We start from the raw sequence: 57,671 nt of genomic DNA on the forward strand, positions 1-57,671 counted from the left end.
AAGATCAGTGAATTTCGCATGCTCGAACTCCCCCTTGAGTATTGCATCCCATTTCTGGTAAGACGCTGGCGCTACGGTAAATACCGGTTGATATCCAAGCTGCTGTAATAACCTGGCCGTTTTGATGAAGGATGAAGGCGTCCAATCTTTTTTCTCTGACCAAGCAGAATCAGGACTCATGACAATACGCTTCGAATATTTTCGATAAACAAGATGAGATGGAGGAAAAAGACGCACATCCCCTGTTGCCTGGGCAAGTTTCAGCTTCTCATGCATAAAGGTCACTGCCACATCGACCAAGGAACTGCCATCCTTGAATTTCCTGAACCGGATTGATGGCCCACAATCAAGTAAAGGCGCAATCTGGGAAAATATCACGTCGGGCAATTGCCGTTGAAGTGAGTGCTTTAAATGATCACAGCTCCAAGTATCTGGGGCCTTTTGGCACAGTAACTGCCATTGTTTCTTCACATGCTCCAAATACTCCCCCTGGAAACGCTTCCGCAGTACATTGGGAGGACTGATGATCACGTGGTGATACTGGCTTAACTCGCGATCAAGATCATCAAAGTCGGGATAAGGCATCACCTTTAGCTGCGGCATCCACGCACGCAACTGATAGGCAATATCCCCATACAAGGTCATATCATATCCATGCTGACGCAGGTTCTCTGCCAGCATGTAGTAAATCAGGCTATCGCCTAAGGAATTGAAAGAAACTAGCGCAATACGCGCGGTGGTGGTGTCTTGTTGTGTATCCATGCGCGATCAATTAGCTCAAAGAATCTTATTCGAGAGGCATCATCCGAGAATCTGCTCATCAGTATGTCAGAGGCCGATTGTATTTTATTATCAGATTGAGCTGCAATTGTGCTGATTATCGCTTGAGATAGCTCCGCAACGCTTCCCAAAGTAAACAAGGTTGCAAAAGCCCTGACCACCTCTGCGCCACCTCCGCTATCACTGCAGATAATCGGCAACTCTGCTGCCATGGCCTCCAGCAGCACCATGCCAAATGGCTCATGATCTGAGCTTAGGACAAAGAGATCAAACGCCCGGAAATAACGCTTGGCATCTGGCACCTGCCCTGCAAAGCGTACTTGCTTGGTGATTCCCATGGTATTTGCTAATGACTTCAGCTCTTGTTCCAGCGGTCCCTTTCCCAGAATCAACAATAAGGTATTCGCAGGCAGCTCAGGCAGTGCCTGGGCGAAACCACGTAACAAGGTCGCTTGGTCCTTGTCCCGGTGCAAGCGGCCGACATTGGCGATTACGTAAGTATCGTCTTCCAATTCAAGCAGACGGCGGGCTTCCTGCCTGGGCAACAGGGATTGCCTGACCGCATCCACGTCAATGCGGTTATACAAGGTCTGGATTTGTTCGGCTGGCCAGTGCTTGAGATGTTGGCGCATTTGATCACGCACGGAATTCGAAACGCATAGCATCAATAGCCGTTTGCGATAAAAGTTGACGAGGATGCGACGGGTGAAGCGACCGTAATCATCATAGCTATGATGCACACTGACCACGGGAAGATCAGTCGCTAGCAAGGCGACATAGGTCGGCTTAACGCGATGGGCAATGCAAAAAGCGAAATCCCGGCTTTTTACCAGTTGTCGAATCCGGGCAATCGCCCCCAGCTTGAGCCCGCGCACCTGCTTGCTGCTATACCCTAGGAAAATCACTTCATCAGAAGCACTACCCTGCTCCACCTCCTGGTCATATTTTCCGGTTAGATACACCGTCACCACCTTATATGACGTGCCTGTGAATAGAGCCGCATATTGACGGGCGCAATCAAGAAAAGGCGGATAATAACTGTGACAAATATGAAGAACATACATAGTTCAGCTACCAGATTAAAATGTCAGTTTAGAGCGAAGTTCCGTCTCTGTATCGGCAGGCAATGCAGCAACCGCAAAATAGCTGTCTAAAAATGTTTGCCGGTCGGTAGGCGATAATGTTGCCCAATCTTCGCGATAGCGCAGTAAATGCCGAAAATTGCGGACACGATGCCAGACAGTCAGGCTGTAGGATTTTGTCTTGAGATCAGCAATATCAATCAGGCCCAATTGGCCTTCGGGTGTTCTGACCACATTGCCAAAATGCAATGAGCGGAAATAGATGCCCTGTTGGTGCAGGCGCGCGACAAACCGGCCAAATTCCTTGATTAACGCTTGATCTAGCTCGCCGGCGTTGTTTAGCTGACGCAGCGTTTTCCCGGGCAATGGCTGATACATGACGGCGGTATCCGCGCTGTCTTCGAAGTGAAATAACTGCACAATTTCCACTGTCGGGATACCTATCTTTTTTAGCCGGTCTGCATTGCGACAGAACTGGCGGGCATAGGAATAAATCCGCGCCAGGGAGAATATATGTCGCACACGGAATATTTTGAGAATATTGCCATTTTCCAACTGCATCACTTTGACACCACGCTCATCCTGCTCCAGGATGCTGGCGTTCTGGCTCAACTGTGCAAAGTGCTCAGGGGCCAGCAGATAGCTGGCACGAATATTCAGGCGGGGAATCAGCATGCGATTGTCAGCAAAGTCGTGGTCGCCAGATATTCCTTGCGAATAAAAATGGGAGCAATGCCCATCTCATCAGGTTGAAACAAAGTTTTCGTTAGGTGACATTTCCAAATGGTGCCAAACGGTCACATGGTGCTGTTTGCAATAGGTTTGCCAATCCGGCATATCGGTCCAGTCGCTGACAAAGACAAAATCCAGCCCGGCGCCGGTCGAAGCCTGATGGTCAAAACGGCTATCGCCGACAAACAAGGCGGGAAACTGGATTGTGCCGTCTGCCACCATGCGCGCCAGATGTTCATTCTTCTTGGTCGGGCCACCGTAAATACCCAGCTCGAACAGGGTATCCAGGCCGCGCCTGGGAAAAATCTGGCGTAATTCTTCCTGGTCTCCGCCAGACATCAGCATCCATTTGGCCTGGCTGGTAGCCGCCTTGAATTCATGCAGCGCCGGAGCGATCTGGCACTGCATCAGTGTCTCATCCAGTATTTCAGTGAAAGTATCCATAAACGCCTGAAACAATGCTGGCGTCAACGGTTGCTGGATGATGTCAGTGATGTAATGACGGATTTTGTCGTTACGTGGAATGCTGCCGAGCTTGATGTGATAATCGACAAACGCCTGCGCCTGCGCATCTGTCCCACCCATGCGTTTGGCGGTGTTGTAATACGCATCCACCTTGGTCTTGTTGCTGTTGAGCACCACACCGTCGCAATCCAGCACAATGGTTTTGTACTCGGTTAAATCCAGTTTTTTAGACATAAGCGCCAGTTGTTTGAACAGAAGCGAACAAGATTAAGAGCGGCTAACAAAACTCAGCGAAGTGATCCTGGCCAGGCATTCTACCGCAGACAGTGCAAGTAGCACGGCAAGATAGAACAACAACGCCAGGAGAGTTTTGTTAGCCGCTCTGAAAAGGCCTGTATTACTGCCTGATTACTTCGCCGCGACGATGGCAGAAGCTTCCTTGGCCAGCTTGGTGATGTGCGCCCAATCCTTGCGCGCGACTGCGTCAGCAGGCGTGAGCCAAGTGCCGCCACAGACCACGACATTGGGCAATGCGAGGAACTGCGGTGCAGATTCTACAGTTACGCCACCAGTCGGGCAGAATTTGACATCGCCGAATGGGCCAGCAAAGCCTTTGAGCAAGTTGATGCCGCCCACGGCAACCGCCGGGAACAGCTTGAGGAAATAATAGTCATCGGCATTGGCTTGCATGATCTCGCTGCCGGTGGAAACACCTGGCAACAAAGGCAAGCCCATTTCACGCGCGGCAAGACCCAGCTCGCTGGTGTAGCCAGGGCTGACGGCAAATTGGCAGCCAACATCCTTGCAGTTCTGCGCATCCTTGATGTTGCGCACAGTACCTGCGCCCACGATAGCATCAGGCACAGCCTTGGCAATTGCCTCCATCGCCTGCAACGCCACTGGAGTGCGCAAGGTTACTTCCAGTACCTTGATACCACCCTCAAGCAAAGCCTCTGCCATCGGTACGGCATCTTCCACCTTGTTGATGACAATGACCGGAATCACCGGGCCGTGGTTAGCTAAATCTAGTGTGCTCATGTTTGATACCTATGGGTTGATTATTAAAAAGCTGCAAGCAAGGAGAAAGGCAACAACTATATTGCCATTTCAAAATCGCGGGGGACAAGGCGTTTGAGCGCAGACAGTACGTTTAGTACGGCAATCAAAAACAACGCCCCTCCCGCACATTTTTAAATGGTTAGAGCCAGGTGACGGCGCCCTCTTCGGCACTCAGCACATTCTTGCGCATGCCGCCAAACAGTTCGCGGCCAATACCATGGCCATTGTTGTTACGCTGGGCCTCGGTCATCACGGCCACAGAACGGGATTTCCATTCTTCATCATCCACCAGCGCGTTCAAGGTGCCGACAATCGCATTCAGTCGGATCATGTCACCAGTGCGAATCTTGCCAATTGCACCGCCAGCCACAGCCTCTGGGCTCAAATGGATCGCGGCAGGCACTTTGCCTGATGCACCGCTCATGCGGCCATCGGTCACAATCGCCACACGATAGCCTTTACCCTGCAACACGGACAACGGCGGCGTCAGCTTGTGCAATTCCGGCATGCCATTGGCACACGGCCCCTGAAAGCGTACGACGGCAACAAAATCTTTTTCCAGTTCGCCACGCTCGAACGCAGCCAGCAGCTCTTCCTGCCCGTTGAATACAATGGCAGGCGCCTCAATAATCTGGCGATCTTCCGGCACGGCGGAACTCTTGATCACGGAACGGCCCAGGTTACCGGTCAGAAGGCGCAAGCCGCCGGATTCGCTGAACGGCCTGGAGGCATTGCGCACGATAGTGTCATCCGGGCTTTCCTTGGGCAGGTCAACCCAGATCAAGTCATTATCAGACTTGACTGGTTTCTTGCAGAAATCACGTAAACCGCCAATGACTACCGAATTCACATCACTATGCATGTAACCGGCATCCATCAACTCGCGAATCACGAAACTTGGACCGCCAGCAGCCTGGAACTGGTTGACGTCAGCAGTGCCATTAGGATAAACACGCGCCAGCAATGGTGTGTTTTGCGACAGCTTGGAGAAATCGGACCAATCAATGATGATACCTGCGGCACGCGCCACTGCCACCCAGTGGATCAGGTGGTTAGTGCTGCCACCGGTGGCCAGCAGGGCGACAATGGCGTTGACGATGACACGCTCGTCCACCAATTGGCCAATCGGCATGAAACGCTGCTTCTGGGTGATGGAGAGTACTGTTTTCACCGATTCACGGGTCAGCATTTCACGCATGTCGTCATGCGGATGCACAAACGCAGCGCCCGGCACATGCAGGCCCATAGCCTCGATCAGCATCTGGTTGCTGTTGGCGGTGCCGAAGAAGGTACAGGTACCTGCGCCATGATAGGCGGCAGATTCGGAAGCCAGCAATTCCTCACGCCCAACCAGCCCTTGCGCATATTTTTCGCGCACCTTGGATTTGGTAGTGTTATCGATCCCTGTCGCCATCGGGCCGGCAGGGACAAATACACAGGGCAGATGACCGAAATGCAATGCGCCGATCAGCAAGCCGGGGACAATTTTGTCGCACACCCCCAATAACAAGGCAGCATCAAATACATCATGTGAGAGGCCAACGGCAGTGGCCATGGCAATCGTATCGCGTGAAAACAGGCTAAGCTCCATACCTGGCTCACCCTGGGTAATACCATCACACATCGCAGGTACACCACCAGCCACTTGCACAGTCGCGCCGTGCTTACGTGCCTCATCGCGAATAATGTCAGGATAGGTCTCGTATGGCTGATGCGCCGACAACATATCGTTGTAGGCGGTAATGATTCCGATATGCGGGGCTTTTTCTGCCACGATACGGAACTTGTCATTGCTGGGCAGCGCTGCAAAAGCGTGTGCTACATTGGCGCAACCCAGACGATCGGCGCCACGCGGACGATTGATGATCTGGTCCAGGCGTTGCAGGTAAGCTTTACGGGTTGGCGCACTACGCTCACGAATGCGTTCTGTGACTTCTACCAGGGTTTGTGTCATGAGTTATACGCCGCTAAAAGTTGAATTTAGTTGGAAATTATCGCTGAAAGCACCGGCTATCGTCAAATTAACCATATCCGGGTTAAGGGAAGCCCACCATGGGTTTGCGTCACTTTCACGAGCACGCAAACCCTGATTGAGAACTATTTCTTGGTTACCAGCACATCTTCCATGAGCAGATATTCCAGGTCGCAACCATAGAACATATTGAGCGCATCGGTCGGGCTGCAAATCATGGGCTCACCACGGCGGTTGAGCGAGGTATTAAGCACCACAGGTACATTACGCAAGCGCTCCAGCTCTTCAATCAAAGCGTAATAACGCGGATTGGTTTCCTTGGTTACCACCTGCGCGCGCGCGGTACCATCTTCATGCACCACTTCGGGGATACGCAATTTCCAGTGCTCGGCTACATCGAAGGTAAAGGTCATGTAAGGCGCAGGATGGTTTGTCTGCAGAATGTCGGCTGCGATCCGATCCAACATGCTGGGACAGAATGGCCGCCAACGCTCGCGGTACTTGATCTGCGCATTGATGCGGTCAGCAACCCCAGGATGGCTGGGATCACCCAGGATACTGCGGCAGCCCAGTGCACGCGGGCCAAACTCCATGCGCCCCTGGAACCAGGCCAGCGGGTTGCCACCCGCAAGAATTTCGGCGCCTTTCTGCGGCGCGTTTTCAACACGCTGGAACTTGGGTTTGGCAGGATGTGCCTCGCAGGCCGCCAAACACTCCTCGGTAGTGAAAGATGGCCCTAAATAGGCGTGCTTCATGGGCTCCAATGGCTCACCCATCTCGGCAGCGACAAAACTGGCCGCGCCGAGCGAGGTGCCGTTATCGCCGGAAGCAGGCTGCACGAATAGCTCCTTCACGTGCGGCAAGGCGATGATGCGCTGATTGAGCTTGACATTGAGCGCCACTCCTCCCGCCATGGCGATACGCCCGGTTTCACGGATGATGTCGCCGAGATAGTATTCGATCATTTCCAGCGCCAGGTCTTCCAGCAACTGCTGCACGGAGGCGGCGTAATGGATGTAGGGATCGTCGATCTCGTCACCCTCGCGCTTTGGTCCCAGCCACTTGATCAACTTGGGCGTGAAGTAAAAGCCCTTGCCCTTTTCCTTGTAGCGACGCAGCCCGACCACGTTGACGTAGCCGGTATTGATCTTGAGCTCACCATCCTCGAACTTGGCGAGACGCGATAAATCATAGCGCTTGGGATCGCCATAAGGCGCCATGCCCATGACCTTGAATTCACCATCCAGCATCTCGAAACCCAGATACTCGGTAATGGCACCATACAGACCACCCAGGGAATCCGGGTCGTAGAATTCCTTGATCTTGTGAATTTTGCCGTTCTCGCCATAACCGAAAAAGGTCGTGGCGTACTCACCCTTGCCGTCGATGCCGACAATCGCGGTTTTTTCCTTGAAACCACTCAGGTGATAGGCGCTACTCGCATGCGCAAGGTGGTGTTCGACCGGCACGAAACGCGCCTTGGTCAGGCCCAATTCGCGCATAAGGTTCAGGGATTTGTCACGATTACGGCGGAAACGGCGGTTGCCGTTGAAGATCGCATCCAGCGCGCGGTCAGGCGCATACCAGTAACGCTTGGCGTAATGCCAGCGCGCATCACTGCCCAGCGGGATTTCGCCATAGGGAAAAGCGACAATATCCACCTGCTCGGGGCGAACCCCGGCTTCGTGCAAACAGTATTTTGCTGCTTCCAGCGGAAATCTGTTCTTGGCATGCTTGTCGCGAATGAAGCGTTCTTCTTCCGCCGCTGCCACGATTTTGCCATCAACAATAATGGCGGCCGAGGCATCATGCCCCAGCGCGCCGGATATTCCTAGAATGATCATTCTTTTCCCGCTTTATTTAATTCCTGCCTGATCCAGCACGTCTCTGTCAGTATAAACCGCCATGAATGCGCTACTGAAAAGATGACGGGTAACGGCGTCAGACTGCCAATTCTTCATGAAACGCCGCAAATCCCGCACATGCCTGCGCCGGAAACACATTTGGCATCCATGCTGCCGCATGCTGTCGAGGTCGATCAGCATCGGCTGCGCGCCTTGCACCAGCACATTGCTGGCCTTGCAATCACCATGCTCCAGTTGCAGGCAAAACAATTGATAGAACATGCTGGCGATTGCCAGCGCCACCTGCTGTCGTTGTTCCACACTGACCATGTCATCAGCAAAAAATGCTGCGGCATCCCGTGCCTCGACATATTCCGTAAGCAGATAGGCTTCGCGGCGTAATCCACCAACCCGGCGCTCCATCACCGCCACTGGCGCTGGCGTCGTGATATCTTTGAGCCGCAGTCGATAGGCATTGGACCATGCCTGCATCGCCCTTGAGGGGCGCCACGCGCGGCCCAGCCCATGCCAGAAATTCTTGATATTGTACCGTTTGATCACCAGTTTGCGCTGATCAATTTGTACGGCAACCACCGTACAGGTGTTGCCGCTCTTGAGCCGCAGCGCTTCCGGCTGATTAAACAAGTCGTCGGGAGACGCAAGCGCTGCTCGCAATGCAGCGCTATCGTCAGTCCGGTTGACGGCAGCATAAATTCCCGGCACCCGCCATGTCGCGACATCGCTGCAAGTGCGGCGCACCTTTTCTGCATATTGGCGCATGTCGTATTGCCAGTATTTGGCAATGCGCCGCTGCATATCACCCAGACTAAACTCGCTTTTGGCTTCGATAACAGAAGCATAATGCCGCAACAAGCCATGCAACCAGGCCTGCACCATCCCGACATCAACCTTGGATAGCAAGCGCGCGAGGTTGTCACGTTGCTGGCAACCTCGGCCCAGCATGCGCAGGCGGCGGATGCCATCGCCATCCAGGGTGTATATCCGCTGGTCTTGCACCAGGAAGTTCTTCAAGTAAAGGTCAGTTTGCAGCAAGCCGACCTTATGGTGCTTGGCCACTTCGCCTACCAGGCTCAAAGTCAGCGCATGGCGCCTTTCGACATCCAGCCCATCCCATACCTGCTCGGCATTCTCTCCAGCAACTGCGGCATACAGCAACACATGGCAATTCAGCGCTGCCACGCCCGACTCAAGCAATAACGCAGGCGTGGCAATCTGTTGTGCAGCCAGCCAGCGCACACCACGCACATCCCGCGCGGCATATCTGGCCGCCTGCTTGCCGATAAACAGCTTGGCATATACCAGTTGCCCAGCCCAATAGCCGCGACAAACAATGCGCTTGCCTGGCACGCGGCGCACTACTTCCAGCGCCTGCAACTGCTCGCCATTGTCGAGGACAAGGTCAAAAGCCGGGAGCGTTTCGCGAGAGTGTCGCTGCAGGTCGGGTTCAGTGGGCATAGATATCGAATGAACGAATAGTGCTTGGCTGATAAGGGTTGCCAATCAATAACGGATGTTCCTTGAACTGCTTGCTCACCAGGCTCAACGAAGGATCGAAACCGTCAAAGCCCAGTCCCACAAGGTCCGCCCAGGTATAGATAAAGTGCGCATTACTGTATGGCCGCTTCAGCATGTCGCCAAACTGCATGTCATGCCCGGCTTTCCATTGCTCTGAGGCCCAGACGATGAACGGCACGGCATACATGGACAGGGTTGGCCTGCCCTCATTGCGCCCCAGCACGTCATGGCCGGGCCCATCATAGACATCCTCGCCATGGTCGGAGAAATATACCAGCAGGCTATTGGGCGCCTGCGCACGCAATTTATCGATCAGGGTAGACATGACATAGTCATTGTAGAGCACGGCATTGTCATATTGGTTATATACCTTGACCTTGCCGTTATCGAGCATGGCAGGCACGCCATCACGCCCCTGGAACACATCAAACTCTTCCGGATAACGGTATTCATACTTCATATGCGTGCCCAGCAGATGCACGATGATGAATTTCCTCGGCGCGGGATCGTTCAACACCTTTGCAAACGGCTCAAACACATTGGCGTCGTACTCGCGCGAGTTCTGCGCGCGGCTGTTGTTCATGTAGTACTGCTCATCCGTCTGCTGGGAAAAATTCGCCAGCATGGTATTGCGCTTGGTAATGGTCTGCTGGTTGGTAATCCAGTAACTCTTGTAACCCGCCTGCCGCATCATATTCATCAGCGACGGCTTGGTGAGATAGAGGTCAGGATTCTCCTGATCAGCAAAACTCAGTATCTCGGTCAACGCTTCAATTGTATATGGTCGCGGCGTCACCACATTCTCAAACACATCCAGCTCGTCACGTATCGCATCCAGCTTTGGCGTCGTCTGACGGGAATATCCATATAAGCTCATACGCAGCCTGTTAGTGGATTCGCCAAGCACCAGCACCAAGGTAGCAGGCTGCCCGGCATTGGCATCCGTCAAGTTGTCCAGCGGCGGAATCCTGCTGTTTTGTTCCAGCAGCGCCTGCATGTTGGCAAGCTGTTTGCGGTAATGTAGGTAACCGACCACCATCTGCCACGGCACAGCGGGCTCCATACGGGTTTGCAGCTTTTCCACTGCCGCATCCAGCGGCAGTTGCTTGCTCACCAGCAGCTTGAACATGGGATAGCCAAACAGCAAGGTCAAGATTAACGCAGTGCTTATCCATGCCGAGCGGCGGCCAACCTGCAGCGGCTTCAGGCGCCGCCAGAGCCAAAATGCAACCGCGCTATGCGCCAGCAATACCGGAATCATCCACCAGACAAAGTAATGGGCGATAAACTCGCTGGATTCCGCGATATTGGACTCAAAAATGGTGAACATCACGCTTTGGGAGAATTCCTGCTGATAAATACAGAAATATCCAAGGCTGACCAGGGAAAATGCCCATAGCACAACGCCAATTCCCGCCGCGATCTGCCTTGAATAACGTGGAATCAGCACCACAGGAATCAACCAGAGCAGGCTCATGACGATGGCCTGGCGCATACCGACAAAAATGGTCGCGCCCGTCAGCTGCAGCAGAATATGGGTAATGCCGGAGAAATAGAAGAAAAACAGGTAATAGCTGAATAAGACGCGCAAACCAGTGCGGCCCGATGAGGAGCTGGAAGATATATGCATAGAGTTTCCGATGATATGCCGGGCTGGTCCGCGTCAGGCGACCATGCCGCCAAGCTGCTTCAGCCCAGGCTCAACCTTGTGTAACTTGATATAAAGCTTGATGGCGCGGGCCTGCACCTCGCGCCAGAGCTCGCGTTCTTCGCGCAATATCCGCTTGATGGGCTTACCGCGGTAGCGGCGCAGGAAACGCAGGTAATCCCTGGGCGTCAGCCCTGCGTTCATGGCGGAAAAATACAATGCCGCCATATCCTTCATGCGATCGCGAGGGCGGATTGTCTCACGAATTCCGACGCGATGCAGGTCTATCAGATATAGGTGAATATCACCCTGCCTGAGTCGTGGTAAATCCAGGCAGATATGGCAGATATAGAAATCCCGGTGATTGAGTCCGCTATCATGCAGCCGCGCGGCCAGGGCGGCTACCGCCAGCAGCAGGTGGCGCTTGAAGCGGAGCTCGGGGGGCGTCTGCACCCACTGTTCCGCCAACGTCTCCAGCGACAAAATATCGCCAAGGTCATGTGTAATGAGAAAGGATTGACGGCTAGCCGGGTTGCAGCCTCGGCTGCCGAATCCGGCCAACGGCGTGGTGGCAATGCCGATTTCGCCCAGCTTCTCTATGGCCTGCTTCTCTGTGGCTGCGCTCACCACCGGCACCTTGAATGCCAGCAGGTTTTTGAAAATCTCTCCCCAACCCACGCCGAAATGTTGCTTGATGAAATAAGGCCGCCCGGCGATGTCGACCCGGATGGTCTTGCGCCCCCGCACGTCGCGGAATACTTCGCCCTGCAGCGCCATGACGCGCGCGAATGCGTCGCCTTCCCCCAGTGCCTGTTTCAATTCCGCCGACAATTGCAGCGTTTCGCAGCTCATGCCGCACCTCGCTGTTTCTCTGCGACAATCCGCAGCATGATCTCAGCTTCCGCGCCGCCGTCGTTTTCCTGCATCAACTTGCGGGCATGCTGCAAGCCATTGCTGCGCCAGGCTTCCAGTTGCGCATCTCTGGTCCGCACCTTTGCCAATATATCCTGAAGCTCCCGGTTCAGCACAGCTTGCTCGAACGGCACTGGCACCACTCTGCCCGCATCGGCTTCCTGCACGTGCACAGCATAGCCGCAGCTCGCCGTCGCCAATACCGGCAAACCGCTTGCCATGGCTTCCAGAATCACCAGGCCGGTATTTTCCCGGTAAGCCGGGTGCAGGTAGAAATCCGCCCCTTGCATGAGTTGCGGGATATCTGGCCTACCGCGGGAAATAATGAGGTGTTCGCTCAACCCCAGCTTGCGCGCCATCTTGATAAAAGGGTCGGGCTTGTCCTGGCCGATGGCGATCAATTTGAAATTCCGGCGCATATCGGCAGACAGGCTCGCCAATGCATGCACGGCACGGTCCAGCCCTTTCACATAAAACCCGGAACCGACCAGCAAGGCGATATTGGTTTCCTGCGGCAGGTTGAAGGCATTGCGCAGGTAAGCCTGCATTTCCTTGCGGTCGTGCAATTGCAGGCGCTCGGCGGGAAGATAAGGCGGAATGTAGTGGAACCGCTCGTCCTGCGTATGGTACCAGCGCTGGAATACGGCTTTTTCCTTCATGTCCACCATCAACATCTGTGTTCTAGACTGTGGTGAAAAAACAACCTCTTCCATTTCCCGAAACCAGCGATACCGCGGCATCAAGCGATACAGCCAGTTGCGCTGCCTGTAAGCCCGCTCGACAAAACATGCATCAGCGGCAAAATACACGTCCAGCCCGCCCATTCGGTTATACCCTACCACCAGGTCGAACTGGAACTCCCGCGCCAATCGCGCATGTGCCTGGCGGATGAAATCCTGGTATTTCTGAAAATTGAACCAGCCTTTCCCCGGCATGACATGCACGTTGATATTGCCCTCTGGCAGATTCCTCTCCGGCATCTCGCTCTCCCACGACATCGTGAAAATATCCACCGAATGCCCGGCTGTGGCAAGACGGTTGGCTGTGCGCAGCATGTCGCGCTGCATGCCACCGTAAGGGAAATACTTGAAGATCAGGAAAGCAAACTTCAATGCTCAAGCTTTCAATCGAGAAAAGAAGCTGAATTGTATGCGAAAATGCCGCCCATGCCTCGTTTGCTCATGATCAAAACCACTTCCCTGGGGGATGTCATCCACAACCTGCCGGTCATCACGGACATCAAGGCTGCATTTCCAGACATGCAGATCGACTGGGTAGTGGAGGAAAGCTTTGCCGACATTCCCAGGCTACATCCGGGCATCAACGAAGTCATTACCGTCGCAGTTCGGCGCTGGCGCAAGCACTTATTACAGACCAGTACCTGGCAGGAAATCCGCAATATGCGCCGCCGGCTGCGCGCCCACGATTACGACCATGTCATCGACACCCAGGGCTTGCTGAAAAGCGCCTTGATCGGCTGGCAAGCCCACGGTACCTATCATGGACAGGATAGTGCATCCGCGCGGGAACCCTGGGCGGCACTGCTTTACCAGCAGCGTCACCCCGTGGCACGCGGCCAGCATGCGGTCGCGCGCAACCGCATGCTGGCTGCACGCGCGCTGGGCTATGCAATTCCGTCCGGGCCGCCAGACTACGACATTCATGCTGCTGCTCCAGACGTCGCACTGGGATTACCCAACCGTTATATCGCCGGGCTGCACGCTACCAGCCGCGATTCCAAGCTCTGGCCGGAAAACCAATGGATCCAGTTAGGCAATGCCTTGCTCGGGCAAGGCCTGGCACTGGTGCTGCCCTGGGGGAACGCAACCGAGGAAGCCCGCGCCCATCGCATTGCCAGCGCGGTTCCCGGCTGCATGGTGCTGCCGCGGCTATCCCTCACCCAGCTCGCTGCAGTGATCGGTCACAGCCATGCCGCCATTGGTGTGGATACCGGCCTGGTACATCTTGCCGCCGCGCTGAACCAGCCAACCGTAGCCATTTATACCGATACTCATCCGCAACTGACCGGCGTACTGGCGCAGGATAGTCGCAAAATTCGCAACCTCGGCGGACAAGGACAAATCCCGGATGTCAACTCGGTACTTGAAGCGCTCGCCTGCGTCACACAGCCCTAAGATAATGCATCTGGCACGCTACGCCGTACCAGCCAAATAAAACTCGCCGCTCCTCTTGTAATTTCCGCCCACACCCCCATCTGCGCCCTTGTTACATCATCATCAACAGGGATTATCATGCAGCAAGAAGACCAGATGCCAGACACCGACCTGCCAGAAAATGACACAGCCGCCCCAATAAGCGCTGCTGAGGACAGGATTGCCGAACTGGAAGCTCAGCTTGCTGAGCAACAAGCCGCCGTGCTCTATGCGAAGGCCGAGGGTGAAAACATCCGCCGCCGCGCTGCGGATGATATTGAAAAGGCCCGCAAGTTCGCGCTGGAAAAATTCACCAATGAGTTGCTATCCGTCAAGGATAGTCTGGATGCAGCCCTCAGCGTAGGCACCGCCACGCTGGAAAGCTACCGCGACGGTGTGGAGCTGACTGCCAAGCAACTAAGTTCGGTGTTCGAGAAATTCAATATCGCCGAACTCAACCCGGTCAATGAGAAGTTCGACCCGAACAAGCACCAGGCCATCGGCACGGTGGAAAGCGATGCCGAATCCAACACCGTGGTCAGTGTACTGCAAAAGGGCTACTCCCTGAATGATCGCGTGCTGCGTCCAGCATTGGTCATGGTCGCCAAATAAAGCAAATCCAACGGGATTTTTGCAGGAAAAAGCTTGAAATCGCATCAGCTATCCCCACTTTGGCAACATAGTTATCACTTACTGAGTTATTGAACGAATACAAGGAACCACATAATGGGAAAAATTATCGGTATTGACCTGGGCACAACCAACTCCTGCGTTTCCGTCATGGAAGGCGGCAAGCCGCGCGTGATTGAAAACGCCGAAGGCGCCCGCACCACACCATCCATCATCGCCTATCAGGAAGATGGCGAGATTCTGGTTGGCGCGCCTGCCAAACGCCAGGCCGTGACCAACCCCAAGAACACCCTGTTCGCCATCAAGCGCCTGATCGGCCGCCGTTTTGAAGAAAAGGAAGTGCAGAAAGACATCGGCCTGATGCCTTACAGCATCATCAAGGCTGACAATGGCGACGCCTGGGTGGAAGTGCGCGACGACAAGCTGGCGCCTCCGCAAATTTCCGCAGAAGTACTGCGCAAGATGAAGAAGACTGCCGAAGACTACCTCGGCGAGGAAGTCACCGAAGCCGTCATCACCGTGCCTGCCTACTTCAATGACGCGCAGCGCCAAGCAACTAAAGATGCAGGCCGTATTGCTGGCTTGGAAGTCAAGCGCATCATCAACGAGCCGACTGCGGCTGCACTGGCATTCGGCCTGGACAAGCAGGAAGGCGATCGTAAGATTGCCGTTTACGACTTGGGCGGCGGTACTTTCGATATCTCCATCATCGACATCTCCGAGATCGACGGCGAACACCAGTTCGAAGTGCTGTCCACCAACGGTGACACCTTCCTCGGCGGCGAAGACTTCGACAACCGCTTGATCGACTTCCTGGCTGATGAGTTCAAGAAGGAAAACGGCCTGGACTTGCGCAACGACCTGCTGGCCAAGCAACGCCTGAAGGAAGCTGCCGAAAAGGCCAAGATCGAGCTGTCCTCCAGCACGCAGACCGAAGTCAACCTGCCTTACATCACGGCTGACGCTTCCGGCCCCAAGCACTTGGTGGTGAAGATCACCCGCGCCAAGTTCGAGAGCCTGGTGGAAGACCTGATCGAGCGCTCCATCAAGCCTTGCGAAGTGGCATTGAAGGACGCAGGCGTCAAGGTATCCGACATCCAGGACGTGATCCTGGTCGGTGGCCAGACCCGTATGCCCAAGGTACAGGAAAAGGTGAAGGAATTCTTCGGCAAAGAGCCGCGCAAGGACGTGAACCCTGACGAAGCCGTGGCCGTAGGCGCTTCCATCCAGGGCGGCGTGCTGCAAGGCGACGTCAAGGACGTGCTGCTGCTCGACGTCACCCCGCTCTCCCTCGGTATCGAAACCCTGGGCGGCGTGATGACCAAGTTGATCCAGAAGAACACTACGATCCCGACCAAGGCATCGCAAGTGTTCTCGACAGCCGACGACAATCAGTCCGCCGTGACTATCCATGTGCTGCAAGGCGAGCGCGAAGTGGCTTCAGGCAACAAGAGCCTGGGCCAGTTCAACCTGAGCGACATTCCGCCTGCACCGCGCGGCATGCCGCAGATCGAAGTCACTTTCGATATCGACGCCAACGGCATCCTGCACGTGTCCGCCAAGGACAAGGCGACCGGCAAGGAAAACAAGATCACCATTAAGGCGAACTCCGGTTTGTCCGAAGAGGAGATCAAGCGCATGGAAGAAGACGCCGCCAAGTATGCGGACGAAGACAAGAAGCTGCGCGAACTGGTCGATGCGCGCAACAGCGCCGACGGCGCAATCCACAGCGTGAAGAAATCCTTGGCTGACCACGGCGACAAGCTGGAAGCCGGCGAGAAGGAAGCCATCGAGAAGGCCGTGCAGGAACTGGAAGACGTCGTCAAGGGCGACGACAAGGAAGCCATCGAGAGCAAAACCACTGCCCTCATGGAAGCTTCCCAGAAACTGGGCGAGAAGGTTTACGCCGCCAGCCAGGCTGAAGCCGGTAGCGCCGAGCAAGGCGAACCACAGGAAAAAACCGTGGATGCCGACGTGGTAGATGCCGAGTTCGAGGAAGTCAAGGACGACAAGAAGTAAGTCCCTGTTCCGTGCAACCCCGCATGAGGCACACAGGCTCGCCCTGATGTGCCTCATGCACTATCTGGCAAAAGAAATATGGCAAAACGAGATTATTACGAGGTACTTGGCGTCAACCGCGATGCCTCGGATGATGACATCAAGAAGGCTTACCGCAAGCTGGCGATGAAATTCCATCCGGACCGCAACCCGGACAACCCCAAGGCCGAAGAAAGCTTCAAGGAAGCCAAGGAAGCCTACGAAATCCTGTCCGACGGGCAAAAACGCGCAGCCTACGACCAATACGGCCATGCCGGTGTTGACCCCAGTGCGGGCGGCGGCGCGGGTGCTGGCTTCGGCAACTTCGCCGATGCCTTCGGCGATATTTTCGGGGATATTTTCGGCGGCGGAGGCGGCAACCGCCGTTCCAACGTCTACCGTGGCGCGGATCTGCGCTACAACATGGAAATCTCGCTCGAAGACGCCGCGCGCGGCACCGAGACCAAGATCCGCATCCCCGTCATGGCGGAATGCGAAACCTGCCACGGCTCCGGCGCGCGTCCCGGCACGCAGCCCGTCACCTGCACCACCTGCGGCGGGCACGGCCAGGTACGCATGCAGCAAGGCTTCTTCTCCGTGCAGCAGACCTGCCCGAAATGCCACGGCTCCGGCAAGATGGTCAAAGAACCCTGCCCAACCTGCCACGGCGGCGGACGTGTCAAGCAGCACAAAACGCTCTCCGTCAAGATTCCGGCAGGCGTGGATGAAGGCGACCGCATCCGTCTTTCCGGCGAGGGCGAAGCCGGCGTCAACGGCGGGCCTCCGGGCGACTTGTATGTCGTGGTGCATTTGAAGAAGCACGAAATCTTCGAACGCGACGGCGCCAACCTGCATTGCGAAATGCCGATCAGCTTCAGCACCGCGGCCTTGGGCGGCGAGATCGAAATCCCGACCCTGGACGGCCACGCCAAGATGAAGGTGCCGCCCGAAACCCAGACCGGCGCAGTCTTCCGCCTGCGCGGCAAGGGCATCAAGCCGCTACGCAGCAGCGACACCGGCGACCTCATGTGCCACGTCGTGGTCGAAACCCCGGTCAAGCTCACCGAGCGGCAAAAAGAACTGTTGCGTGAACTGGAAGACATCAACCAGCAGGATTCGGGGAAACATAGCCCCAGGGCGAAATCCTGGATGACGAAGGTGAAGGATTTCTTTCAGTAAGTCCTCAAGCTAGACGTTAAAGAGGCATGGTAAAACCATGCCTCTTTCCTTTACAACCGACCTGCCAGCATCAACTATGCTGTGGTTTTCTACGCCGTATTACAAACCCCATTATCCCTAGCCCTGCCAGTAGCATTCCATAGGTTTCTGGCTCTGGTACAGGGTTCGGGATTGAGCCAATATCCAAGGTCGCGTAACGGATGGTGCCACCCGCAACCAAATACTCACCATCGCCATCACCATAAAACGTGATGGTAGTAAAAGTATTGGTTGTATCAATGGCGCCGACAAAATTGCGATAACCATCACTATATCCGGGATTATCAAAATCCGTATTTGCCACAGCAACCTGGCGAGTTGCTCCGCCATCAAATGAAATATATAACGCTGATGGGAAGCAACATGTAGCCCAGTCCCCGATTTCAAGACCAAATGCATTGATAGGTGCATCAAATGTGAATGTGAGACCTGATAGATGGGCATCATCATAGGTAGGATCAATTCCGATTGCCTCGCCACTATTTAAATACCATGGATCAATATATCTGTAGTACCCATTGGTAGAAGTAATGGTATACCCAGGTCTTGACCAAGCAGTACCACCGCTTAACCCACTTAATGAATCCGTAACAACAGTACCCCCTGCTGCTGCTACAACCGCATCAAATTGCGCAGTACCATCAGGAATGTTGTCATTGTAGATGACCTGTGCTTGTGCAGTTGCCACTGCAAACAAAGAGGCCATGGAAACGCTAATGGATGCCTTTAATAAGTTCATGATTCCCTCGCTCTTAGTTAGTTTGATAGATACGAAAGACTTTATAAAACAGATATAACTTCATCGTTATAGTTATACCTATTAGCATGCTGAACCACATACATTGATAGAACAATAGTTCTTTTGTACTAATCCAAAAGTACCAGAATCACAAGAGCCTGGCTTTATCAGTACAGATGCCCATTCTCTGAAACTCTCACCCCAATCTCCCGGCTCGGGCAGATATTCATCAGTTGATAATGTCTATCAACGCATCCAAACGGGATTGCAAATCCAGTGATGCTGCGATTTCCCATGCGCGCTCCCGGATGGGAGGGGAAGGCTTTTCCGCGCGCGCGATCAGTCCGATCGAACGGTTCAGCTCGGGCAACAATGGGATAGCCGTGACTTCCTGCCGCAGTTCAAACAGGCTCAGCAGGCTGTGGGGCACGATGCTGAACAGCCCGGCGCACCGCACATGCGTGTATAGCGCCAGCACGGAATCGGTTTCCAGCTTTACATTGGGCGTTACCCCTGCTTCACGGAAAGCAGCATCGATGAGGCGACGGTTCTGCATATTCTGGGTGAGCAGGCACAGGGGCAGTTGCGCGGCCTCGCCCCAGCTCATGCCGCTTTCATTCATCGGCAAGTCAGGTTGGCGTGCAAGCAGCACATGGCGCTCACGATAAAGCGGCAAGGTGCTGAAGCCTTTGAGGCTGGGGTCTTCCAGGTAGGTTATCCCGAGATCAAGTTCAAAGTTATCGAGCTGACGAATCAATGTTTCGGTGCTTAATGAAGAAATACTGATGGATACATCCGGGAATTGCCTCTGATAAGGCTCGGTTATCAACGGGATGATGGCCAGGCTGGTAGGAATAGCGCCGATACGCAATGTCCCTTTCAGGTGCTGGTTGCATAAGGCGGCTTCCTGCTGCATGCCTTCCCATTCATAGATGATCTTGCGCGCCCATTCCAATAGATGAATGCCTTCCGGCGTGAACCCTTGAAAGCGCCTGCCGCGTTGAATGATCTTAATGCCCAGCTCCTCCTCCAGGTTCTGGATCGCGGAGGAGAGCGCAGGCTGGGAAACATGAGCCAGTTCGGCCGCCCGCCTGAAATGCTTCGTTTTTTCGATGGCGACCAGATAGTACAATTGACGGATGAACATGAGCTTTGCCTAACAGTGATTGAACCGATAAATACTTTGGAAGTATGCATTTTGATAATTTATATTTATCATAAATTCATCCAAAACAATTAGCCAATACCTTGGAACCCTTGAAAAATACTCTGCTTTTCAATGATGTGATGCTTGATACATCATTTTTTCATTCATGGCAGGTTCTAATTTCATGGCAAATGAAACACAGCTAGGCTCCATAGACGCATACTCTCCCAATGAAATCGCCTACCGGGTACAAAGCGTTGGCTCCTACAAGGCCAACATGAGCGTATTCAGGATGGTCATGCTCGGTATCCTTGCAGGCGCATTTATTTCATTGGGCGGAATGAATTACCTGAACGGCATGGCACAAGACCTGCCCAAGCTCGTCAGCGCCATGATGTTTACCTTGGGATTGGTGCTATGCATTGTCGGCGGAGCGGAGTTATTCACCAGCAACAACCTGATCGTGATGGCCTGGGCGCAAGGAAAAGTGCCCAGCCGCGCGGTCTTGCGCAATTGGTTCTGGATTTATTTCTCCAATATGGCAGGCTGCCTGGGCACTGTCGGTTTTGCCTATGCATCCGGCATCCTGCACACAGTGGATCTGGGGTTTGGCGTACAAGTGTTGAAGGTAGCCACCACCAAGGCAGGGTTGCCTGCTCACGAGATATTTTTCAAGGGAATTTTATGCAACGTCTTGGTATGTCTGGGCGTATGGCTATGTTTTGCGGCGCGTAGCGTAACCGACCGTATCCTCAGCTTGCTCCTGCCGATTTCGGCCTTTGTCAGCATGGGATTCGAGCATTGCGTTGCGAATATGTTTTTCCTGCCCCTGGGTTTTCTCGCAGCACAAGACCCATTGCTGGTTGCCGCTTCCCACCTTCCGCCTGAAGCCATCGGGCAATTAACGGCAGAAAATTTCGGGATCAATATTCTCCTGGCCACATTGGGCAATATCCTGGGCGGCTCGGTGCTGGTCGGCGGGATGTACTACCTGGCCTACCTGAAAGGCGAAGCGCCTGCTTCAGGTACCTGAGCCTGAAGAGCGCTGCTGTTATCGAATAAAGATAATGATCTGTAATTCCTAAGTACATTGCTGGCAATACCGTAAAAACGAGGAGCCAGCTTGCCTGTCAACTCATTGTGAAGGCATGCAAAGAGTAAGCAATGCTGCGACTTGATGATCAGCCCTGCTCTTCGCTCTTCACTTTACTGCCAACCCCAGGCCAGCTTCATTCAAAGCAATTTCATGCGCATAGAGTAAAATCCTGCTTTGCGTTTCCGCATTCCAGCACCAACAAAAACTTTCATTTGGTCCCAAACCAAACTCACCCACCCTTGTCACAGCCATATACTATGATAGCTACGCTTGCAGCCTGCCATCTCTAAAGACCCACTCTATATGTCCAACAAAAACATTGCCTCTCCCGCTTCCAATCTTTCACTCATGAGTGGCTGGCTACTGCTGTTGGGGGCGCTAACCGGGCTTGCACCGCTCTCCATCGACATGTACTTGCCGGGCTTTCCGGCCATCGAAAAAAGTCTGCTCGCCCAGGCAGGCAGCGCGGAGCTTACGCTGGCAAGTTACTTCATCGGCCTGGCAGTCGGCCAGTTGTTCTATGGCCCGCTCAGCGACCGCTTCGGGCGACGCTCTCCTCTGCTTGTCGGGCTGGTGATTTATATCCTGGCGTCGTTCGGCTGCGCGTTCACCAGCAGCATCCCCGAGCTGATTTTCTGGCGCTTTCTGCAAGCATTGGGCGGCTGTGCCGGGATGGTAGTAACGATGGCGGTCATCCGTGACCGTTGCAGCGCGAATGAAGCGGCGCGCGCATTCTCCATGCTGATATTGGTAGTGGGGTTGGCACCCATTCTCGCACCGCTTATCGGCGGCTGGATAGTGACAGCATTCGACTGGCGCGTCCTGTTCCTTACATTGGGAGTAGTCGGCATATTAGGCTTGATTGCTGTGTATTTCTGGTTGGAGGAAACGCATGATACGCGCCACGAACCTCCATTGGTGCTGGGCAATATCATACGCAACTACGGCAAGCTATTGATAGACCGCCGCTTCATCGGCTATACGCTCAGCGGCGGCCTGGCACGGGCCGGGATGTTTGCCTATATCGCTGGCTCGCCTTTTGTCTTCATCGAGTATTACCATATCCCGCCGCAGTATTATGGATGGATTTTCGGGATGAATGCTGCTGGATTAATCCTGTTTAGTCAGATCAACGCCTGGCGCCTGAAAAAGCACAAGGCCACAGTGCTGCTCTCACGCGCATTGTGGCTACCCGCCGGCATTGGCGTGCTACTACTGGGCATATCACTCACTGGGCATATCACCCTGCCCTTGCTGCTGACCGGTATTTTCATTTTTGTCGCCAGCATCGGCTATATCGGCCCCGATGCGGGCGCAGCCACGCTGGCCACCCACGGCCAGCAGGCAGGCACGGCATCCGCCTTGATGGGATCGCTGCAGTTCGCCCTGGCGACCATTGCAGGCGGCCTTGTCAGTCTATTGCACGATGGCACGACCTTCCCGATGGTCACTGTCATGGCGGGATGCGGCATAGGAGCTTGGCTGGCGCATCGCCTGATCATCGTGCGCCACATCCGGCGACATGGCAGATAATAAAAAGCCCGCGAACAATTGCGGGCTTTTTATTTTGTCGTTGACGTCAACTCATCGCGGCAAAAACGCCTGCTGCGCAGCCGCATCAAGGCGCTGGTACAAACGGTTGATGCCGCTGATGACGGCAAGGATGGATGCCGTGACCAGATTGTCGTGTATGCCCGCGCCATACACGGTGCCGGGCTGGCCATCCTTCTCCAGCTCGGCAAACGCCACGGCCTTGGCGGCAGCGCCTGCACCAAGCGCGCGCTCCTCGTAGTCATGGATGCGGAACTTGCTGCCGAAAGCGTGCGCCAGGGCGTCGATCGGGCCATTGCCCCGGCCTTCGAGCACGGTTTCCACGCCGTGGATGCGCGCGGTGAGCTTGATATGCTGGATATCGTCCTGCTCGTCGAGCACATGGTCGATATAGCGCACGGGCTCATTCGCCGCGATATATTCTTCCCTGAACAATTGCCAGATACCCTCGGCATTCACTTCCTGCCCGCTGCTGTCGGTGAGACGCTGTACGGCGCCGCTGAACTCGACTTGCATGCGGCGCGGCATGGCGAGGCCGTAGCCGGATTCCAGCAAGTAGGCGATGCCGCCCTTGCCCGACTGGCTGTTGACGCGAATGATGGAGTCGTAGGTACGCCCCACGTCATGCGGGTCGATCGGCAAATAAGGCACTTGCCAGAGGCCTTCCGGCTGCTGCACGGCAAAGCCCTTCTTGATCGCGTCCTGGTGCGAACCGGAAAATGCCGTGAACACGAGGTCGCCCGCATAAGGGTGGCGTGCATGCACCGGTAACTGGGTGCAGTCTTCCACGGTGCGGGCGATGCTGTTGATCTGGGAGAAGTCCAAACCTGGATCGACGCCTTGCGTATAGAGATTGAGCGCCAAGGTCACCAGATCGACATTGCCGGTACGCTCGCCGTGACCGAAAAGACAGCCCTCGATACGGTCCGCGCCCGCCATCACAGCCAATTCCGCCGCCGCCACCGCGGTGCCGCGGTCGTTGTGCGGGTGCACGCTGATGATGACGCTGTCGCGGCGCGCCAGGTGGGTGTGCATCCACTCGATCTGGTCGGCGTAATAATTGGGCGTGCCTATTTCCACCGTCGCGGGCAGGTTGAAGATCACCTTGCGCTCGGGCGTGGCCTGCCATATATCCGTAACGGCATCACAAACTTCCTTGGCGAAATCCAGCTCGGTCGCGGTGAAGGTTTCCGGGCTGTACTGGAACACCCATTCGGTTTCCGGGCGCTCGTCCGCAAGCTGCTTGATCAGGCGGGCGGCATCGGTGGCAATCTTCTTGGCCCCGGCCTTATCGGTGCGGAACACCGTCTCGCGGAACACGGGAGAAGTCGCGTTATAAATATGCACGATCGCCCGCCTTGCACCATGCAAGGATTCGAACGTGCGGCGGATCAGGTCTTCGCGCGCCTGGGTCAATACCTCGATGGTCACGTCGTCGGGAATATGCCCTTCCTCGATCAAGGTACGCACGAAATCGAAGTCAGTCTGCGAGGCGGAAGGGAATGCCACCTCGATTTCCTTGAAGCCGATCTCGACCAGCATCTTGAACATGCGCATCTTGCGTTCGGCGTTCATGGGCTCGAACAAGGCCTGGTTGCCGTCGCGCAGGTCGGTACTCATCCAGATCGGCGCCTGGGTAATGGTGCGGTTGGGCCATTGCCGATTGGGTAAGTCCACCGGAGTGAATGGGCGGTATTTGCTGCTTGGATTCTTTAACATAGCGGTTCTTCTACAAATCTTTCGTTTTCGTTCATCTCTGGGCATGATGCCATTCAACAACGCGGCATGAGACAGGCTGCCAGGCTACCGCTCGCACACGGCCCGGCAACCGCAACACAGTCGAAATTCACTTAAAAAACACCATTCAATATGCATGATCTGAACGCCAGAAAAATAATCAACAACACCTGCGCTCTGTGAAAGAGGCAGGACTAAAACTCGGCAGGAAGGGGTAAATTTAGGCGCGCGCTAGGCGCAGCAGCAGACCCAGGCTTAGAAGCGCCTGAAGTAGGAAAAGAGGATTGGTCTGTTGGGCAATCATGGTCGTTATCATAAACACAAGCAGTCTCCAGTGTCAAACCGGTCGCCATTCGGCATTCTCTGAATGGCTGAATGAAAACTGCTAATGCAGTATTTCTTCAGCCTCCAAGGCTGGTCTGCAGTTTTCTCTTGAAATTAGTACGAAAGGGCTATTGTTCAGCTCAAGGTGAGCGGCATACTATTTTTTATAAATATTTAAGAGGGCGATATTTAATCCAGCAACATGTCCCTCATTTTTCATGCCACAAGTTTCTGTGAATGGCTAACAGCAGGAATCACTAAACGACATGAAGGAAGAATCATGAATTTGCTAAAAGCATCAATCGGTTTTTCGCTCGCCTCTTTATTCTCAGTGACGGTTGCTCAAGCGCATCCTATTGCGGACCCGGGCACTGAAGGTTTTTCTGTCACTGCAAGCGGTGGTGAAATATTTGCTACATACGAAGGCACCACCGCATCGTATAGCAACGATCTTTATCTGAATGGAGTATTTATATTCAACAACCACTCCACTCCGGTTGGAACAACTGTCAGCCTGGGCATTTTCGCAGCCAACACCGAGCTAATCTTTGAGCTCAGGGTAAACAATACTGGAGAAAGTTATTTTACCGGTCCAGCAACACGCAACCCCGATGGATATGCTCATGCGAGAGTTCAGTCGGACTGGTCAACACCAGGCACCACCCTGGTCAGTTTTGAGGACTTATATAACGGGCCTTTTGAATATAATGATTTGAGTTTTTCGTTCACCAATACCATTGGCACGCCACTCCCACCAGTTCCAGAACCCTCGACCTACGCTCTCATGGTCGCCGGTCTTGCGCTCGTTGGAGCGAGTCGTGCATTCCGCTCAAAGAAAAATTAGAGTTGACAGGCATAGGCATCGGCAGTCTTGTTAAAGTCGGAGCTGCCTGAAATATAGATAGTTGGTCTGCATAACCATATGCTTCAACACAAGGCATTGTCTGTGTCAAACCTTACGACACAGCAATGCCTTGCCACTATCTGGTGATCGGATCCGGTCAAACTACTCCTTGAGCCTCAAGATACCGGCGGATTTCAGCTGCGGCTTGCTGAATCGCCGCCTGTACCTGCGGCGTACCGGCCAGCGGATTGAGCAGGCCGAAATCATGGATAGTACCCAGGTAGCGGGTGCAAGTCGTCTCCACGCCCGCATCGGTCAGCAGGCGGGCATAGCTTTCCCCCTCGTCCCGCAACACGTCCAGCTCCGCTGTCTGGATCAACGCTGGCGGCAAGTCGCTCAATTGCTCCAGCGCGGCATTGAGCGGCGATGCGTACAACTCGGTGCGCGCATCCATGTCAGGCAGATAGTAATCCCAGAACCATTTCATCATGTTGCGGGTGAGGAAATAGCCATCGGCAAACTGCTGGTAGGATTCGGTGTTAAACCTTGCCTCGGTGACCGGCCAGAACAAGGTCTGATGACGGATTAAGGGAGCGGCCTTGGTCTTGGCCATCAGGCAGACGACGGTAGCCAGGTTGCCGCCTGCGCTATTGCCCGCCACCGCGAGCCGTGAGCCGTCCACGCCGATTTCATCGCCGTGCTCTGCGACCCATTTTGTCGCCAGGTAGCATTCGATCGCTGCCGTAGGGTACTCCGCCTCGGGAGCGCGGGTGTAATCGACGAATACGACCGCGCAATTGGAAGCCACACAGAGATCGCGTACAAACCGCCGGTGCGTGGGGAAATCTCCCATGACCCAGCCGCCTCCATGGAAGAACATGACGACTGGCAAGACAGCATCCGTCGCCGTGGGCTTGACGACGAACAGATGGATGAAGTGGCCCTCGGTCGCCACTTCTCGTTCCTCGACAGTCACGCCGCCCAGCTCGACCTCCACGCCGGCTTGCAGGTCACTCAGCACTGTTCTTGCTTCTTCCGGGCTCAGTTCCTCTACCGGCTTGGCGTCGGATGCCGCCAGCTTTTCAAGGAACGCCCGTGTTGTCGATTCGACGCCGCGGTATCGATCCGTTTCAGGCGTCAAGGTATGCATAATCGGGTCAAGGATATTCACGATAGATCTCCCGCTCAGATTGGTAATGAACTCTGACTCTAGCAACTCCTCTGTTTCCAGTCTGTCAGCCAAGCGCTGACAATCCTGTCAGAAGCGTCTAACCCTGTTGCAGAACGGCATGGACGCGCTGCTGAAGTTGCGGGATGAGTTCTGCTTCGAACCACGGGTTGCGGCGCAGCCACAGATTGTTACGTGGGCTGGGATGCGGCAAAGGCACGGTGTGAGGCCAATATTGCCGCCAATTGCGCACGGTTTCGGTAACCGATGTGCCGCCATCAGGCAAATGATATGCCATGGCGTATTGCCCAATGACCAGCGTCAGCTCCAGCTGCGGCAATCGCTCCAGCAATTGCGCGCGCCAGGCAGCCGCGCATTCCGGCCTGGGCGGCAGGTCTCCCGCACGGCCAGTACCGGGATAGCAAAATGCCATGGGGATGATGGCAACGCGGCTTTCGTCATAAAACACTTCTGGTGGCATACCCAGCCAGGCCCGCAACCTGTCGCCGCTGGCATCGGTGAAAGGCCGCCCCGAGGCATGCACCTTGCGTCCCGGCGCCTGCGATGCAATGAGAATACGGGCGGTAGCGCCAGCTTGCAGCACCGGCCTGGGGCCAAGCGGAAGGTAAGGCTCGCATAGCCTGCATTGCCGTATTTCCGCCACCAGCTTACCCAGGGATGGATTGATGGGATGTATGTGTGCCATGGGCCTGCTCCTTTCCTCATCTCCAGACAGCAAGCTGAGGCAGACATGCGGTCCAGGCGCTCAATCCTGTACCGACATACCTTCCCAGCCGCCGCCCAAGGCAGCAATCAATTGTACGCTATTGATCAGACGGCTTTGCTGCAAGGTGAGCAGGGTGCGCTCGGTATTGAGCGCGGTAGTCTGGGCCGTGACGACATCGAGAAAACTGATTAAACCCACGCGATATTGGTTGGTATATTGCCTGAGCGATTTCTTGGCGGCTTCCGTAGCTTCCGTCCGCAATACGGATTCTTCACCCAGCGTATGCAAGGCCACCAGGTAGTCCTCCACCTCGCGGAAAGCGGTCAGCACGGTCTGGCGGTAGGCAGCCACAGAGGCGTCATAGCTGGCTTCGGACTGCATGACGTTGTATTTGGTCTGCCAGCCGTTGAACAAGGTCATCGCCAGTTGCGGCCCGACCGACCAGTAACGGTTGGGCAGCGTCAGCCAATCATTGAAAGTACTGCTGCGGTAACCGCCGCTCGCCGACAGGGTCAGGCTGGGATAATAAGCTGACTTGGCGACGCCGATATTGGCGTTGGCAGACATGACGGAACGCTCTGCCGCAGCCACATCCGGCCTGCGCTCCAGCAGCTGGCTGGGCACGGCGGAAGGAATCTCCGGCAGTTGCGGCACTGCCTCGCTTTCCGCCAGGCTGAAATTGGCGGGCGCTTCGCCAATCAATACGGCAATGGCGTTCTCCAGCTGGGCACGCTGCCAGACCAGATCCACCAGCTCGGCCTGGGCATTCTTGAGTTGGGTAGTCGCCGCCGCGACGTCGGCGCTGGCAACGATGCCTCGTTTGTACTGACTTTCCGTTAGTTGTATCACGCGTTTATAGGTATCCACCGTTTCACTGAGCAAGCGCTTTTGCTGGTCCATCACGCGGATTTGCAGGTAATTCTGCACCAGTTCAGATTGCATGCTGAGCCGCATAGCAGCGAGGGTCGCCGCACTGGCATCGGCACTGGCCTGGTTGGCTTCCAGCGTGCGGCGCAGGCGGCCCCAGATATCCAGTTCCCAACTAGCATTCAGGGTCGCAGTGTAAGTGGTACGTATGCCGCTGGTCTGCACCGCCTGGCTGGAAGTCGAACTACCCGTTCCCTGTCCGGCGCGTGTCTTGCCTGCAGTGGCATTCAGCTGGGGCCACAAGGCACCGCGCGAACTCTGGGCCAGGGCAAAAGCCTGGCGGTATTGCGCTTCATATTGCGCCACAGTCTGGTTGCCCTGGTTGAGCCTGTCCACCAACTGGTTCAGCTCCATATCACCATACCGCTCCCACCACTCTCCCTTGGGCGCATCGTCCGCAGGTGCGGCGAAACTCCAACCCTCTACATGCTTGAACGCGGCAGGTGTTGTCATCTCAGGGCGCCGGTAATCCGGCCCCACCATGCAGGCGGACAACAGAAGCGACAAGCTGATGGCGCCGAGCTTGGCAGATACGTTCATTCCATTTTCTCCAACATTACAGCGTGAGGCTTGCGCCGCCCGAGAACCCAGAGGCGCAAACGGTCAAGATAAAGGTAAACCACAGGCGTGGTGTAAAGCGTCAATAGCTGGCTGAGCAGTAGGCCGCCGACAATGGCGATCCCCAGCGGACGGCGCAGCGGCGCGTCGCCATCCGTGCCGAAGATCAGCGGCAAGGCGCCCAGCAGGGCCGCCATGGTCGTCATGAGGATAGGACGCAAGCGCTGCTGGCACGCTTCCAGAATCGCAGCGCGCGACGACAGGCCCCGCTCGCGTTCCGCCATCAGCGCAAAGTCGATCATGAGGATGGCGTTCTTCTTCACGATGCCGATCAGCAGGATGATGCCAATCAGGGCAATCAGCGTCAGCGGCGTATCGAACAGGATCAGCGCCAGCAAGGCCCCCACCCCGGCGGAAGGCAGAGTGGATAGAATAGTCAGCGGATGTACGTAGCTTTCATACAGCATGCCCAGCACGATATACACCGCCACCAGCGCCGCCAGGATCAGCCAGGGCATCTGCTTGAGGACTTTCCCCTGCGCGCTCGCAGTGCCAGAGAAAGTCGCCTGCACGTTGAGCGGCATATTGAGCGTTGCCAGCGCTTGCCTGACCGCTTGCTTGGCAACCTCGAGGTTGCCGCCTTCCGGCAGGTTGAAGGAATAAGTATTGGAGGCAAACTGCCCTTCATGCCTGACCGCAGCCGGAGCCGAGTTATAGCCCAGTGTCACAAGGTTGGAAAGCGGCACCCGCGCCCCGCTGCCAGTCACCACATAGAGGCTGGACAATATATCCGGGCTTTGCATGTACTGGTCTGCCACGCCCATCACCACGCGGTACTGGTTTTGCTCCTCGTAGATCGTGGAAATCTGCCGCTGGGCATAGGAGTTATTCAGCAGCGCGATGACCATGTTCACATCAATGCCCAGCCGCCGTGCCGCCTCGCGGTCTATCCTGAGATAAGCCTGCACGGTACTACTGCGGCCGCCGCCACTGACATCAGTGATTTCGGGCACAGTCTGCAAGACGGACAACACTTGGTTTTCCCAGGCGCGTAAATCCTTGACGTCATCGCTCTTCAGGGTCATCTGGTAGCTGGAATCGCTGGAGCGGCCGCCGATACGCAGATCCTGCATATTGACAAGAAACATGGATGCGCCCGGCACCTGCGCCAGCTTGGGCCGCAGCCGCGCAATCACGGCCTCTGCCGGTTCGCGCTCGCGGATATCTTTGAGAATGATAATAAACATGCCTGAGTTGCTCGCGGCCCCTGGCCCTCGGCCCCCGCCCGACATTCCCATGACCTGATCCACTGCTGGATCAGTCAGCAGTATGCTGCGGAATGCCTCCAGTTTGCTCTGCAACTCATTGAACGATACTCCCTGGTCCGCCCGCGCATTGCCGAACAGGCGGCCGGTATCCTGATCCGGAAACATGCCCTTGGGAATAGCGATATAGAGATAGACGTTGACCGCGATCGTAAACAACAGCACGACCAGCATCAGGCCGGAATGATCAAGCGTCCAGGCCAGGCTCTTGGCGTACCCGTGCTGGACACGCTGGAAGAATCCTCTTTTCAGCTGGTTATCCGCATGCCCTTCCATTGAGGCCGCATCCTTGCGCCGGAGCAAATAGGCGCACAGCATGGGTGTCAGCGTCAACGAGACAAATAACGAGATCAGGATAGCAACCGACAGGGTAACGGCAAATTCGCGAAACAAGCGTCCAGTAATATCGCCCATGAACAGCAAGGGGATGAACACCGCCACCAGCGAAATACTCATGGACACCACTGTGAAACCGACTTCCCGCGCTCCACGCAACGCTGCTTTCAACGGCGGCTCGCCATGCTCGATGCGCTTGCTGATGTGCTCCACCACCACAATGGCGTCATCCACCACAAAACCGGTGCAGATGATCAGCGCCATCAAGGTCAGGTTATTGAGGGAATAGTCGCACAGGTACATGGCGGCAAAGGTGGTGATCAACGATACCGGGACGGCCAGGGCGGGAATCAGGGTCGCCCGGCCATTTTTCAGAAACAGGAACACCACGAGGATCACCAGCGCCACCGCGATCACCAATGTCATTTCCGCCTCGTGCAGCGAGCCGCGGATATTCGGACTGCGGTCCTCCACCACGGTCAGCTTGATTTCTTCTCCCAGGCTGCTTTGTATGCTGGGCAGTTCAAGCCGGATACGGTCTATCATCTCGATGATATTGGCACCGGATTCGCGGCTTACCATCAGGAGAATCGCGCGCTGGTTGTTATGGAAACCCACATTACGGATGTCTTCCACCGAATCATAGACATTGGCGACATCACTAAGCCTAGTCAGCGCACCCTTATTGTTGGTGATGATCAGCGAACGGTAATCCTTCGCGCGCAGCAGGCGGTCGTTCGCATCCACCTGCCAGCTATATTCGTCATTCTGCAAATAACCCTTGGGGCCGTTGCCGTTGGCCGCGCTGATCACGTTACGCACGTCGTCCAGCGCCAGTCCCTGCTGCACCAGCGCATCCGGGTTGATATCCACCCGCACCGCAGGCAATGCGCTGCCCGCCACCGTGACCTGGCTCACGCCTTGCACCTGGGAAATCTTGCGCGACACCAGGTTGGAAGCCAGGTCGTACAACTCGCCCATGCTCTTGGTTTTCGAGGTCATGGTCAGCACCATGCTCGGCATGTCCGAAGGGTTCAGCTTGCGATAGCTGGGACGACTGACCATGCCGCTAGGCAGCATGCTGGCAGCGGCATTGATGGCGGCCTGCACTTCGCGCGCCGCCACATTAATATCCTTGTCCAGGTCAAATTGCAGGGTGATCGAGGTGTTGCCCTGTGAACTGGAAGAGGTCATCTCGCTAATACCGGAGATGCGCCCCAGACTGCGCTCCAACGGCGTCGCCACAGACGACGCCATGGTTTCAGGGCTGGCCCCGGCGAGTGAGGCACTTACCTGAATGGTGGGAAAGTCCACCTGCGGCAGGGGCGCTACCGGCAACAGGCCGAACGCCAGCCAACCGGCGAATAACATCGCCAGCGTCAACAGCCAGGTCATGACGGGACGTAGAATGAACAGCGAAGATATCCCACGCTCGTCAGACTTGAGCCGCGACCAGGTCAAACGACGCTTCATGGCTTTACTCCTGCCTGCATCACACCAACTCCTCACGCCCGTTATCGCTGCGTTTTCCCACCTTGTTACGGTAATGCGCCAGTTGGTCGAACATTAGGTAGATGACAGGCGTGGTGAAAATCGTCAGCAATTGCGAAAGCAACAGGCCGCCGACCATGGTAATTCCCAGTGGCTGGCGCAACTCGGCCCCGGCGCCGGTAGCGAACATCAGCGGCAAAGCACCAAACAACGCCGCCATGGTGGTCATGAGAATGGGCCGGAAGCGTAGCAAACACGCCTGGTAGATCGCATCTACCGGCTTCATTCCCTGCTCGCGTTCAGCAGCCAGCGCAAAGTCGATCATCATGATGGCGTTCTTCTTAACAATGCCGATCAGTAGGATGATACCGATGATGGCAACCATGCCGATTTCATGACCATAAATCCACAACGCCAGCATCGCGCCCACGGTGGCCGACGGCAGCGTGGAAAGAATAGTCACCGGATGGATGAAGCTCTCGTACAGTATTCCAAGCACGATATACATACACAGCAGCGCCGCCAGCACCAGCAGCAGGGTATTGGACAAGGAAGCCTCGAACGCCAGCGCCGCACCCTGGAAGCGCGTCTGTATGCTGCCCGGCAATTCCAGTTCGGTCACAGCGGTGCGGATCGCCGCCACCGCATCGCCCAGTGCAACATTGTCCGCCAGGTTGAACGATACTGTCGCTGCAGGGAATTGGTCGAGGTGGTTGATAGTGAGCAGGGTATTGCGCTCTTCCACGCGCACCAGCGAAGTCAGCGGAATCTGCGTGGCTATAGTATTGCCGTTGCTGTCCACGCTGCTGCCCGGCACGTACAGGCTATCCAGCGCGTCCGGCCCACTGCGGAAATTTGGTGGCACTTCCATGACGACGCGATATTGGCTGGCCTGGGTATAGATCGTGGAAATCAACCGCTGGCCGAAGGCGTTGTAGAGCGCGGCATTGATGGCGGAAACAGTCACGCCCAGCCGCGCGGCGTTATCGCGGTCTATCACCAAATAGGTCTGCAGGCCCTGATCCTGCAGGTCGCTGGCGACATCGGTAATTTGTGGCAACTGTCGCAGCTTTTCCAGCACGCGCGGCATCGCGGATTGCAGCACGGTGATGTCCGGGTCGGTCAGCAGATAGCGGTACTGGGTACGGCTGGTTTTGTCCTCGATAGTCAGGTCCTGTACCGGCTGGAGATAAAGCTTGAAATCCGGCATGCGTGCGGTTGCCTCTTTCAACCGCACGATTACCTCGCTCGCAGTCACATCGCGCTCGGCATGCGGCTTGAGATTGATCAATAGGCGACCGGTATTGAGCGCCTCATTGGTGCCATCGACGCCGATATAGGACGAAACACTTTCCACCGCCGGGTCGCGCTTGATGATGCGCGCCAGGGTTTCCTGCTTTTTGGCCATGGCGGCAAACGACACCGATTGCGGTGCCTCGCTGATGCCCTGGATCAGGCCGGTATCCTGGATCGGGAAAAAGCCCTTGGGCAGAAACAGGTAGAACCAGGCCGTGACCAGCAGGGTAAACAAGGCGATCACCAGGGTCACGCCCTGATGTCCCAGTACCCATTTCAGTGCATGGGCATAATGGTCGATCAACCCCTGCATCATGCGCGCGCCCGCGCGGGAGAACCGGCTTTTTTCGCCCTGCGGCACATGCTTGAGCCATAGGGCGCACAACATGGGCGTCAAGGTGAGCGAGATCAGCATGGACACCAGGATGGCAATCGCCAGGGTCAGCGCAAACTCGCGGAACAGCCGCCCGGCGATATCGCTCATGAACAACAGCGGGATCAGCACCGCCACCAGTGAAATCGTGAGCGAGATAATCGTGAAGCTGATCTGCTTAGAGCCTTTCAGAGCTGCCTGCAATGGAGAATCGCCTTGCTCGATATAGCGCTCGATGTTCTCCAGCATGACGATGGCATCGTCGATCACAAAACCCGTGGCGATCGTCAATGCCATCAGGGTCAGGTTATTGATGGAGAATCCCGCTAGGTACATGACGCCGAAGGTGCCTATCAGCGACAAGGGAACGGCGATTGAAGGAATCAGGGTGGCGCGGCCATCCTGCAGGAACAGGAAGGTCACCAGCACTACTAGTCCGATCGCCAGCAGCAGTTCGAACTGGGTATCCTTGACCGAGGCATGGATGGTCTGGCTGCGATCACTGAGGACGGAAACCTGCACATTTTCCGGCAGGCTTTCCTCCAGGTCAGGCAACAGGCTACGGATGCGCTGAACTACCTCAATCACGTTCGCACCCGGCTGGCGCTGGATATTGACAATCACGGCCGGCCGGTCATCCGCCCAGGCCGCGAGATATTCATTTTCCGCTCCATCATAGGCCTGTGCCACATCTTTGAGGCGCACCGGCGCGCCATTCTGGTAGCTCAGGATCAGGTCCTGGTATTCCTGCGCGCTACGCATCTGGTCGTTGGCGTCTATGGTAGTGGAGCGCGTAGCGCCATTGAAGCTACCCTTGGAGCCATTGAGATTATTATTGGCAATAACGGTACGTATACTTTCCAGGCTCAAACCGTAGGAAGCCAGTGCCGTGGAATTCGCGCTGACGCGTACCGCCGGACGCTGTCCACCACTGAGGCTGACCATGCCGACGCCCGGAATCTGGGCGATTTTCTGCGCAAGCCGCGTATCCACCAAATCCTGCACCTTGGGCAGGGACAAGGCGTCCGAAGTCACCGCCAAAGTGATGATGGGCACATCGGCAGGATTCACCTTGCTGTAAACCGGCTGGCTGGGTAAGTCATTGGGCAAAAGATTGGAAGCGGTGTTGATCGCCGCCTGTACGCCCTGTTCCGCAATGCCCAGACTGGTGTCCAGGTTGAAACGCAAGGTCACGACTGAAGCGCCACCAGCGCTGCTGGACGACATTTCATCCAACCCCGCGATCCTGCCGAGCTGGCTTTCCAGCGGGGCAGTAATCATGGAATTGATGATCTCGGGGCTGGCGCCTGGATACAGGGTCTTGACCTGTATCGTCGGGTACTCCACTTCGGGCAATGAAGCCACCGGCAACAGGCGGTAGGCCAGCAGCCCCGAAATCAGCAAGGCCAGCATCAGCAGGGTGGTTGCTACCGGCCTTTCAATGAAGATCCGGGATGGATTCATGAACGCGGACCTCTACCCTGTCCGGCCTGCTCGCCACGGCCCTGCCATGGCCGCTCACCCGGGCCTGCGCCTTGGCGCTCGCCAGAAGCTGCGCCTTGCTGGCCTTGGCGCTCACCAGTTCCTGCATTCGGATTTTCACCTTGGGCCTGCCCCTGGTGCTCGCGGCGCCAGGTACCGCGTTCATGCTTACGCGACTCCCCTGCTTGCGGATTGTCGGCCATCGCTACGTCGTCCTCGCCCGCGACGCGCACGGTCATGCCGTCCGACAAGCGATCCACACCGTCAATCACGATGCGCTGCCCGGCGCTCAGGCCCTCGCGGATTTCCACCTGCTCCGCCTGGCTGATACCCACTGTGACGCGCTGCTTGGCCACGACCTTTTCTGTATTGATGGTATAGACATAGGTTCCCTGGTCGTCGCGCTGCAAAGCGCCGCTCGGGATCAGCAGCGCCTTGCCGCGGTCCGCTGCATGCAGTCTCACATTGACGAACTGGTTGGGGTACAAGCCATCATCAGCATTGTCGAAACGCGCGCGCAGCTTGAACGTACCCGTGGTCACATCAATCTGGTTGTCTATGCTTGCCACCTTACCGGTCGCCAGGCGCACCTGGCGCTGGCGGTCCAACGCTTCCACCACCAGCTTGGCCGGGTTGCGCTTGAGCTGGTCGCGCACGGTAGAAAGCTGTTGTTCCGGCAGGCTGAATACCACGCTGATCGGGCGCGTCTGCGTCAATACCGTGATGGGAGTCGTTGCGCCCACCGATACCTGGTTGCCCACATCAACCTGCCGCAGGCCGACCCGCCCGCTGATGGGCGCACGCACCTTGGTGAATTCCAGGTTGAGCTTGGCAGCCTCAAGCTGGCCCAGCGCATTTTCCAGGTTGCCCTGGTACTGGCGCACCAATGCCGCCTGCGTATCCAGCGTCTGAATGGCGATGGAGTCCTCGTCACGCAGCTCCTGATAGCGCGCCAAATCGATCTCGGCGTTCTTGAGCTGAGCGCGGTACTGGCTCACCACGCCCTCAGATTGCCTAAGCGCTGCTTCATACGGACGGGCATCCACTTCCGCCAGCACATCGCCCTGCTTGACCTCCTGACCCTCCGTGAACAGTATCTTGCTCAGTTGCCCTTCCACGCGTGCCGTCACATTAACGGTATTGAGCGAAGTCACCGTGCCTACGGCCTCCAACTGCACGGAAAGCGGAGCCTCCGCTACCGTCCCCACTTTCACCAGCATGCTTTCACCAAACCTGCCGCGCGGACCCATTCCCATGCCGGGGCCACCCGGTCCGCCGCCGGGACGCATACCAGGCCCAGATCCACCCGGACCACCGGGCGGCATGCCCTGCCGCATGCCGGAAGGTCCCTGGTTATCGGAAGACGAGAGCGGCAGGTATTTCCATAGCGCATACACCACCGCTGCCAGAATAATAATCAGGATAAACCAGGGACGCAGAGCTTTCGATAATGGACTGGACATAGGAACTCAGAAGGATGAATTGAACAATGAAAGCGGCCTGAAAACCCCGAAAACATTCGCCCAGGCTGCTATCCTGGGCATAATATTATTGGCCCGCCCGGCTTGTCGCAAATGAATTTACACAACTCTACATACCACTGCCCTTGACATAGCCTCCCTTACAAATCCTTACATTGCTGCTGATGACGGGCGCACAAAAAAAAAAGCAAACCCTCAGACTGGCAGGGTTTGCTTGTAATGTGCTTGGCGGATTGTCAGTACATTCAGCACCGGGCACATAGCCCATTGTTATCGTCTGGCAGCTAGCTTAACTTCAACCTTCCCTTGCCCGCGCGCAGATTGGGCAGGTAAATGCCCAGCACGCAGAGAAACGCCAGGCTGTAATAAATCCAGGTCAGAGAATAGATAGTCACAATTTTTGCAGCCGGTTTCTGTTTCTGAACAAAGTCCAGGAACTCCTTGCTGTCCGTGCCTTCTATGTATTGCGCCTTGATTTCTTCCGCCAGAGCGATCAGATATTCCTCGTCCAGCATGGAAAGGTAGCGATCCCACTCCGCAGAAGCCACTTCGGGATCAGGATCATCCTTGCTGGCATCGGCGTAGTTACCGCCGCCTCCGCCTTCCTCTGCCTTGGAATCCATGCTCCAGAAGCCTACCCATTTGTTGTTGGCGTTATAGCGCGGAATACCCACTGCCTCCTTGCCCCCCACGCCAACAAATACTGTGCGGCTACCAACGCGCACATCGGTCAAATCCAGCTTATTGATGGCATTCGCCTTGGGCGCCTCGTCGCCATCGGTGAAAAACAGCATCCTGGCAGGCGCATCCAGGTAATCCAGCACACTTTCTGCCGCTTTCACCCCAAAGCTGATCCGGCTGTTGCCACTCCAGGCCATACGCCACTCCAATTGCGAGATGGTATCCATTATCTCGTCGTAATTGGCGCAGACTTCCAACGGTGTCAGCAGTAAAGCGACGTTTTCTGCCGCATATACGCCCACGCTGATATAGGTGCCGCATTTCGACGTTTCCACCACCCGCTTCATCAACTGCTGGGTGTAGGCCATGCGGCTGACTTCCTTGTTGTTCAGCTTCACGTCCTGGGCATTCATGCTTTGCGACACGTCCGCAAGCAGCAGAAAGTTGTGTACCTCTTGCTTCAGCATCATCTGCGGCTTGACCAAGGAAGCCAGCAACAACAGCAATGCCAGCGCGATCAGCACGTTTTCATAATGTTGACGGCCCCATGCGAGGGCGCGATGCAGTATCAGCAACGGTTTCATGGCAATCCTATCGGCAGGTTGCTCAACTCCATCCCGGTCTGCTCGCGCTTGCCGATCTGCATATTGGCGGGAATCACGGCATGCAGCAGGCTGAGGTTGAACTTGGCTTCGGACTGCGCAGGATTCTGTTTCAATGCCTGCTCGTAAGCGACAACCGCCTGCGCGTAGGCATATTTGGCCTCATCCTGCAGGCTGCCGTCTTCGCCCACCATGCGGATCAGCCCCGAACGGAACAGGTTGTTGCCGATATTGAAATATACCTGCGCGCGCAGTTCCGGGCTGATATTGCCCACTTTGTCCAATTTTTCCAGCAATTGGCCGTAATTCTGCGCCGCATGCTTATAGTTCTTCGCTTCGCCCTGAAAATAGGCTTCGGCGAACTTGTGCTGCAAGGGATAGTCCTCGCCGCCGATTTCCCCGCCGGTGCGTAGGGCATGGTTGACCTGTTCCGCCTGGCGGATCTGGTACAGGGTAATGCCCACCCCCATGAGGCCGACGGCCAGTACCACACCTGCCACGGCGTTCTTGATTTTCAAGTGTTTTTCCATGAATAAATCCTCAGATTCTTAAGCAGCAATACCACGCATCCCAATGCCAGCGCCAGCACGGCAAAATCCTGCGAGAAATTGCGGCCTGGAATGGTAATGGGGTATTGAATCGTCTTGTTTTCGCGGTTGCCGATATCCTGTATCGCGGATTGCAGGGTATCGGGGTTATCCGCCTCATAGGCCTGGTACTTGATATTCAGCGACTTGAAGTACCTGTCCAGCGCGATTGCGGTCGGCACCCTGTCCTCATCGTATTGGTTCTTGGAGAAGATGCTCACGTCGTCAGGCTGACGCAGCACGATCCAGTACAAGGCCAGATTGTTTTTCTTCAAGGTTGCCTGCAAGGTAGCCTTGACGCGAGGACTTAACTTCCCTGCTCCGTCGGACAACAGGATGATGGCGCGCGAGCCCGTGCTCTCGATATTGTCGAACAATGTCGCGCCCTTGGTCAGCCCGGCGCCGATATTGGTCTGGTTGATTGAAGGGCTGGTTGCCGCGTTGATGGCAGCATGGATCGCATCGCGGCTGGTGGTGATCTTGACACCATAGAGCGCGGAGTTGGAGAAGCCCACCACGCCCATCATGTCGTCCGGGCGGGAGTCGATGAACTTGGTAATCAAGCGCCGCGCCGCCGTGGACTTGATCTCTCCCGCGCTGCCGGAAGTCACGTCCCCGGCGAAAGGATGGTCCATGCTCACGCTGCGGTCGATCACCATCGCGATCTGCGCACCCTTGCCCACGCGCTGCACCACCTTTTCCGGGCCATGCGGATGCGCCAGCGCCAGCAGGATGGAAAGCAGCAACAGCGTCATGATAGTCTTGAGGCCATAATCCATGAGCCGCGACACGCGGTCCTGCGGCAGTATCGTCACCCATGAATACAAGGTGCCCTGCCGCCCCTTGAGCCAGAACGGGACGAAGCACAACGGCAACAGTATCAGCAGCCAGGGATATTGGAAACTCACGCCACACCTCGCTCGCAGTGGCGGAATTGCTTGCTGAGTCGCTTCAGTTCCGCCAGCACTTCTGCCGCATCCCGATCCAGCTCGAAGAACAGTTGCTCATTGGAGCTGGTGAAGAAGCGGTCGATTTCCGCGCGCGACCTGCCAAAACTTGGGTATTTCTGCACGAAGCGGTCGATATCCTGCACAAAGCAGTTGCCGCCATACCAGGTGTTGAACGCGGTATGCATATGGTAGAACGCTTCCTGGGTGGCCGACGGCGACGACGGCTTGAGGCGCTTGATGCGGCGGTGCGCCTGGGCAAACGCGCCGCCCATGAACGGCAGCCACTTGCGTTCGGCATTGATATACACCAGCGCCAGCGCGCCGAGGACGATCAGCCCGGCGAATACCGCCAGCCAGCGTTGCAGGCCGCTGATATCCACCAGCGGCGGACGGAACTGATTTTGCATGTTGACGAACGCCTTGCCCAGCCGTGCTGCGTTGCCACTGACCAGCGGCGCGAACCAGAACTTCCATGCCGGGACTTCCAGGGTTTGCTCCTGGCCGTCAGCGGCGCTGAACCTCAGGCTCAGTTCCGGCAACTGCATGGCAGCCGGGCTATCCTTGCTTGCGAATACCTGGTACTGCAATTGCAGGACATGCTGCCCCTGCTTGCCATCCTGCTGCACCTGCACGCCGACCAGCTCGATGCCGTCCTGCCTGCTGCCCCTGGCGGGCAGGCTGCCTTTCACCAATTTGCTGTTGTCAGGCAGGGTAAAGCGGATTTGCCGCATCAGCACGTCGCCGATCTGCACCCCATAGGAGCGCGGCGGATTGGTGACGGCAACCTCCGGTGCGGCTGCGGATGTTGTAGCGGCAGTTGCGGCAGTGTCTGCAACGGCTTGGGGGCCAGCCAGCATTGCCGCCAGCAACGCCATGAGTGGAATGATTTTGTTCATATGCTCAAATACTGTTGGAAATAATGGGTCATCAAGTCAGGGTGATATTCGTCCGTGACATATAGCGGTGGACTATCGAACTTGAGGAAGAGCTGCTGCAGCACCTGCTTGCGCGCCACATAGCTGTCTTCCACCTGCTGGCGCAGGGCCGAGGTGAAGAACAGTGTGCGGCTCACGCCGGTTTCCGGGTCTATCATGTTGCTGAAACCCAGCCTGGGCAGCCTGCTGATTTCATAATCGTCCCAGAGCACCACGGGAACGACCTGGTGCGCGGACATCGCAGTCAGCACCTGCTCGATATGCGCCAGCGGCATGTGGAAATCCGATAGCCAGAACACCAGGCTCTTCTTCTGTCCCAAGTATTGCGGCGCCTCCAGCACGCCATCGCTGCCGCGCCCCATGTCCTCGCAGGCTTCCACCAGGCATAACTGCCCAAGCAGTTCGGGCAAGCGGTTGCCCAGCGGCAGCAATGTTTCCTCCACCACCTTGTCGTGGTAGCCGATGAAGCTATAGACATCCCCGGCATGCGCTACGGCGGCGCCGATGGAAGCGGCAATCTCCACCGCCTGGTCCAGCTTCCTGGTGTGCCCCTTGAACTGCATGGAGCTGGACATATCGCACAGGATATACACCGGGGTCGGGCTTTCCTGGTTGAACAGGCGCACCTGTATTTGGTCGAACGGATCGCGCAGGCTGCGGCTGATATCCACGCGCCGCAGGTCGGGATAATCCACCAGCGGCACATTGCCGCGGTATTCGAAGCCGACACCGCGCTGGTTGCCCGGATGGTCGCCCAGGTGGTGGTTGTCCGATTTCCAGGGAATGCTGTAGGTAAAGAACTGTTCCGGTATTGCAATCATGGCCAGCCCGCTGCGTCAATGCTTGCCGGGAACTGCGACGGTATGGATGATCTGTGCGGTCAGGTCGCGCGCCAGCGCGGTGCGCTTGGAGTCGTACATCGGGTTGAACACCAGGCGGTGCGCGATGACTTCGTGGAACACAGCATGGATATCCTCGGGCAGCAGGCTATCGCGTCCATTGAGCCACGCATTGACCCGGGCCGCCTTCATGAGCATGCCCATGCCGCGCGGACTGGCGCCCGCCTGCACCAGGCGGGAAACCTCCACGCCTTCTAGCTTGATGCCGAACTTGTCTGGTTCCTGCGTCGCCTCCCACAAATCCAGCGCATATTCCTCCAGCACATGGCTGGAACGCACATGGCGCTGGATGGTGTCGGAAAAATCGTTGAGCTGCTCAAATTGCAGCACATGATCCTGCACCTGCTGCGTCAACGTCTCGGCGTGTTGAAACTTGGTATCGAACATCAGGGATTTCCGGTGCTCGCGGCTCTCGGGGATATGGATGGGAATTTCCATCATGAAGCGGTCGCGCGCGGCAGAAGGGATTTCAAAGGTCTCGTTCTTCTCCACCTGGTTGCGGTCGGCGAACACTACCATGTGCGGCAGGCGGTAATCCTTCTTGAACGCCTGCAGGTGGCGCTCGGCCATCACGCGCAGCATCAAGGCATGCACCTGCGGACGCGCGCGGTTGATTTCGTTGAAGAAGAATACCGACAGGTTCTCCCCGGCGCGCAGCAACGGGCCCTCGTCAATCTGTGGACGGCCTTCGGAATTGAGGTAGGTGTGATAGATCAGGTCATTGGGCATCAGGTCCACCGTGCCCTCAATACGCTCGTAGGCCCCGCCAATGCCACGCGTGATGGATTGCAGCAAGGTGGTTTTCCCCACGCCGACGCCGCCTTCCAGCAGCACATGCCCCCGCGCGAAAATCGCGGTAGTCATCAGTCGAATGGCCTTGGTCTGGCCGACGATGATCTTGCCAACTTCGCTCTCCAGCTTGAGCGCCTTGGTGCGCCAATCAGCCAGCTCTACATCATTAGAAACCGTATTCATGCTTTTCCTCGCTTCTCCACGTATTTTTTGGTAAATACAACTCAATATTTTTATTTTGTTTTTAAAAAATCATTACCATAGTGTTACCAATTGTAATAATTTGTTTCTGGAACAAAGAAGTGCCAGAAAATTTATAATGCATGGTCCAGAATGAATTTTTCATGCATTATCACATTTAATAATTCCAACGATTAAATGATTAAGTCATAGCAACTATAGGGAAAACGACATGGTAAAGCGGGTCAGGTTATGGGATTTCAAGTTTGAGCTGGAGCCGGGGTCCAGATTGCCGGTCTTCATGCAGATCGTGCAGAAGATCATTGAGGAAATCCAGGCGGGCAGGCTTACGGCCTCTTCCCCCATGCCTAGCACCCGCCAACTTGCCAGCAACCTGGAAGTGAATCGCAAGACCGTCATCATGGCCTATGACGAGTTGATCGCTCAGGGTTGGCTATCCTCCGCCATGCGCAGCAAAACCTTCGTCTCGCCCAATCTACCTGTCTCGCCTATTCATCCCGCACCATCCCGCACAGCCTCCCATACCGAGAGCACCAACCCTGAGGAGCCATCAGCATGGACCCCCATGCAAGCAGGTGTCATTTATTTCAGCGACGGCATGCCGGACACACGGCTGATTCCCGCCAGCACCATCGCCCGAGCTTTCCGTCATAGCCTGCTGCACGCGGAAAAGAACCATTGCCTGACCTATGGCGACCCCAGAGGCATGTTCGCGTTGCGCAGCTCGGTGGCGAACATGCTGAATATGGAACGCGGCCTGTATGTCACACCGGATAATATATGTATCGTCCGCGGCAGCCAGATGGGGATTTTTCTCGCCGCGCGGGTACTGGTGCAGCCAGGCGACTATGTAGTAGTCGAAGACCTGACCTACCCTCCAGCGCGAGATGCCTTTCAGTCCTGCGGCGCGCAGATACTGAGCGTTGGCCTGGATGAATACGGCCTCAAAGTGGATGAACTGGAACAATTATGCAAAACCACGCCCATACGCGCGCTCTATGTCACGCCGCACCACCAGTTCCCCACCACCGTCACCATGACCGCGGAACGGCGCCTGAAACTATTGATGCTGGCCGAGACCTATGATTTCCATATCATCGAGGATGACTACGACCACGAATTCCATTTCACCCACCACCCAATCCTGCCGCTGGCCAGCAACGACAGGCAGAAACGCGTGATCTATGTCGGCTCGCTTTCCAAGGTGCTCGCGCCCGCGCTGCGCATCGGCTACCTGGTAGCCTCCAGCAGCCTCGTGGAACGCTGTAGCCGTGAAATCATGCTCATGGACCGACAGGGGAACTCCGTCACCGAGCAAACTGTGTCGGAATTGATCAACAGCGGCACATTACGCCACCATATCCGCAAGACCTTCAAGATTTATTCCGAACGCCGCCACTACCTGGAACAACTCATTCAGGAACACTTGGCCGACCATGTAGAATTCAGGCAACCCATCGGCGGATTGGCCTTCTGGATTCTGCTCAAGAAGCAGAAAATAATGCAGTTATTGCTTAAACAGGCAGAAAAATACAAGGTGAGTTTGCTACCTGCAGCTAATTTTGCTACTCACCAGCCAGCACCTGCCGCTTTCCGGCTCGGTTTCGGCAATCTTGATCTGGAAGAAATCCATGAAGGCGTGATGCGGCTGAAACTGGCGCTGGAAGCCAACCACGGCCCGGATTAGGGCTTTATTGACCACCTGCCTGCAACACACGCTGCGCATGACGCGCAGCCATCCACTCTTCATTAGTCAGAGCAACCAGCACGGGAATGGCGCTTTCTTTCGATGAAATCACCGTGGCATGCGACTGGTTGGCGGCAGCATCAAGCTGCACACCCAGAAACGCCAGCCCCTGAACCACGCGTTCGCGGATATCCGTATTGTGTTCGCCAATACCGGCCGTGAACACCAGCATATCCAGCCCACCCAGCACGGCTGCCATCGCGCCGATTTCCCGTACGATACGTCGGACATACAATGCCAGCGCCAATCGTGCGCGCGGCTCTGCCGCCTCGCATTGCAGCAGGACACGCGGATCGGAAGCGATACCGGAGACGCCGAGCAAACCCGACTCGTGATACAGCATTGCACCCACCCTGGCAGGCGTGAGATGCTCCACCTCCATCATATGTAACAGCACGCCAGGGTCGAGCGCGCCGCAGCGGGTGCCCATCATCAAGCCGTCCAGCGCGGAAAAACTCATGGTGGTAGCCACGCTTTGCAGATTCTGCATGCCGCACAGGCTGGCGCCGCTGCCCATATGCGCGACGATCACCCGGCCTTTGGCCCGCTCGCCTGCCAGTTCCGGCAAATGCACTGCCATATATTCATAGGATAAGCCGTGAAAACCATAACGGCGGATGCCGCGCTCGAAGGCCGCATAAGGCAAGGGCAGCACCTGCTCCACCTCGGGCAGGGTATGGTGGAAGGCCGTGTCGAAACAGGCGATCTGCGGCAGGCTCGCATCTATCTCCAGCAACAGTTCGATTGCTTCCAGTGCAAAAGGCTGGTGCAACGGCGCCAGCGGAATATAACTGTGCAAGTCCTCCAACACCCGCGCATTCACGCGCACGGGCGTGAAATAACGGCTGCCACCATGCACTACGCGGTGCGCAATCGCCGCCAATTGCCCATCCTGCAACTGCTCCCTGGTCATCGCCACGATCTGCCGCAAGGCCGCAGCATAAGGATGGGCGGTATCCAGCGTGATCGCATGCGGCTTGGTCAGGCTGTCGCCATAGGTGGGCGAGCCGCTGAGTATGCCGTCCACCTTGCCGTTCCATAGCGGCTTGCGCGCGATTTCGCCTGCGCCGATGTCAAACAGGCCGAACTTGATACTGGAAGAACCGCAATTGAGCACCAGCACTAACTGCTTCATGGCGGATTGTCCCGGTAATGGCAGGCAAGTATCACCGCCACGGCACAGGAAGCCAAACGACTGATGCCGGGGTCGGCGCGGCTGGTCAGCACCACGGGTACTTTTGCACCCAGAACAATGCCAGCGCTGGCGGCATTACCCAGATATTCGAGCTGCTTGGCCAACATATTGGCGCTTTCCAGGTCGGGCGCTACCAGGATATCCGCCTCGCCCGCCACCTCGGAACGTATGCCCTTGATGTCCGCTGCCGCGCGTGAAATGGCATTATCGAACGCCAATGGCCCGTCCAGCACGCCGCCGCTGATCTGCCCGCGATCGGCCATCTTGCACAGTACCGCCGCATCCAGCGTGGCCTGCATATGCGCCGACACGGTTTCCACCGCTGCCAGCAATGCCACCTTGGGCTGACTGACGCCCAGCACCCGCGCAAGGTCAATGGCGTTCTGCACAATATCCGCCTTGACCATCAGGTCGGGCGCGATATTGATCGCGGCATCGGTAATAATCAGGGGACGCGGATAGGTCGGCACCTGCATGATGAAGCAATGCGACACCCGCCGCTTGGTGCGCAGCCCCACCGCAGAAGGCAAGATGGCGGACATCAGCTCGTCGGTATGCAGGCTGCCCTTCATGAGCGCCTGCACCTCGCCCGCAGCGGCCAGCGCCGCACCCTTGGCCGCAGCCGCGTGACTGTGCGGCATGTCGATCACCTCGATGCCATCCAGCGATAGCCCTTCTTTCGTGGCCACCGCCTCGATCCTCGCCTGTGGCCCGATCAGCACCGGGTCGATCAGCCCCAGCTTCCTGGCCTCCAGCGCAGAACCCAGGCTCACCGCATCACAGGGATGCACCACTCCCATGCGCACGGTAGGCAGCGCCTTGGCCGTATTGATGAGCGCCTGCAACAGGCCGGACGACTTCAGGCCGGCATACTGCTGCACATCTGTCGCCAGATCAGGTGAATCGGCTGCTGCCGTCGCTTGCGTAAGCGTCATGTTTGCTCCTTATATATTCGCTCAAGCGGGAGTCCAGGTGCCCTTCTGGATGAATTCCACCTTGTAGCCATCCGGGTCTTCGATGAAGGCAATCACAGTCGTGCCATGCATCATCGGCCCAGCCTCGCGCACCACCTTGCCGCCCGCCTGCTTCACCGTCTCGCAAGCCGCATAGGCGTCATCGACCTCGATCGCAATATGCCCATAGGCATTTCCCTTGTCATAACTGGCAGTATCCCAGTTATGCGTCAGCTCGATCACCGCCTGGTCGCTCTCGCTGCCATAACCGACAAACGCCAGGGTGAACTTGCCTTCCGGGTACTCATGGCGGCGCAACAGCTTCATGCCCAGCACCTGGGTATAAAACGCCAGCGACTTCTCCAGGTCGCCGACCCGTAACATGGTATGCAATATGCGCATGGCTTTCTCCAATAGTGTTGATGTTGATAGATTCATTATAACCGTAAGGTCTTGCACCTTTTGTTTGATAGAGCATGTTATATGGATAACTTGAATCAGCCCGGTTATTTCCATCTGCAAAATTTTAGGCGGCCTAAATTACTATCATTGGGCTATAGCATTGAAATTATAGAAAAGAGCAATTGACTTAACCCATCACGCTTCCATACCATCTGGTTATCTAAATATAGTTAGCTTTCATTGAAGCAGGTATTCCCTTCTTCAAAACAACCAAAGGAGAAAAATATGGCGAACAAGATTGAATTACCCAGCAATTGGGTCTGCGATGGTAAAGAGTTAAAGCCAAAGTCAGGCGCTTCATCTTCAAATACTTGGATTTTTGACGGTAAGGAAATAAAGCCAAAAACTAGTGCATCCTCATCCAATACATGGATATGGGATGGAAAGGAACTGAAACCAAAGACCAGTGCGTCATCTTCAAATACGTGGGTTATCGATGGGCAGAAGGTAAAGCCGAAAACTGGCTCAAACTCATCAAATACCTACGAAATTGGAAAGTCATCCGTTTTGGTGGTTGCAGGACAGTTAGTTCTAAGGCTTTGGTAACGAAATGAACGAACTGCCTGTTCACTCATTGATCGGCCCCGAGAACAGAGACGGGGGGCTTCTTCTATGTGGTCTGAATCACGGTTACAGCAAAAATGATGAGTTGCGGGATGTTGCCGGAATTAACAGGGCAGACCCGCATAAATCTTTTTTTTCGGACGGTGAGGTCAATGACTATCCATTTAGAAACCGTATTGTTTCTTGGTTTTCACTATGGGGTTACGAGCTTGCACGAAGTAGCGAGAAAGCAGGTTCGTTCGAAAGGTCAATCGTTCAAACAAACTGGCTACAAACATGCTCAAACAATATGGATGGCATTAACACTCAGCAGGCATGTATTGAGGATAACGAGTCATTCTTCCAGACGTGCGAAGCATTGAAACCAAGCGTAATTTTTTTCTTTGGCAGGGAGCTTCTTGGGGCATTCACTTCACCTGCTTTAAGCATTAAGGTCGAATCCATTTTTGGCGCCCGCAAAGGGGAAACTAGGTGGCTTCAAAAAGACGTGTATTTCAACGGCAAGCCACGAAGGCGCCTTCGATTTGGTTTTCAGCAGTATGAGAAGCTGACGATTGTTGTCCTTCCCCATGCCACAGGGGCACAGGGCGTGGCTGACGATTACATCGCAGCATTTAAGCCTGAAATGTCTGAGGTGATAGGCATTTGGTGGGCTAAGCACAAAGAAAAGCTAACAAATCATTCAACAGGGACGCGCTAAAGCGCGCCCGTTAATTCAAACGTTAGGCTTTTCATCAACCATCAGGGGAAATCATGGAAGTGGCGATTTATATATGCATCGGAATTGTCATAGGTGCAGCCATTGGCGCGACTGTTGTAGCAATATTCAAAAGGCAGCCATTCTCTGTTGTTACGTACCCATACAAAGAAGAGGTGGGATCCGATGGGGTTTTCTCTGACGACAGAAAAATGGAAATTGGTTACAAATTCCAATTGTTTGTCAATGGCATCCCGTGTTTTGATGCTCACAAAATTCCAGTAGAGACTCTCCAGAAAAAAGAAGTGAGGCTAGATAAAATTGAGGCAGCAACAAAGTCAGTTGCCAATATCATTGAGCATATTGCATCAATGCATCCAGCAATTAAGGCATACAATACGGCTCCCGAGCTAGCCTCGTCCGTAGCCAAGAGAATTGCGAAAGCCTAACAATTCATTCAAGCCGACGCCGCTTCGCGGCGCGGCTTAATTCAGCAGATTGTGATGCTTGATCCAGAATGGTCTAGACCGCAGGCGCCTCAAGAACTGAAGGATCAGTTATACCCCTTGTTTAAGGTCGCGGGCGTCAAAGGTGTTTACTACGAAGGCCAATGTTCATTTCGGTTGCCAGTTTGGTCTGTTGGTCTAGCCGGTGGTGGTGATTACAAAGGCTTTTCTTATCGTCCAATTGCTCACTGGAAAGGTGAGGTCATTAATACTCCCCTGGACACCAGGGATCGGGAAAGAAAAGATATTTATTTTGCTTCCCGCCCGTTAGAAAATGAGTTGTTCCTATTTTTTCATCACTGGCCGTGAAATATATCTAACATGATGCTGAACTTGGTCCTCTTTACCAATGCTGGCTAAACACTCCCCAACACCTCCACCAGCTTCCTCACAGCCCCTTCCAGTTCCAACGGCGTATAAGCCGCAAAACCCATCACAAAACCGCGCTTTTCCGCCTCTCCGGCATATAGCGCAGACAGGCCAAATAGTTCGATGCCCACGCCGCGCGCCTTGGCGATGACCTCCTGTTCCGGAATATCGCGCAGCAGCATGCACGGTATCTGCATGCCGCCATCCGGCACCAGAGGTTCGACGACGCCAACCAAGTGAGTACGCAGCAATTGCACTAAGTGATCGCGCCGCGCGGCATATAGGCTGCGCATATTGCGAATATGGGCGCTGAAATGGCCGCTCTCGATAAAGCGCGCCAAGGTCAGTTGCGCCAGCGGTGCGTTGTGGCCGTCCATCAAGGTGCGAGCGATCGTCATGGGTTCGACCAAGGCGGATGGCAGCACCATATAGCCGATGCGCAAGCCCGGGAACAGGGATTTGGTGAAAGTGCCGATATAGAGCGTGCGCTCGTATTCATCCAGCCCCTGCACGCAGACCGTGGGCTTGCCGTGGTAATGGAATTCGCTGTCGTAATCGTCCTCAATCAGCCATGCGCCTCGCTGCCGTGCCCATTCGATGGCTGCCAGCCTGCGGTCCAGGCTCAGGGTCGCACCGGTGGGATATTGATGCGAAGGCGTCAGGCAGGCGGCTTTGGCAGTGTCTTGGTATAGATGTTCGACCATCATGCCCTGCGCGTCCACCGGCACGGGGCGGCAGACCAGCCCGGCGGCATCGAACGCCTTGCGCGCACCGTGATAGGCCGGATCTTCGATGTAGATGCTGTCCCCGGCATCCAGCAACACCTGCGCGCACAGGGTCAATGCCTGCTGCGAGCTGGTCAGCACCAGCACGCGCTCAGGTGCCGCCCTCGCGCCGCGCTCCAGGTTGACGTAATCCGCAATCGCGCAACGCAATGCCTCCACTCCTTGTGGATGTGCATGCGCCAATATATGCGTGCCGTATTCCTTCAACACCTGCCGCTGCAGGCGTTCCCAAGTCTGCAAGGGAAAATTGCGCGTTTCCGGCACGCCGGGTGTGAATGGCCGTGCTTGCAGCATAAAGTCACGCACGCCGCCACTTTTGAAAATAGCCGTACCGCGACGGCTGAGCGGCGATGTTGCGAGGGAGGAAAGGCGAGCTTGCTGCCTTGATTTTCGAAGCCCATCTGGCCGATGCAATTTCACCCGCTCCGAGACAAAACTGCCACTGCCCACGCGTCGTTCTATGAAGCCTTCTGCATGCAGCTGTCCATATGCTGCCTCCACCGTATCGCGCGACACGCCCAGAGATTGCGCCAAGACACGTGATGCTGGCAATGCCTTGCCCACCGCCAGCACGCCATCCAACATCAGTTGCCGCAATGCCCGCTGGATACGCACATGACGCGGCAAGGCGCCGTGCATGGGATCATGTAAAAAAGCTTTCACGGATTCCAGTTGGGCATACTTAATCATTGGATGGGTATACTCCATAAAATTGGATGGTTTATTCAGTCCATTTTAAGGGTATAAAACAATGGTTAGACTGCGCAAGCTATTTCCCCATGGAATCCAGTTCAATGAGTACACTGCCCTATCATCAACACGCTCCTTCTTACCCACAGGCGCTGACAGCTGCCGATCTCCAGCACAACCTGGCTACCGTGCATAAGCGTATTGCCGCAGCCTGCCAACGAACCGGGCGCGACCCGTCCTCGGTGCGCCTGCTGCCGGTCAGCAAGACAGTCGATGAAGCACACATCCGCCTCGCCTATGCCGCGGGCTGCCACTTTCTGGGAGAAAACAAGGTGCAGGAAGCCCAGCGCAAGGCCGAAGCCATGGCGGACCTGCAGAATTTGCGCTGGTCTGTCATCGGGCATTTGCAAAGCAACAAGGCGAAGCAGGTAGCGCGCTTCGCCAGCGAGTTCCAGGCGCTGGACAGCCTGCATGTGGCCGATGCGCTGGAGCGTCGGCTGCAAAGCGAGGGCCGCTCGCTGAATGTGCTGGTGCAGGTCAACACATCCGGCGAGGCGAGCAAGTACGGCCTGCCGCCCGCAGAGGTCGCCGGCTTCATCCGCCACTTGCCTGCTTTTTCAGCATTGCGGGTGCGCGGCCTGATGACATTGGCAGTATTTTCCGCAGACACGGAACAAGTTCGCCGATGCTTTGTCTCCCTACGGACACTACGCGATCAGTTGCGCCAGGACGCTCCGGCGGGCGTGGTGCTGGACGAATTATCCATGGGCATGTCCGGCGATTTCGAGATTGCGATCGAGGAGGGCGCCAGCATCGTACGCATCGGGCAAGCCATCTTCGGCGCCCGCGCCCTGGCAGACAGCTATTACTGGCCGGATGCATCCGGCCATCAATGACAATAAAGATGAGTATCACTATGTTCAACCCCGGATTTGATGGCGCCCCGTCCGCGCCGGACACAGCCAATCAATATGGTCAGCCCATAGGCATGGATATGCCGGACTGGCAACCTCGCCCGCTACCCGGAAAACTGGCCCTGGAAGGAGAATGGTGCCGCCTGGAGCTGCTCTCGCCCGAGCGCCACGCCTCTGCTCTGTATTCCGCCTATCGCCTTGCCGCAGGCGGCAGTGACTGGACTTATCTCTCCGTCGGGCCGTTTAGCTGCGCTGACGACTATCGCGCCTATGCAGAAAAGATTGCACGGGATACCTCTGCATTCCACTATACCGTGATAGACCAGCGCACCTCCGAAGCATTGGGCACATTGGCGCTGATGCGCATCCAGCCCGAACATGGCGTGATCGAGATCGGCTTTGTAGCCTTCTCGCCCGCGCTGCAACGCACCCCGCTTTCCACCGAGGCGAACTTCCTGCTACTACGCTATGTGTTTGAGCAACTAGGTTACCGCCGCTGCGAATGGAAATGCGATAGCCTGAACCTACGCTCACGCCGGACCGCAGAAAGGTTGGGATTCAAGTATGAGGGCACATTCCGGCAAGCCATGGTCTACAAGGGCCGCAACCGTGACACGGCCTGGTATTCGATGCTGGCCCAGGAGTGGCCGCAGCACCGGCAGGCTTTGCAGCACTGGCTGTCGCCCGACAATTTCAATGACCAGGGCCAGCAAGTACGCAACCTGCAATCCATCCGGGCAAGCATTGAAGCCAGCAAGAACCAACCGCAACCGTCATCAGCGCTCATGGCTGCCTATGCGCGGCAAAATGTGGCTTTCGTCCGCGGCGACGGCGCCCGGCTATGGGACGCCAATGGCAAGGAGTACCTGGATGCGATTGCCGGTGTCGCCGTCACCAGCCTCGGGCATGCGCATCCGGAAATTAGCCGCATCATCGCCGAGCAATCAGGCCAATTGCTGCATACCTCCAATATGTTCCGCATTGAATGGCAGGAACGACTAGGCAAGAAATTATGCGAACTGGCTGGCATGGAGCGCGCGTTCTTCTGCAACTCGGGTGCTGAGGCAAACGAAACCGCGCTCAAGCTGGCACGGCTGCATGGCAGCCGCAAACAGGTTGCCAACCCGCAAGTACTGGTCATGGAGAATGCTTTTCATGGCCGCACGCTCGCCACGCTGTCCGCAACAGGCAATGCCGCCAAACAACATGGTTTTGCGCCATTGATGCCGGGCTTCGTGCGCATTCCTTACGACGATATTGAGGCGGTGGAAAAAGCCGCCACGCTTAACCCGGATATTGTGGCGGTCTTGCTGGAGCCGGTGCAGGGCGAGGGAGGCATCCGCGTCGCCAGCGCCGACTATTTGCGCAAGCTGCGCGCCTTGTGCGACCAGCATGGCTGGCTGCTGATGCTGGATGAGGTGCAAACCGGCATCGGGCGTACCGGCGCATGGTTCGGCCACCAGCATGCGGCTATCAGCCCGGATGTCATCACGCTGGCAAAAGCGCTCGGCAACGGCTTCCCGATCGGCGCCTGCCTCGCACGCGGAACGGCCGCTGAGCTGTTTGCTCCAGGCTTGCATGGCTCCACCTTTGGCGGTAACCCGATGGCCTGCCGGGTCGCCTGCACCGTGCTCGATATCATGGCGCGCGACAATGTGTCGCAACAGGCTGCCGTCCTCGGCAAGCAATTGCTCAACGGTCTGCAAATCGGATTGCAGCAACATCCGAATGTTATTGCCATCCGCGGACAGGGATTGATGGTGGGAATAGAATTGGACATACCATGCGCGCACGTGGTGCCACAGGCACTGAAAGAGCAACGGCTGCTCATCACGGTCACGCGCGATACCGTCATCCGGCTGTTGCCGCCGCTGATTTGCAGCCCTCAGCAAATCGACGACATCGTCAGCCGTATCACACGCTTGCTGAATTCATTATCGAAACCGTCTCCAGCATGATGCGCACGTCAGCAACAGATACAGATGCTCAGGGATGGCCTAGCTGTTGATTGGCCTAAGCGTCTATTGATGATCTTTTCATAGATACTCTGCCTCGATATTTTCGTTTGCACACACTCCCGTCATGCCCGGATGACAAACAATAAAGAGTTGGGGCATGCCCCACAAGACCAAGGGCGAGCGCAGCAATGCCAAGTCGCTGTTGACGTTGCCCCCGTCTGGCTGCGCCGAGTAGCGCAGCTTTTCATGGAAGCAGGACTGGCGTCTGTCTGAGCGTAGCGAGTTCAGCCAGTCCCCATGAAAAGCGAGCAACGCAGGTTACCCAGAGCAAAGCTCCGGGTCGCAGACAATCGGGGTCGCCTTTGCTTTGGTTACTTTCATTTGGCGAGGCAAATGAAAGTGACTCGCCGAGGGGCGAAAGGCAACATGGCAATACCCAACCATCATGCGAGAAATATCCAAACCGATAGTTGCCCAGTAAATACGGCGTACTGCCTTAACAGCGACTACGCCCTACCAAAACTGAACATGACGCAATGCCCTTCGCGATTATCCCACCTGTTTTATCTGCACAATACGCAGGTATTTCTGGTAAAGCTGGTCACTGCTCTCCACATGGCCGGGGTCGTGCGGAATGCAAGCCACCGGGCAGACATCCTGGCATTGCGGATTGTTGAAATGCCCGACGCATTCCGTGCACAGGCTGGGGTCGATCTGGTAGATTTCCTCGCCCTGGTAAATGGCACCGTTCGGGCACTCCGGCTCGCATACGTCGCAATTGATGCATTCATCAGTGATCATCAAGGCCATAGGCTGAAATCCTCTACTCTCGTCCCAGCTTGCGCGCGATGCTGGCCTGCACCTTCGGGGAGACGAACTGGCTGACGTCACCGTTCAACTGAGCAATTTCCCGCACCAGGCTGGCGGAAACAAACATATATTGCTCTGCAGGAGTGAGGAAAATGGTTTCCATCTCGGGGAATAACTGACGGTTCATGCCGGCAAGCTGGAATTCATACTCGAAATCCGACACCGCGCGCAGGCCGCGCACTACAGCGCGCGCACCCTGTTCGCGCACGAATTGCATCAGCAGGCCGGAAAAGCCGCGCACCTCAACATTAGAACAATCGGACAGGACGCTGGAAGCCAGTTCCACGCGCTCCTCCAGCGAGAACATGGGGTTCTTGCCGGGACTTTTCGCCACCGCCACGATCACCTGGTCAAACAGGCCGGCGGCGCGGCGCACAATATCCTCATGGCCGCGGGTGATCGGGTCGAACGTGCCCGGATAGACGACTTTCAGCTTGCTCAAGACTTATGTTTCCTTGCAGGGATGGGCAGGCGATTTTTCTGCCTCTACTGTCAATCAATTGATTCCGTGGCCAATTTTAACAGGTGATAGCAAACATTGCCTGCCTTGCCGTGCTTGACCACCTGCCATTGCGCATCATCTTCAAGCTGATATTCAGCCTCAACATAGAGCATGCCGCCCTCAGCAAGGTGGCCCGACAGCAAAGGCAGCAGCTTGGGCAACCAGCCTTGCTCATAGGGCGGATCAAGAAAAATCACATCGAACCGTTCGCGGTTCTGCGCCAGGAACTGCTGCGCGTCCTGTTGCAGCACGCGCGCCTGACTGGCCTTGAGCTGCGCCTGGTTTTGCTGCAATGACCTGGTCGCCACAGCGGCTTTTTCCACCAGCACCACGGTGCTCGCGCCGCGCGACAAGGCTTCGAAACCCATCGCGCCGGTACCGGCGAACAAATCCAGGCAGCGCCGCCCGTGCATGTCCTGTCCTAGCCAGTTGAACACGGTCTGGCGCACTCGGTCCGGCGTTGGCCGCAGACCGGGCACATCGGGAAAGTTCAGCAGGCGGCTGCGCCAATCGCCGCCGCTGATGCGGACGCGGTTATTGGCTGCCACCAACCACCACCGTCACCATGTTGTCGGGATTGATGCGGCGGCTGAAGGCATCCTGGATCTGGGTGGCAGTCACCGCCTCCACCTTGCCGTTAAACTCATCCAGATAGTTGAGCGGCAGTTTGTAAAAGCCGATCACCGACAGGTAGTCCAAAATTTTGCTGTTGCTGTCGATGCGCAACGGGAAGCCACCGATGATATTCTGCTTGGCGGCCTTGAGTTCGGCCTCGGTCACGCCCTTGCTGATGAACTTGCGCAGGGTTTCGCGCACCAGCTTCAGCGCATCCTCAGCCTGATCGCGCTTGGTCTGCAAGCCGACCTGGAACGGCCCCAGCTCCTGCAAAGGCATGAAGTAGCTGTAAACGCTGTACACCAAACCGCGCTTTTCACGCACTTCTTCTGTCAGGCGCGAGACGAAACCACCGCCTCCCAGGATGTAATTGCCGACATAAAGCGCGAAATAGTCATCATCTCCGCGCTTTACACCAGGATAACCCAGCAGAATATGCGACTGGCTGGCCGGATGGGCAATGCGGCGCTCCACCGGCGCTTGCGGATAGCTGACGGCAGGCAGCGCGCCCGCGGCAGGGCTGTCCGGCAAACCGGAGGAAATACGCTCGGCAATGGCCTTGGCCTGCTCCGGCGTCATATCGCCCATCAAGGCGATCACGGCATTTTTCGCGCCGTAGTATTGCTGGTAGAACTTCTGCAGGTCGTCGCGCTGCAAAGCACCCACTGCCTCTGGCACGCCCTCTTCCTCCACGGCGTAAGGATGGTTGCCATATAAGGCCTTCATAAACGCTTTGTTGGCGATACTCGCAGGCTGGGTGGCCGCTTCCTTGAGGCCTGCAATGATGCGCGCCTTTTCCCGTGTCAGGGTCGCAGCGGGGAAATCCGGCTTGTGCAGGATGCTGGTATAGATATCCAGCGCCGCCTGCTGCTCGCGCGCGCTGCTCAGGGTGCGCAGCTTCAACGCGGCGCGGTCCGCGTCCAGCTCGCCACCCAGTATGGCCCCCACATCTGCGATGCCGTTGGAAATCTGCTGGTCGGTCAGTCCAGCGGCGCCCAAAGTCATGAGATAGCGCGTGATACCAGCAAGGCCGGATTTTTCGTCATCCCGCGCACTGCCAGCGGCAAAATTGGTGCTGATATCGATGATCGGCAGGTCGTGATTCTCGACAAAATACACTGCTGCGCCATTACTGGTCTGCCAGTGCTGGATATTGAGAGCAGCCTGCGCTTGCATGGAAAGCAACAGGCCGAGCGCCACGACAAGCGGCTGCCAGACACGGCAGATAACAAAAAGATTAATGCTCATGAGGCTTGCCTTTTGGTTTTGCATTGGGGTCTATGGGTTGCGGATCAAGGGTCGCCACAGTCAGGCTGTCGCGCACCAGGTATTTACGGGCCACTTCCTGCACCTGCTGCGGCGTCACGGCCTGCAGGCGGGCGGGATAGCTTTCCAGTGTGCGCCATGAGAAACCGGTGGTTTCCAGGCGCCCGATACGCATGGCCTGATAGAACACGGAATCGCGCTGGTAAACATCGGAGGCAATCACCTGCGCCTTGACGCGCTGTAGTTCCTCTTCCGTCACGCCTTGCTGCTTGACCTGCTCGATTTCATGCCACAAGGCTGCTTCCAGGTCGGCCGCCGTCTTGCCCACGCTCGGCGTACCCTCTACTTCGAACAGGCCCACCTGCCCGCGCTGGATCAGGTCGTAGCCGGCGCCAACATCCACTGCGATCTGCTGCTGGCGCACCAGGTTCTGGTTCAAGCGTGCGGACGCGTTGCCGTCCAGCACCCCGGCGAGGATTTCCAGCGCATAAGGCTCCCAGTCCTTATCGGCATCCTGCAAGACCGGCACATGGAAGCCCATGCGCACATAAGGCAGCTCGGCGGGCACCTTGACCACGGTGCGCCGCTCCCCGATCTGGGCAGGCTCAAGCTGCGGCTTGCGCACCGGCAAGGCATGCGGCTTGACCGGGCCGAAATGCTGCCTAGCGAGCTTCAGCACCTCGTCTGGCTTGACATCGCCCGCCACCACCAGGATGGCGTTGCTGGGGGTGTACCAGGTCTGGTACCACTCGCGGGCATCCTCCACCGTCATGTTCTCCAGGTCGTTCATCCAGCCGACGATGGGTCGGCCGTAAGGATGCGCCTGATAGGCAATGGAGTTGAATTGCTCGTTGAGCATACCCTGCGGCTTGTCGTCTGTGCGCCAGCGCCGTTCTTCCATCACCACCTTGATTTCCTTGGAGAACTCCTCATTGGTGAGCTGCAGGTTCGCCATGCGGTCGGCTTCCAGCTTGATCGCCAGCGGCAATTGCGACTTTTCCAGCTGCTGGTAATAGGCGGTGTAATCTGTGCCGGTAAAGGCGTTCTCACGCCCGCCAGCGGCAGCAATCAGCCGGGAGAACTGCCCCGGCGGCACCGCCTTGGTGCCCTTGAACATCATATGCTCCAGCACGTGCGCCACGCCGGTCTTGCCATTGACTTCGTCCATGCTGCCCGCGCGGTACCAGACCTGGGACACTACCACCGGCGCGCGGTGGTCCTCCTGCACGATGACGCGCATGCCGTTGTCGAGCTTGAACTC

The 57,671-nt window shown here is 56.2% G+C and carries 49 protein-coding genes (2 of these 49 running past the window's edge); 14 read left to right on the forward strand and 35 right to left on the reverse strand.

What is annotated here, in order from left to right; genetic code table 11:
* The 11 genes from V7Z75_RS05610 to V7Z75_RS05660 all read right to left on the reverse strand — a co-directional run.
* Positions 1–762, reverse strand: the 5' portion of a protein-coding gene (locus tag V7Z75_RS05610; RefSeq protein WP_334107638.1) for a glycosyltransferase family 9 protein. The gene continues 297 nt to the left of window position 1, outside the view; only the first 762 of its 1,059 coding nucleotides appear in the window; its start codon is at positions 760–762; its stop codon lies off the left edge, out of view.
* The gene (locus tag V7Z75_RS05615; RefSeq protein WP_334107639.1) at positions 720–1,742 is read right to left on the reverse strand and encodes a glycosyltransferase; all 1,023 of its coding nucleotides are present in this window, start codon (positions 1,740–1,742) and stop codon (positions 720–722) included. The genes V7Z75_RS05610 and V7Z75_RS05615 overlap by 43 nt, the downstream gene beginning before the upstream one ends.
* A gap of 117 nt (positions 1,743–1,859) precedes the next feature.
* Entirely contained in the window at positions 1,860–2,537 is a 678-nt protein-coding gene (locus V7Z75_RS05620; protein WP_334107640.1) for a lipopolysaccharide kinase InaA family protein, read from the reverse strand.
* Between the two features lie 69 nt (positions 2,538–2,606).
* A complete protein-coding gene (locus tag V7Z75_RS05625; protein WP_334107641.1) occupies positions 2,607–3,293 on the reverse strand; it encodes an HAD family hydrolase in 687 nt (228 codons plus the stop codon).
* A 174-nt stretch (positions 3,294–3,467) separates the two neighbouring features.
* A complete protein-coding gene (gene eda, locus V7Z75_RS05630; protein ID WP_334107642.1) occupies positions 3,468–4,097 on the reverse strand; it encodes a bifunctional 4-hydroxy-2-oxoglutarate aldolase/2-dehydro-3-deoxy-phosphogluconate aldolase in 630 nt (209 codons plus the stop codon).
* Positions 4,098–4,257: 160 nt separating this feature from the next.
* Positions 4,258–6,072 carry a phosphogluconate dehydratase gene (edd, locus tag V7Z75_RS05635; protein ID WP_334107643.1) on the reverse strand — a complete coding sequence of 605 codons (1,815 nt, stop codon included), beginning with the start codon at positions 6,070–6,072 and terminating at the stop codon, positions 4,258–4,260.
* A 143-nt stretch (positions 6,073–6,215) separates the two neighbouring features.
* Positions 6,216–7,934, reverse strand: a complete 1,719-nt coding sequence (locus tag V7Z75_RS05640; protein WP_334107644.1) for a carbamoyltransferase family protein — start codon at positions 7,932–7,934, stop codon at positions 6,216–6,218.
* Positions 7,935–7,946: 12 nt separating this feature from the next.
* A complete protein-coding gene (locus V7Z75_RS05645; protein WP_334107645.1) occupies positions 7,947–9,410 on the reverse strand; it encodes a lipopolysaccharide kinase InaA family protein in 1,464 nt (487 codons plus the stop codon).
* Positions 9,400–11,100: a phosphoethanolamine transferase CptA gene (gene cptA / locus V7Z75_RS05650; protein ID WP_334107646.1), complete on the reverse strand. Its 1,701-nt coding sequence runs from the start codon at positions 11,098–11,100 to the stop codon at positions 9,400–9,402. Before cptA ends, V7Z75_RS05645 begins: the two co-directional genes overlap by 11 nt.
* Positions 11,101–11,133: 33 nt before the next feature.
* Complete coding sequence (gene rfaP, locus V7Z75_RS05655; protein WP_334107647.1) at positions 11,134–11,970, reverse strand: lipopolysaccharide core heptose(I) kinase RfaP; 837 nt, start codon at positions 11,968–11,970, stop codon at positions 11,134–11,136.
* On the reverse strand, positions 11,967–13,142 hold the full coding sequence (locus V7Z75_RS05660; RefSeq protein WP_334107648.1) for a glycosyltransferase family 4 protein: 1,176 nt from the start codon (positions 13,140–13,142) through the stop codon (positions 11,967–11,969). Before V7Z75_RS05660 ends, rfaP begins: the two co-directional genes overlap by 4 nt.
* A 45-nt stretch (positions 13,143–13,187) precedes the next feature.
* On the opposite strand from V7Z75_RS05660, the gene waaC reads away from it, so the two are divergent.
* The 4 genes from waaC to dnaJ all read left to right on the forward strand — a co-directional run bounded on the left by waaC (position 13,188) and on the right by dnaJ (position 18,029).
* Complete coding sequence (waaC, locus tag V7Z75_RS05665) at positions 13,188–14,165, forward strand: lipopolysaccharide heptosyltransferase I (protein ID WP_442919888.1); 978 nt, start codon at positions 13,188–13,190, stop codon at positions 14,163–14,165.
* 117 nt (positions 14,166–14,282) lie between these two features.
* On the forward strand, positions 14,283–14,795 hold the full coding sequence (grpE, locus tag V7Z75_RS05670) for a nucleotide exchange factor GrpE (RefSeq protein WP_334107650.1): 513 nt from the start codon (positions 14,283–14,285) through the stop codon (positions 14,793–14,795).
* 114 nt (positions 14,796–14,909) lie between these two features.
* A complete protein-coding gene (gene dnaK / locus V7Z75_RS05675; protein ID WP_334107651.1) occupies positions 14,910–16,832 on the forward strand; it encodes a molecular chaperone DnaK in 1,923 nt (640 codons plus the stop codon).
* 78 nt (positions 16,833–16,910) lie between these two features.
* Entirely contained in the window at positions 16,911–18,029 is a 1,119-nt protein-coding gene (gene dnaJ / locus V7Z75_RS05680) for a molecular chaperone DnaJ (RefSeq protein WP_334107652.1), read from the forward strand.
* Between the two features lie 70 nt (positions 18,030–18,099).
* Here the strand turns inward: dnaJ and V7Z75_RS05685 are convergent, their stop codons facing one another.
* Complete coding sequence (locus V7Z75_RS05685) at positions 18,100–18,807, reverse strand: PEP-CTERM sorting domain-containing protein (protein WP_334107653.1); 708 nt, start codon at positions 18,805–18,807, stop codon at positions 18,100–18,102.
* A gap of 229 nt (positions 18,808–19,036) precedes the next feature.
* Positions 19,037–19,954 (reverse strand): LysR family transcriptional regulator, encoded by a 918-nt coding sequence (locus tag V7Z75_RS05690; protein WP_334107654.1) that lies wholly within the window; start codon positions 19,952–19,954, stop codon positions 19,037–19,039.
* A 184-nt stretch (positions 19,955–20,138) separates the two neighbouring features.
* On the opposite strand from V7Z75_RS05690, the gene V7Z75_RS05695 reads away from it, so the two are divergent.
* Both V7Z75_RS05695 and V7Z75_RS05700 read left to right on the forward strand, forming a co-directional pair.
* Positions 20,139–20,987 carry a formate/nitrite transporter family protein gene (locus V7Z75_RS05695; RefSeq protein ID WP_334107655.1) on the forward strand — a complete coding sequence of 283 codons (849 nt, stop codon included), beginning with the start codon at positions 20,139–20,141 and terminating at the stop codon, positions 20,985–20,987.
* Between the two features lie 366 nt (positions 20,988–21,353).
* Positions 21,354–22,583 carry a Bcr/CflA family multidrug efflux MFS transporter gene (locus V7Z75_RS05700; RefSeq protein ID WP_334107656.1) on the forward strand — a complete coding sequence of 410 codons (1,230 nt, stop codon included), beginning with the start codon at positions 21,354–21,356 and terminating at the stop codon, positions 22,581–22,583.
* 51 nt (positions 22,584–22,634) lie between these two features.
* On the opposite strand, the gene leuA is transcribed toward V7Z75_RS05700, so the two are convergent.
* The gene (gene leuA, locus V7Z75_RS05705; protein ID WP_334107657.1) at positions 22,635–24,320 is read right to left on the reverse strand and encodes a 2-isopropylmalate synthase; all 1,686 of its coding nucleotides are present in this window, start codon (positions 24,318–24,320) and stop codon (positions 22,635–22,637) included.
* Between the two features lie 622 nt (positions 24,321–24,942).
* Between leuA and V7Z75_RS05710 the strand changes: the two genes are divergently transcribed.
* Complete coding sequence (locus V7Z75_RS05710) at positions 24,943–25,506, forward strand: PEP-CTERM sorting domain-containing protein (protein WP_334107658.1); 564 nt, start codon at positions 24,943–24,945, stop codon at positions 25,504–25,506.
* Positions 25,507–25,663: 157 nt separating this feature from the next.
* Here V7Z75_RS05710 and V7Z75_RS05715 read toward each other — a convergent pair whose 3' ends face one another.
* From V7Z75_RS05715 to V7Z75_RS05770, 12 genes are all read right to left on the reverse strand, one after another.
* The gene (locus tag V7Z75_RS05715; protein ID WP_334107659.1) at positions 25,664–26,749 is read right to left on the reverse strand and encodes an alpha/beta hydrolase; all 1,086 of its coding nucleotides are present in this window, start codon (positions 26,747–26,749) and stop codon (positions 25,664–25,666) included.
* A 25-nt stretch (positions 26,750–26,774) separates the two neighbouring features.
* A complete protein-coding gene (locus V7Z75_RS05720; protein WP_334107660.1) occupies positions 26,775–27,380 on the reverse strand; it encodes a uracil-DNA glycosylase family protein in 606 nt (201 codons plus the stop codon).
* Positions 27,381–27,440: 60 nt separating this feature from the next.
* Positions 27,441–28,868 (reverse strand): efflux transporter outer membrane subunit, encoded by a 1,428-nt coding sequence (locus tag V7Z75_RS05725; protein ID WP_334107661.1) that lies wholly within the window; start codon positions 28,866–28,868, stop codon positions 27,441–27,443.
* Positions 28,865–32,020, reverse strand: coding sequence for a multidrug efflux RND transporter permease subunit (locus V7Z75_RS05730; protein WP_334107662.1), 3,156 nt, complete (start codon positions 32,018–32,020; stop codon positions 28,865–28,867). The genes V7Z75_RS05725 and V7Z75_RS05730 overlap by 4 nt, the downstream gene beginning before the upstream one ends.
* A 19-nt stretch (positions 32,021–32,039) precedes the next feature.
* A complete protein-coding gene (locus V7Z75_RS05735) occupies positions 32,040–35,171 on the reverse strand; it encodes an MdtB/MuxB family multidrug efflux RND transporter permease subunit (RefSeq protein ID WP_334107663.1) in 3,132 nt (1,043 codons plus the stop codon).
* Positions 35,168–36,652 (reverse strand): efflux RND transporter periplasmic adaptor subunit, encoded by a 1,485-nt coding sequence (locus V7Z75_RS05740; protein ID WP_334107664.1) that lies wholly within the window; start codon positions 36,650–36,652, stop codon positions 35,168–35,170. Before V7Z75_RS05740 ends, V7Z75_RS05735 begins: the two co-directional genes overlap by 4 nt.
* Before the next feature lie 302 nt (positions 36,653–36,954).
* Positions 36,955–37,935 (reverse strand): vWA domain-containing protein, encoded by a 981-nt coding sequence (locus tag V7Z75_RS05745; protein WP_334107665.1) that lies wholly within the window; start codon positions 37,933–37,935, stop codon positions 36,955–36,957.
* Positions 37,932–38,483, reverse strand: a complete 552-nt coding sequence (locus tag V7Z75_RS05750) for a hypothetical protein (protein WP_334107666.1) — start codon at positions 38,481–38,483, stop codon at positions 37,932–37,934. The genes V7Z75_RS05745 and V7Z75_RS05750 overlap by 4 nt, the downstream gene beginning before the upstream one ends.
* On the reverse strand, positions 38,468–39,448 hold the full coding sequence (locus V7Z75_RS05755) for a vWA domain-containing protein (RefSeq protein ID WP_334107667.1): 981 nt from the start codon (positions 39,446–39,448) through the stop codon (positions 38,468–38,470). The genes V7Z75_RS05750 and V7Z75_RS05755 overlap by 16 nt, the downstream gene beginning before the upstream one ends.
* Positions 39,445–40,386, reverse strand: a complete 942-nt coding sequence (locus V7Z75_RS05760) for a hypothetical protein (protein WP_334107668.1) — start codon at positions 40,384–40,386, stop codon at positions 39,445–39,447. Before V7Z75_RS05760 ends, V7Z75_RS05755 begins: the two co-directional genes overlap by 4 nt.
* Positions 40,383–41,246, reverse strand: coding sequence for a DUF58 domain-containing protein (locus tag V7Z75_RS05765; protein WP_334107669.1), 864 nt, complete (start codon positions 41,244–41,246; stop codon positions 40,383–40,385). Before V7Z75_RS05765 ends, V7Z75_RS05760 begins: the two co-directional genes overlap by 4 nt.
* A 15-nt stretch (positions 41,247–41,261) precedes the next feature.
* Positions 41,262–42,299 (reverse strand): AAA family ATPase, encoded by a 1,038-nt coding sequence (locus V7Z75_RS05770; protein ID WP_334107670.1) that lies wholly within the window; start codon positions 42,297–42,299, stop codon positions 41,262–41,264.
* Between the two features lie 229 nt (positions 42,300–42,528).
* On the opposite strand from V7Z75_RS05770, the gene pdxR (V7Z75_RS05775) reads away from it, so the two are divergent.
* The gene (pdxR, locus tag V7Z75_RS05775; RefSeq protein WP_334107671.1) at positions 42,529–44,004 is read left to right on the forward strand and encodes a MocR-like pyridoxine biosynthesis transcription factor PdxR; all 1,476 of its coding nucleotides are present in this window, start codon (positions 42,529–42,531) and stop codon (positions 44,002–44,004) included.
* Positions 44,005–44,008: 4 nt separating this feature from the next.
* On the opposite strand, the gene V7Z75_RS05780 is transcribed toward pdxR (V7Z75_RS05775), so the two are convergent.
* The 3 genes from V7Z75_RS05780 to gloA are packed head-to-tail and all read right to left on the reverse strand — an operon-like array spanning position 44,009 to position 46,614.
* Positions 44,009–45,199, reverse strand: a complete 1,191-nt coding sequence (locus V7Z75_RS05780; protein ID WP_334107672.1) for an acetate/propionate family kinase — start codon at positions 45,197–45,199, stop codon at positions 44,009–44,011.
* Positions 45,196–46,194 carry a bifunctional enoyl-CoA hydratase/phosphate acetyltransferase gene (locus tag V7Z75_RS05785; RefSeq protein ID WP_334107673.1) on the reverse strand — a complete coding sequence of 333 codons (999 nt, stop codon included), beginning with the start codon at positions 46,192–46,194 and terminating at the stop codon, positions 45,196–45,198. The genes V7Z75_RS05780 and V7Z75_RS05785 overlap by 4 nt, the downstream gene beginning before the upstream one ends.
* 21 nt (positions 46,195–46,215) lie before the next feature.
* Positions 46,216–46,614 (reverse strand): lactoylglutathione lyase, encoded by a 399-nt coding sequence (gloA, locus tag V7Z75_RS05790; protein ID WP_334107674.1) that lies wholly within the window; start codon positions 46,612–46,614, stop codon positions 46,216–46,218.
* Between the two features lie 285 nt (positions 46,615–46,899).
* On the opposite strand from gloA, the gene V7Z75_RS05795 reads away from it, so the two are divergent.
* Genes V7Z75_RS05795 through V7Z75_RS05810 form a run of 4 tightly spaced genes read left to right on the forward strand, consistent with a single transcriptional unit; the run spans position 46,900 to position 48,750 of the window.
* Positions 46,900–47,220 carry a hypothetical protein gene (locus tag V7Z75_RS05795; RefSeq protein WP_205205180.1) on the forward strand — a complete coding sequence of 107 codons (321 nt, stop codon included), beginning with the start codon at positions 46,900–46,902 and terminating at the stop codon, positions 47,218–47,220.
* Positions 47,221–47,224: 4 nt separating this feature from the next.
* The gene (locus V7Z75_RS05800) at positions 47,225–47,938 is read left to right on the forward strand and encodes a hypothetical protein (RefSeq protein ID WP_334107675.1); all 714 of its coding nucleotides are present in this window, start codon (positions 47,225–47,227) and stop codon (positions 47,936–47,938) included.
* Positions 47,939–47,991: 53 nt separating this feature from the next.
* The gene (locus V7Z75_RS05805; protein ID WP_334107676.1) at positions 47,992–48,384 is read left to right on the forward strand and encodes a hypothetical protein; all 393 of its coding nucleotides are present in this window, start codon (positions 47,992–47,994) and stop codon (positions 48,382–48,384) included.
* 54 nt (positions 48,385–48,438) lie between these two features.
* The gene (locus V7Z75_RS05810; RefSeq protein ID WP_334107677.1) at positions 48,439–48,750 is read left to right on the forward strand and encodes a hypothetical protein; all 312 of its coding nucleotides are present in this window, start codon (positions 48,439–48,441) and stop codon (positions 48,748–48,750) included.
* A 47-nt stretch (positions 48,751–48,797) separates the two neighbouring features.
* On the opposite strand, the gene pdxR (V7Z75_RS05815) is transcribed toward V7Z75_RS05810, so the two are convergent.
* Positions 48,798–50,258, reverse strand: a complete 1,461-nt coding sequence (pdxR, locus tag V7Z75_RS05815) for a MocR-like pyridoxine biosynthesis transcription factor PdxR (RefSeq protein WP_334107678.1) — start codon at positions 50,256–50,258, stop codon at positions 48,798–48,800.
* A gap of 131 nt (positions 50,259–50,389) precedes the next feature.
* Here pdxR (V7Z75_RS05815) and V7Z75_RS05820 point away from each other — a divergent pair, with 131 nt between their 5' ends.
* Both V7Z75_RS05820 and V7Z75_RS14195 read left to right on the forward strand, forming a co-directional pair.
* Complete coding sequence (locus tag V7Z75_RS05820; RefSeq protein ID WP_334107679.1) at positions 50,390–51,181, forward strand: YggS family pyridoxal phosphate-dependent enzyme; 792 nt, start codon at positions 50,390–50,392, stop codon at positions 51,179–51,181.
* An 8-nt stretch (positions 51,182–51,189) separates the two neighbouring features.
* Entirely contained in the window at positions 51,190–53,157 is a 1,968-nt protein-coding gene (locus V7Z75_RS14195) for an acetylornithine transaminase (protein ID WP_442919879.1), read from the forward strand.
* Positions 53,158–53,706: 549 nt separating this feature from the next.
* On the opposite strand, the gene V7Z75_RS05835 is transcribed toward V7Z75_RS14195, so the two are convergent.
* The 5 genes in view from V7Z75_RS05835 to V7Z75_RS05855 are tightly spaced (at most 50 nt apart) and all read right to left on the reverse strand, a layout consistent with a single transcriptional unit that may run on beyond the window.
* Entirely contained in the window at positions 53,707–53,967 is a 261-nt protein-coding gene (locus V7Z75_RS05835) for a YfhL family 4Fe-4S dicluster ferredoxin (protein WP_334107680.1), read from the reverse strand.
* 13 nt (positions 53,968–53,980) lie between these two features.
* Positions 53,981–54,469 carry a pantetheine-phosphate adenylyltransferase gene (gene coaD, locus V7Z75_RS05840; protein WP_334107681.1) on the reverse strand — a complete coding sequence of 163 codons (489 nt, stop codon included), beginning with the start codon at positions 54,467–54,469 and terminating at the stop codon, positions 53,981–53,983.
* A 50-nt stretch (positions 54,470–54,519) separates the two neighbouring features.
* The gene (gene rsmD, locus V7Z75_RS05845) at positions 54,520–55,077 is read right to left on the reverse strand and encodes a 16S rRNA (guanine(966)-N(2))-methyltransferase RsmD (protein WP_334107682.1); all 558 of its coding nucleotides are present in this window, start codon (positions 55,075–55,077) and stop codon (positions 54,520–54,522) included.
* Complete coding sequence (locus V7Z75_RS05850) at positions 55,064–56,392, reverse strand: M16 family metallopeptidase (protein ID WP_334107683.1); 1,329 nt, start codon at positions 56,390–56,392, stop codon at positions 55,064–55,066. The genes rsmD and V7Z75_RS05850 overlap by 14 nt, the downstream gene beginning before the upstream one ends.
* Positions 56,382–57,671, reverse strand: partial view of a M16 family metallopeptidase gene (locus tag V7Z75_RS05855; RefSeq protein WP_442919880.1) — the 3' portion only. It continues 93 nt past the right edge of the window; only the last 1,290 of its 1,383 coding nucleotides appear in the window; its start codon lies beyond the right edge, outside the window — the gene reads right to left on this strand; it ends in the stop codon at positions 56,382–56,384. Before V7Z75_RS05855 ends, V7Z75_RS05850 begins: the two co-directional genes overlap by 11 nt.

The sequence above is a fragment of the Methylobacillus sp. genome (assembly GCF_036844465.1).
Classification (GTDB): Bacteria; Pseudomonadota; Gammaproteobacteria; order Burkholderiales; family Methylophilaceae; genus Methylobacillus.

Coding starts and splice junctions, on each gene's coding strand:
- V7Z75_RS05780 (WP_334107672.1), bottom strand. CDS start 45,199: ATGAAGCAGTTAGTGCTGGTGCTCAATTGCGGTTCTTCCAGTATCAAG.
- V7Z75_RS05850 (WP_334107683.1), bottom strand. CDS start 56,392: ATGAGCATTAATCTTTTTGTTATCTGCCGTGTCTGGCAGCCGCTTGTC.
- V7Z75_RS05795 (WP_205205180.1), top strand. CDS start 46,900: ATGGCGAACAAGATTGAATTACCCAGCAATTGGGTCTGCGATGGTAAA.
- V7Z75_RS05730 (WP_334107662.1), bottom strand. CDS start 32,020: ATGAAGCGTCGTTTGACCTGGTCGCGGCTCAAGTCTGACGAGCGTGGG.
- V7Z75_RS05800 (WP_334107675.1), top strand. CDS start 47,225: ATGAACGAACTGCCTGTTCACTCATTGATCGGCCCCGAGAACAGAGAC.
- V7Z75_RS05690 (WP_334107654.1), bottom strand. CDS start 19,954: ATGTTCATCCGTCAATTGTACTATCTGGTCGCCATCGAAAAAACGAAG.
- grpE (WP_334107650.1), top strand. CDS start 14,283: ATGCAGCAAGAAGACCAGATGCCAGACACCGACCTGCCAGAAAATGAC.
- V7Z75_RS14195 (WP_442919879.1), top strand. CDS start 51,190: ATGAGTATCACTATGTTCAACCCCGGATTTGATGGCGCCCCGTCCGCG.
- gloA (WP_334107674.1), bottom strand. CDS start 46,614: ATGCGCATATTGCATACCATGTTACGGGTCGGCGACCTGGAGAAGTCG.
- V7Z75_RS05695 (WP_334107655.1), top strand. CDS start 20,139: ATGGCAAATGAAACACAGCTAGGCTCCATAGACGCATACTCTCCCAAT.
- eda (WP_334107642.1), bottom strand. CDS start 4,097: ATGAGCACACTAGATTTAGCTAACCACGGCCCGGTGATTCCGGTCATT.
- V7Z75_RS05740 (WP_334107664.1), bottom strand. CDS start 36,652: ATGTCCAGTCCATTATCGAAAGCTCTGCGTCCCTGGTTTATCCTGATT.
- dnaJ (WP_334107652.1), top strand. CDS start 16,911: ATGGCAAAACGAGATTATTACGAGGTACTTGGCGTCAACCGCGATGCC.
- V7Z75_RS05685 (WP_334107653.1), bottom strand. CDS start 18,807: ATGAACTTATTAAAGGCATCCATTAGCGTTTCCATGGCCTCTTTGTTT.
- V7Z75_RS05645 (WP_334107645.1), bottom strand. CDS start 9,410: ATGCCCACTGAACCCGACCTGCAGCGACACTCTCGCGAAACGCTCCCG.
- V7Z75_RS05760 (WP_334107668.1), bottom strand. CDS start 40,386: ATGAACAAAATCATTCCACTCATGGCGTTGCTGGCGGCAATGCTGGCT.
- V7Z75_RS05785 (WP_334107673.1), bottom strand. CDS start 46,194: ATGACGCTTACGCAAGCGACGGCAGCAGCCGATTCACCTGATCTGGCG.
- V7Z75_RS05745 (WP_334107665.1), bottom strand. CDS start 37,935: ATGAAACCGTTGCTGATACTGCATCGCGCCCTCGCATGGGGCCGTCAA.
- V7Z75_RS05820 (WP_334107679.1), top strand. CDS start 50,390: ATGAGTACACTGCCCTATCATCAACACGCTCCTTCTTACCCACAGGCG.
- V7Z75_RS05735 (WP_334107663.1), bottom strand. CDS start 35,171: ATGAATCCATCCCGGATCTTCATTGAAAGGCCGGTAGCAACCACCCTG.
- leuA (WP_334107657.1), bottom strand. CDS start 24,320: ATGTTAAAGAATCCAAGCAGCAAATACCGCCCATTCACTCCGGTGGAC.
- V7Z75_RS05805 (WP_334107676.1), top strand. CDS start 47,992: ATGGAAGTGGCGATTTATATATGCATCGGAATTGTCATAGGTGCAGCC.
- V7Z75_RS05765 (WP_334107669.1), bottom strand. CDS start 41,246: ATGATTGCAATACCGGAACAGTTCTTTACCTACAGCATTCCCTGGAAA.
- V7Z75_RS05640 (WP_334107644.1), bottom strand. CDS start 7,934: ATGATCATTCTAGGAATATCCGGCGCGCTGGGGCATGATGCCTCGGCC.
- edd (WP_334107643.1), bottom strand. CDS start 6,072: ATGACACAAACCCTGGTAGAAGTCACAGAACGCATTCGTGAGCGTAGT.
- V7Z75_RS05750 (WP_334107666.1), bottom strand. CDS start 38,483: ATGGAAAAACACTTGAAAATCAAGAACGCCGTGGCAGGTGTGGTACTG.
- cptA (WP_334107646.1), bottom strand. CDS start 11,100: ATGCATATATCTTCCAGCTCCTCATCGGGCCGCACTGGTTTGCGCGTC.
- V7Z75_RS05835 (WP_334107680.1), bottom strand. CDS start 53,967: ATGGCCTTGATGATCACTGATGAATGCATCAATTGCGACGTATGCGAG.
- V7Z75_RS05810 (WP_334107677.1), top strand. CDS start 48,439: ATGCTTGATCCAGAATGGTCTAGACCGCAGGCGCCTCAAGAACTGAAG.
- V7Z75_RS05725 (WP_334107661.1), bottom strand. CDS start 28,868: ATGAACGTATCTGCCAAGCTCGGCGCCATCAGCTTGTCGCTTCTGTTG.
- V7Z75_RS05770 (WP_334107670.1), bottom strand. CDS start 42,299: ATGAATACGGTTTCTAATGATGTAGAGCTGGCTGATTGGCGCACCAAG.
- dnaK (WP_334107651.1), top strand. CDS start 14,910: ATGGGAAAAATTATCGGTATTGACCTGGGCACAACCAACTCCTGCGTT.
- V7Z75_RS05700 (WP_334107656.1), top strand. CDS start 21,354: ATGTCCAACAAAAACATTGCCTCTCCCGCTTCCAATCTTTCACTCATG.
- waaC (WP_442919888.1), top strand. CDS start 13,188: ATGCCGCCCATGCCTCGTTTGCTCATGATCAAAACCACTTCCCTGGGG.
- V7Z75_RS05620 (WP_334107640.1), bottom strand. CDS start 2,537: ATGCTGATTCCCCGCCTGAATATTCGTGCCAGCTATCTGCTGGCCCCT.
- rfaP (WP_334107647.1), bottom strand. CDS start 11,970: ATGAGCTGCGAAACGCTGCAATTGTCGGCGGAATTGAAACAGGCACTG.
- V7Z75_RS05625 (WP_334107641.1), bottom strand. CDS start 3,293: ATGTCTAAAAAACTGGATTTAACCGAGTACAAAACCATTGTGCTGGAT.
- pdxR (WP_334107671.1), top strand. CDS start 42,529: ATGGTAAAGCGGGTCAGGTTATGGGATTTCAAGTTTGAGCTGGAGCCG.
- V7Z75_RS05710 (WP_334107658.1), top strand. CDS start 24,943: ATGAATTTGCTAAAAGCATCAATCGGTTTTTCGCTCGCCTCTTTATTC.
- V7Z75_RS05720 (WP_334107660.1), bottom strand. CDS start 27,380: ATGGCACACATACATCCCATCAATCCATCCCTGGGTAAGCTGGTGGCG.